Here is a 55,294-nt window from a genome sequence, read left to right as displayed (position 1 = left end):
GTTCGCGGGCGTGCTCGCGGCGCCGGGCGGGAACGTGGTGCTGGATACTCCCGACAGCCTCGGCGGTGCCGCGTTCCCCGGAACCGTGCGCGACTCGTCCCAGGCGCTCCTTCCCGCGTTTTTCGCCGGGCAGAGCGTCGTCTTCCGGAGGGCCGCTCAGTAATGACCAGAAATAAACATCTAGCTCCCTGCGCGGCATTTAAGCCCAGTGATAAACATCCCGCTCCCCGCGGCGCATCTTGGCCCAGTGATAAACATCCCGCGCCCCACAATAAACGAACGGCATGCGATAAACCAAAAGGTTTCACCCTCCTGGAGGTCCTCGTCGCGCTCGCCGTCCTCGCCTCGGGGACTGTGGCGCTCGGGCACTACGCCGCCGCCTTCAGGCGCATCTCCTCTGCCGAAATCGCCCGTGCCGACTCCGCTCTCACCGCTGTCGCTTACCTCGATTCCCTCGCGGTCTCGCGCCCGCCCTGCGCCGATACCGTCCTGACGCGGGTCGAAGCCCTCCCGGCCCCAAGGCCTCACCCCGTTGTTTCCCCTTTTAAAATCCGCGCTGTATACACCCCGGTATTCGGGCCTTACCCGCTCCAGTGGGTCGAGGTCGGTTCCGGCAACTTCACGTTGAGGAGGCTTGTGCGATGCGCAAGGGATTCACGCTGATGGAACTCATGGTGGCGCTCGCCGCCGCCGGCATACTCGTGTCCGTCGCCCTCGGGCTGTACGGCTCGTTCTACCGCGGGTACCTCGCCAGCCGGGACGCCTACGCCGCCGCCTCCTCCGACCGCGTGCTCCAAATGCAAAAAAGCATCCGCGAAATCCGCGGATGCCCAAATGCTAATCGTCTGTAGGTTTATGCCGCCTGCAGGGCTTCTTTCTTGGCCTTGCGGGCTTCCTTGCGGACCTTGTGCATCTCGATCAGGTTGCTGATGTAGTGCATAAAGGAGAGCACGCCCACGGAGAGGAAACCGACCGCGTAGAGGGCGAGGAACGGTCCGATGATGAACTTCTGTGCGCCGATGTATTCGAGAAGACCGAAGATGCAGTAGACTCCGACACCCAGTTCGATGACTGCCTGCCACGGGAACTTCTGGGCGTAGTGGCTCTTGGCCTTCTTCTTGGATCCGCCGCTCTTCGGGGTGCGGACGAAGCTGCCCTTGGAACCGATCACTGCGGAGAACACTGCGCGGGAGTTGCTGACCGCGATGCCCACGCCGAGCGCCATGAGGATGGGGAGGCTCAGGAGGCGGATCTTCCAGCCGGTGTAGCCGGAGCAGCGCTGTGCGACGAAGTAAAGAACGGAAGGAGCGATAGCGGCGAGGAAGATAAAGCTGAAACCGACGGTGTAGCCCCAGTTCGGGATGTGCGCGACCGGGTCGAAGAACGCGAGCAGCGGCCATGCGCAGAGCGCGGTGAACAACATGCAGGGGTGGATGGAGTAGTGCGTCGTGTGGAGGATGGCGCCAATCTTCACGCGGAGAGGAACCTTGGCCTTGAGCACGCGCGGCAGGATCTTGATGGCCGTCTGGATGGAGCCCTTGGCCCAGCGGAACTGTTGAGCCTTGAACGCGTTGATGTCGTTGGGGAGTTCGGCCGGAACGATCACGTCGAACACGAACTTCATCTTCCAACCAGCGAGCTGAGAACGGTAAGAAAGGTCCATGTCTTCGGTCAGCGTGTCGCCTTCCCAGCCGCCACCGCCGTAGATGGCCTGCTTGCGCCACACGCCTGCGGTACCGTTGAAGTTCATGAACAGCTTGCCCCAGCTACGGGCGGACTGTTCCACCACGAAGTGGCCGTCGATACCGATGGACTGGGCGAGCGTAAGACCGGATTCCGTGCGGTTCAGGTGGCCCCAGCGGCCCTGAACGAGGCCGATCTGGTCGTCCATCACCAGGTAGGGGATGGTCTTGAGGAGGAAGTCCTTCTCGGGCACGAAGTCCGCGTCGAAGATGGCGAGGAAGTCGCCCTTCGCGACGGCCATGGCTTCCTTGAGGGCGCCGGCCTTGTATTCGGAACGGTTCGTGCGGTGGATAAGCTTGATGTCGTAACCCTTGGCGGCGAGTTCCTCGACCTTCTTCTTGGCCACCTCGTAGCATTCGTCGGTGGAGTCGTCCAGGACCTGGATCTCGTGCTTGTCCTTGGGGTAGTCGATGGCGCACACGGCCTCGAGGAGACGTTCGACGCAGTTCGCTTCGTTGAAGATGGGAAGCTGGGTCGTGACCTGCGGGAGCTCGTTGATGGAATGCTCGCGGTAGAACTGGAGGATATTCTTGCGGTCGGTAAGTCTGGTGTGGCGGCTGTTCTTCAGGAACAGGTATATGCTATAGTAGCAACTGAACCCGTAAATCACCAATCCTACGCCGGCGATGACATAGACTACGAACATTGCGTAGAGAAGGAAAGTACTCATCGTTTTCGAAACCTTTGCATATTTGAATGCTTGGCGCCAAATATAGAAACCATTGGGCTACTTTGCCATATTTCGTTGCTATTTTTTATGTGAAAAATGTCAGTAAAAAAGCAAATTTTACAAAAATGTCCAATTTTGTGCCTTTTCCGATGAAGCGTCACAAAATTGTAAATTCGGGTGAAAAAAATGGATGAACGGAAAACGGACGGCGGGACTACTCTTTCACGGTGGATGGACGCCAATCGGGGCGAACCTGGGTTTGAAGACGCCCTTCGGAGGCTCGTCTCGTTCGCGAGCGCCGAGTGGTTCCGCAGGACCCTCGGGACGGTCCTCTCGCCCGAGGAGGCACTTTCGAGGGTGGTCGCCGCGCGCCTTCCTGACTATCCGGTCGGGGAGTGGCTCGAGAGCCCGGGCGAACATTGCGGCGAGATAGAGCGCTTCTGCGAGCAGGCGAAGGTCGGACCACTGCCGGAGGGTCTGTCTGCGGATTTCCCCGACGTGCTGGACCTGCGGGGCGTCGTGTGCCCCGGTAACGCCGTGCGCTCCAGGCTCGTGATGGCCGGCTACCCCCGCGGGCGCGTCCTCCAGATATGGCTCGACGACGGTTCCCCGGTCGAAAATGTCCCGGGAGCGCTGGTCGCGGACGGCTGCAAAATCCTCTCCCGCGAGAAAAAACAGGGATTTTGGGCCGTTTTTGTGGTCAAACCCGCCGATAAGTAGTAGATTATAGACGTGGAAAACAGGATACTTATAATAGGTGACGAACTTTTCGGTGAACAGGGCGAGGTCGCCTCGCGCTGCGCCGAGATGCTCCTGTGCAGGGCGCCGTCCAGGCCCATGCAGTTTTCCATCAACGCCCCAACGCCCCTTTCCATACCGCAGCTCGTCCAGCGGGCAGCGTCCGACATCATCGGCAAGAAGGCCGGGCGCATAGTGCTGGGGCTCGGCCTCCGCGACCTGAGGAAGGAAACCGGCGACGGCGCGAAGACCGCGGCCAACTACGCGGGCCTGGTGCGCGAGCTGGTGAACAAGACCCAGTCCGGGATAATGGTGGTGACCATACCCGTGGACTACCTGCCCGAGGCGCGCGACCAGATAGATATTATAAACGAGGCCCTCCGCGGGTACCCCCTCGAGTACCCGGAGCGCGTGAAAGTGTTCGATTTTGCCGCCCATGCGGAAATATTCAAGGAAAAGCAGCTGGAAAGAGGCAAGTTCGCCCGCAGCCTTTATTCGGAAGACGCCAAACCCACCTCTTTGTGCATCACCCTGCAGTCGATGTTCCTCGAAGATTGTATATTGAAAGAGATGGAAGAATGAAAAAGGAGATAGTATGAGCCTCTTAGACGATCATTTTGCGCAGAAGATTGCGGCCCAGAGCAGGGCCTGGAACATGACCCACGAGCAGGGCAAGAAGGACCGCGGCTCCAGACAGCCGGCGGAACCCAAGATCGGCATCTGCGACAAGTGCCACAGGGAGACGTACGTGCGCGCCTTCCGTAGCCGCCAGACCGACAGGACCGACGGCGCGGCCAGTTTCGGCACCGTCATCAAGCACTACTGCGAGGATTGCGCCCCCAAGTCCCGCGCCCAGAAGGACGCCGAAGTCCCGCAGCTCACGAGCAAGCAGGTGAAGAACCTGATGAAGAGCGCGAAGAAGGGCCTGCTGTAACGGCGATCCGGATTCGATTTAGTTTGTACAGAAAACGCCTGCCCGCCGGCAGGTGTTTTTTTGTTGGGGCAAAAAGGGAACCATGGTGGGGGATGTCTCCCCCTGGCTGCAGCCCCGGCCGGGTCGAGAGCCTGCCCCGGACTTGTTCCGGGGCGCACCCCCTCAGCCTAAGGGGTTCCACCCCCTAAAACCCCCGTATTGTCACCCCGGACACTGTTCCGGGGTCACCTTTTTACTATCATTCTTATAGACATAGCCCCTTGCCTCGCGGCATTGGGCGACCGAAAAAATTAGAGTTTTTGCTCTTATTCTGGTTACTGAAATACGACCATTTTTTCAAATCGACCAAGAGTAAGGCAAGCGCTCACGCACTCTGTGCGTGGGTCGTTTGTGCTTATTGGTCGAAGGGTACTTGGTCGTAACCTCAGTAACGATAAGCGCTTTCGATTCCACGCCTTTTCTATTCCCAGAAAATAGCGTAAATCCCGCCCGAATAAGAGCGCAACCCGCGCCTTACGGTTAGACGACCATTTCTTTATTGCTTGATTTGCCGCCCGCCGCAAAGTGCGATAGGCGATTAGTAGATGGAATTATTTGATAACGTGACTAAGACGGTCAAGGCCGATCTTCTTGACAAGATTCGTCGTGGCAGTCGAGTTTCTATTGCTGCGGCCTGTTTTTCCATCTATGCGTTCGATGAACTCCGCAAGCAGTTGGAAGGTTGCGAAGATTTTCGGTTCATTTTTACGTCGCCCACATTTGTCGCCGAAGATTCCGACAAGGAGCGCAAGGAATTTTACATCCAACGCTTGCATCGCGAAAAGTCCCTGTACGGCACCGAATTCGAACTGCGCCTACGCAACGAACTCAAACAGCGGGTGGTGGCCCGCGAATGTGCGGAATGGGTTCGTCGCAAGGTGAAGTTTAAGTCGAACGTGACACGCGAAGGCATGAACAATTTTCTTTCGGTCAAGAATCCCGAAGATACCTACACTTACACGCCAATCAATACTTTCACGACGGTGGACTTGGGCGTAAAGCGCGGCAACAACCTGATGAACATGGTGACGCGTCTTGAAAATCCGGCGAGTGCGGAGTTCCTGCAAAAGTTTAACGCCGTCTGGAACGATGCGGAAAAGTTGAAGGATGTCACCGAAGATGTCGTCAAGATGATAACGACGGTCTATCAAGAGAATTCTCCGGAACTCATCTACTTCATGACGCTCTACAACATCTTCAGCGAATTCCTGGAAGATGTATCGGAAGATGTTCTGCCGAACGAGGCGACGGGTTTCAAGGAAACGGCAGTCTGGAACAAACTTTATAATTTCCAGAAAGATGCTGCAGTCGCCATAATTCACAAGTTGGAACAGTATAACGGCTGCATCTTGGCTGATAGCGTGGGTCTTGGCAAGACCTTTACCGCCCTCGCAGTCATAAAGTATTACGAAGGTCGCAACAAGGATGTCTTGGTGCTTTGCCCCAAGAAGTTGTCCGAAAACTGGATGACTTATCGTGGGAATCAGGTGAACAACCCGCTGGCTGAAGATCGTTTGCGTTACGACATCGCTTATCACACGGACTTGTCTCGCGACGAAGGTAAAATTGCGACGGGCCTTTCGATTAACAGCATCAACTGGGGTAATTACGATCTTGTGGTGATAGACGAAAGCCACAATTTCAGGAACGGTAACGGTACGAACAGCAAGGGTGGTGAAAAAGAAAACCGCTACATGCGACTCATGAGCCGGATTATAAAGCCCAATAAGAAAACGAAAGTGCTCATGCTTTCGGCGACTCCCGTCAATAACCGTTTCTACGACTTGCGTAACCAGCTGGCTCTCGCATATTGCGACAACCCCGATGAATTTAACAGCAAACTTTCGACTAGGAATGATATTGACGAAATTTTTAGGCAGGCGCAAGGGGTCTATAACGCATGGTGCAAGTTCCCAGAAAAAGAACGTACTACTCCGAACCTGTTGTCTCGTCTGGATTTTGACTTTTTCGAAGTTCTTGACAGCGTGACGATTGCGCGCTCTCGTCGGCAAATCCAGACTTATTACGATATGAAGGAGATTGGTGCGTTCCCGGAACGAAACAAGCCCATCTCTCTGCGGCCGAAGCTGACTGACTTGGCGGGCGGTATCAATTACCATGAAATTTTTGAGTTGTTGCAGAACCTAAAACTCACGATATATACTCCGCTCAATTTTGTATTGGACAGTTCCTTGCCAAAGTATCTGGGGGCAAGCGAATCGGAAAACTTCCGTAAAGGACGTGAACTTGGAATCCAGCGCATCATGGCGATAAATTTGCTCAAGCGTATGGAAAGTTCGGTGCATTCCTTCTTAATGACGGTTGAAGAAATCTGTGGCTACCTGAAACAGACTTCAAAAACAATTGATAATTACGAGCGGACCAAGGTCAGTGAAAAAATTACCATCGAAGCAAATCCGTTCTCCCTTGATGGCGATGACCAGAATACCGACTACTTTACCGTAGGCAAGAAGGCCGCAATTGATTTGCGCGACATGGATTACATCTCGTGGAAGCGCGATATCGATAGTGATATAAAGACGTTCGGTGAACTTGTCAATATGGTGAAGGGCGTCACCCCGGAATATGATTTTAAACTGAATGAACTAAAAAGGATTATTCGCGAAAAGATATCCAACCCGATTAACGAAGGGAACAAGAAGGTCCTTGTGTTTACTGCGTTCTCGGATACGGCGGAATACCTTTACGAAAGTCTTTCCGATTTCTTGAAAAATGAAATGGGCGTAAATGCGGCTCTCGTAACTGGCGATATCAACGGGCGTTCGACCATTCCGAATTTCAAGGCGGACATCAACCATGTACTTGCTGCCTTTTCTCCGAAATCAAAAGATCGCGAATCCCTGTACCCCAACGATAATGCAAACATCGATATCTTGATAGCGACGGATTGCATTAGCGAAGGCCAGAACCTGCAGGATTGCGATTATTGTGTCAATTACGATATTCACTGGAACCCAGTGCGTATTGTGCAGCGATTTGGACGTATCGACCGCATCGGCAGCCAGAATAAGGTTATCCAGTTGGTGAACTTTTGGCCAGACCTTGATTTGGATGAATACATCAACCTGAAAGAACGTGTCGAGACGAGAATGCGTATCTCGGTGATGACTGCGACTGGCGACGATGATTTGATTAACCAGGACGAAAAGGGCGACTTGGAATACCGCCGGAATCAGCTCAAAAAATTGCAAGAAGAAGTCGTCGATTTGGAAGATATGGAATCGGGTGTATCCATCATGGATTTGGGCCTGAACGAGTTCCGTATGGACCTACTTGCCTATATCAAGCAGAAGACGGATATGGACCATGTGCCGTTCGGAATCTATGCTGTGGTGAAGGGCGAAAAGCCGGGTGTGATTTTTGTGCTCAAGAATGTCAAGGGCGACGAATCCATCAAGGGCAAGAATCGTTTGCACCCATTCTATATGGTCTATGTGGGGAACGATGGCGAAATTATCGCCAATCATTTGCAGCCTAAGGAAATTTTGGATGTGATGCGTCTGCTTGCTAAGGGAAAATCTTCGCCTGACAAGATCTTGTGCGATGCGTTCAACGAAGAAACCCGCGATGGGCGCGATATGGGCCGCGTTTCGGAATGCCTGGGACATGCGATAGATTCCATTGTTTGTAAGAAGGAAGAAAGCGACGTCAGTTCCTTCTTGAACGGAGACTTTGTGGATTTCAGGAACGAGGCCATCAAGGGACTCGACGATTTTGAACTGATATGCTTCTTGGTCGTTCGTTAAGGAGTGCGCATGTTTGGATTTCCTGAAAATACGGCCATGAAACAGGTGATAGCGAAAGACTCCCTTTTAGGGCGTATTGGTTCGATGTCTGCGATGACGACTGCGCAGAAGGCGGTGTTCAACAGGGATGTGAAACAGGTGATGATTACGAACATGGTTAGCCCAAAGACGATGCCCATGGCGTCGGGCTCGCGTGCGCCTGGATTTTTTGTGGCAAATGTTGCTTTGAAACAGAAAGCGTTCAACCCCAAGAATGTCGAGATGCTTTTGCATCGTATTGGGCAGAAGAACATTCTTTTGGCGTTGTGTGCTGAAAATGTCGCCCGTTTTGCCTTGAAATACGATGATCATGTTGTCGTGTCGAAAGAATGGGTGGAGGCAAATGATTTCAGTTTTGTTTTTGATGGGCTTGACCTGGATGCGGCTTGGAATGGAATTGTGAAACAGGTGGCGGGCGAACCCTGGAACGATTCCCTGACTGTTGCCGAAAATCTCGTTATTCAAGAACATGTTGCCAAACTGCAAAAAGAAATAGATGTCCTAGAAAAGAAGGCTCGCACTGAAAATCAACCTGCCCGTAAACTAGAACTATTTAACCAGATGAAAGCTAAGCTCGCTGAGCTTGCCGAAGCGACACACCCCACACGTCATCCTGAGGGGCGAAGCCCCGAAGGATCCAGTCCCAAAGTTTAATAACCGGAGAATAAGTATGGAAAAAGCGAACATGCATAGTCTTGATATGGTGAACGAAAACATCAAGAAAATTGGGAGCCTTTTCCCGGAATGCATCACTGAGACTGTCGGCGAAGACGGCAAGACCAAGGTCGCTATTGACTTTGAAAGATTGCAGGAAAACCTTAGCCATGCGACCATTGGCGAAGGCGATGAACGCTATCAGTTCACGTGGCCCGGCAAGCGCGAAGCTATCCATAATGCGAATGCTCCTACGAATATGACGCTGCGCCCTTGCAAGGAAGAGTCGGTCGATTTCGACAATACCGAGAACCTTTACATCGAAGGTGATAACCTTGAAGTGCTCAAATTGCTTCAGGAAAACTACTTGGGCAAAATCAAGATGATATACATAGATCCGCCTTACAACACGGGCAATGATTTTGTGTATAACGACGACTTCAAGGAAGATACGGAAACATTTCAGTCCAAGAGCGGGATGTATGACGAAGACGGAAATATGCTCTTGCAGAACTTCGAGAAGAACAGCGAAAGCAACGGGCGTTTTCATACCGACTGGCTGAACATGATGTATCCCCGTCTGAAAATTGCAAGGAATTTGTTAAGTGATGATGGAGTGATATTTATTAGTATTGACGATAATGAAGTTGATAATTTGCGTAAAGTTGGTGATGAAGTGTTCGGGGAAAGTTGTTTTGTGGCAAATTTAGTTTGGCAAAAAAAATTTGCACGTTCAAATGACGCTACATATTTTTCGACGATGCATGACCATATATTGTGTTATTGTAAAAATAGTGTGCAGAATTGCTCAAATGGATGGAAAATAGGTTTGTTACCCCGAAATGAAGAGATTCCTACAGGTTATTCTAATCCAGATAATGATCCTAGAGGCTTGTGGACGTCGGTTAGTCTGTCCGCTAAATCAGGATCGGAAAGTTTAACATATGAAATTACTACACCGTCGGGAAGGAAGGTTGTTCCACCTAGTGGTAGATATTGGAGTTGCTCAAAAGAAACATATAACAATTGGCTGTCTGATAAACGAATATGGTTTGGAAATAATGGAGATGGAGTTCCGAGGAAAAAAACATTTCTAAGTGAAGTTCAATCGGGTTTAAGACCAAATACATTAATATTACATACAGAAGGTGGGCACAATCAAGAAGGGAAACAAGAATTAAAGAACTTGTTTGACGGGTCCGGTTTTTTTGATGGTCCGAAACCCGTAAAGTTGCTTCATTTGCTGATTCAAATTGCTAATACGTCACAGGATTCAATTGTTCTCGACTTCTTTTCCGGTTCCGCAACAACAGCCCATGCCGTTATGCAGTTGAATGCCGAAGATGGTGGAAAACGCAAATACATCTGCGTGCAACTCCCTGAAAAAACTGCGGAAGATTCCGAAGCCTACAAGGCTGGTTATAAGACCATCTGCGAAATTGGCAAGGAACGCATCCGCCGTGCAGGCGACAAAATCAAGAAGGAGAATGGTGATAAAACCAAAGACCTTGATATCGGCTTCCGTGTCTTGAAACTTGCCGACAGCAACATGAAAGATGTCTATTACAGTCCGGCTGAAACAGTCGATGTAAACCTGTTCAATGCCGACAATGTGAAAGAAGGCCGCACTCCGCTTGATTTGCTTTTCCAGGTCATGCCTGAATGCAATTTACCCCTTTCCAGCAAGATTGAAGAATTTGAAGTCAAGGTCGGTAATGCTTCTTTCAACTGCTTTAATGTGGCAGATGGCTTCTTGATGGCATGCTTCGACGAAAAACTCTCCGATGAAGTCGTCATCGAAATTGCAAAGAAAAAGCCTTATTATTTCTATATGCGTAATTTTGGCCTTGAAAGCGACAAAGTACTTGACAACTTTGAACAAATCTTCACTCACTACAGCCCCTCTACCAAACGCAAGGTCATTTAAGAGGTGCTGATATGAAATTTAAGTTCAAGATTCAGCAGTACCAGACAGATGCTGTAGAAAATACCGTAAGCGTTTTTGCTGGGCAACCTTGCTATGATAATACGCGTTATCGTCGCGATTTAGGTAAGCGCAAAGGCCAGGTAAATGCTTTTGAAGAAGACGATGCGGGTTTTCGTAATCACGAAATAGAACTTACCGACAAGGAACTTCTTGAAAATATCCATAAGGCGCAGGATAAGTGCGATATTAAACGCTCTGCAAGTGTGGTAAAGTCTGCGGGTGGGCATGAGGCTTGCCGCCTAGACATCGAGATGGAAACGGGCACTGGCAAGACCTATGTGTATCTCAAGACGATGTTCGAACTCAACAAGCGTTATGGCTGGAGCAAGTTCGTGGTCATCGTTCCGAGCAAGGCGATTCGTGAAGGCGTGAATAAAAGTTTTGAAACACTTCAAGATCACTTCATGGAATATTATGGCAAGAAGGCCCGTTTCTTCATTTACAGCAGTGAACGCTTGCAGCAAATTGATTCGTATTCGAGTGATGCAGGAATCAATGTAATGATTATCAATGCGCAGGCGTTTGCATCTTCGTTTGACGAAGAAGATTACAAGAAGAAAATCGCCGAAGGCAAAAAGGTTGCTGAGGCCAATCGCAGAATTTTTGACCGACGTGACGAGTTTGGTAGTCGCAAGCCTATTGATGTCATTGCAGCAAACCGTCCCATTATTATTCTTGATGAACCGCAAAAGCTTGAAGGCGATGTTACGCAAAAGACCATGCAGGCATTCAAACCGCTATTCATCTTGAATTATTCCGCGACGCATAAAACACAGCATAACTTGATTTATGCGTTGGATGCACTTGATGCCTACCGCCAGAAATTGGTGAAAAAGATACAAGTCAAGACGCTTACGGCAAAAAACTTGGCGGGCACATCGGCATATCTGTATCTTGACGATATTATCTTGGACCCGAAGAAAGCCCCTGTTGCAAAAATTCAGCTTGAAGTCAAAAAAGGAAGTGGTATCAGCCGCGAATATCGCAAGTTTGAATACGGCGACAAACTTTCCGTTGCTAGTGGCACCAAGGCGTATGACGGCTTTACTGTCGCAGAAATTGACCCCATTGCAAACCAGGTCGTTTTCACCAATGGCAAGATTATTTATAAGGGCCAGGTGGTAAACGATACTGATGCCAAGACCATGCAGCGCTTGCAAATTCGCGAAACCATCGAAGCTCATTTCAAGAAAGAAGAGGAACTTTTCAATAAGGGCATCAAGTGCCTGTCATTGTTCTTTATCGATGAAGTGGCGAATTATAAGGGATACGACGGCGACGAAGAAGTCCATGGTTTCCTTTGGAAAACCTTTGAAGAGGAATACAACAATATCCTTTCCGAAAAGTTGACTTTCTTTGATGATGAATATCAAAAGTATTTGAAGGGGATTTCTGCCGAGGATACTCACAAGGGCTACTTCTCTATTGACAAGAAGGGGCATGCCTGCGACAGCAAGGCGGAAAAGAAATTGGGCGGCATGAGCGATGATGTTTCTGCTTATGATTTGATTTTGAAGAATAAGGAACTCTTGCTCAGTTTCAAAAACCCCGTTCGCTTTATCTTTAGCCATTCAGCTTTGCAAGAAGGCTGGGACAATCCGAATGTTTTCCAGATTTGCACATTACGCCATGCTAGTTCAAATGTCCGCCGCCGTCAAGAAGTTGGTCGTGGATTGCGTTTGTGTGTCAATCAGGATGGTGACCGCCAGGATTTAGAAGTTCTGGGTGATGATATCCATAATCTGAACAAGTTGACTGTTGTTGCCAATGAAGATTATGGCGCTTTTGTTTCTGGTTTACAATCTGAAATTCGGGAAGCGCTCCGCGAAAGGCCCCTTGTTGCCGATAAGGCATACTTCTTTGGAAAAACCATTGATATGGTGGATGGCACAAAGCATACGCTTTCCGATGCCGAAGCGACACTTGTGTATGCCTACTTGTATCAGAATGACTATATCGACGAGAAGGGACGTGTCACCGAAACTTACAAGATGCACAAGGATGCCGGTACGCTTGCGCCGATGGCTCCAAAACTTGCGGGAATGGAAACCTCGCTCCATCAGATGGTGCAACTTACCTTCGATGCGGAATTAGCCCTCAATACTATGGTCGAAGATGGCAACGCAACCGAAGTTCCCGCAACCTGCTTGAACGCGAATTACTACAAGCAAGAATTTCAGGATTTGTGGAAACGTCTGAACCACAAGTATGTCTATACCGTTGACTACGACAGTAATGAACTGATTGAAAAAGCCGCCAAGAGTATTAATGACAACTTGATGGTCAGCGAACTCACGTATGTGATTACAGAAGCCGATCAGACTTCCGTTGACCAGTTCGGTGCTACCAAGACTGTCCGTAAAAAAGCGAATTCCATATCGACATCAACTGTCAAATATGACCTTGTTGGGGAAATTGCCGAAGGCGCGAAACTTACGCGCAAAACCGTTGTCGAAATCTTGAAAAAGACCGATGGCAAGTTGTTCATGTTCCGCAACAATCCTGAAGAGTACATCAAGAATGTGGTAAAACTCATCAAGGAACAGAAAGCGACCATGATTGTGGAGCATATCGGCTACTCCATGATTGACGGCACCTATGACAGCGACATATTCACCGCAGAAAAGCATGCCACGCTTGACAAGGCTTTCTTGACTGAAAAGCACATCACCGATTATATCTTTACGGATGGCTATGCCAAGAAACCGGAAGAAAGTGTTGAAGCGAAATTCGCAAAACAGCTAGAGACCGCTGATGAAGTTGCCGTATATGCAAAACTTCCTTCTGGACCACGGGGATTTCAGATCCCGACGCCTGTAGGCAATTATTCGCCGGACTGGGCAATCGCTTTCAAGAAAGGCTCCGTCAAGCACATCTTTTTTGTCGCTGAAACCAAGGGCAGCATGGATTCCATGCAACTCAAGGCTATTGAAGATGCAAAAATCCACTGTGCCGAGCGACTTTTCAATGAAATCTCTACCGACGATGTGAAATACCACAAAGTCGCAAATTATGAAGATTTGCTGAAGGCCATGGAAGCAGTGTAGTGAGTCTCGCCGTGGCTTGTTAGTAAATGTAAATTTACGATACAATTTTATAAAATTTTATATATTTGTAACATACAATGGCTGTAGCAGCGGTCATTTGTAATGTAGTCGTTTTGCTGACAATGCTGTTCAAGCAAGGCTGAGGTCCTCTTTGATAGCACTGTTGGCAAGTTAAATATCAACCGGAATGCTGACGCATTCCATATCAAGGAGGCCATTGTGGCTAACGCAAAAGAGATATATTCCGAGGTTTCAAAACATTATTGCGAAGTTGAGGTTCCCGCATGTATCATTGCTAAAAGTGACTACGAAAACAGTAAGGAACGAGAACGAAAACATAATGATAAATGGATTCAGGAAAAGGTCAACGTAATAGACGTTGTAAACCATTATGCCTCTAATGCGAAAGCCTATGAGGATGGTGTGAAATTTGTTTTTGAAGGTGCCGAGAATAAAGTTATATGCGATATGGCGTCCGGCTACCTTCGAATACAAAATAAGGCCTCCAACAAACATTATCGTTTAGATGGAACTTTGACTAACTCGAAAAAAAGAACTCATTTCAAAATCAAACGATTGGAGGAAATGTAATGTGGTTTGTTTTGTTTAAAACGTTAGAAGGAATTCCGTATTATGGCGATGAACCTGATATTCCAGAATCCTTGCCGGACCCAAGGGTAGAAATGTATGATTTTGATTTCGGTACAAATCAAGAGATTTGGCATCAATTCAAAGATGATTTTGTGAATCCCGTTAATGATTCATGCGGATCCTTGCTTGACTTTGGAGACTGTGATTATTTTGACTTTGAGAAATGCATCAAACTTAAAGGTTGGCTAGAAAAGCGCCTTGCTGTGGATGTCCCCGGCACATTCAAGCCTGCATACGAAAAATTGTTGGATTATGCATCTCAAGCGATTGCGCTAAAAACTGGAATTAGTGTGCAAGTTTAATGGTAGTATTTTTTGCAGTGGGGCAAAGCTTATGGCTACATTAACTGATTTCCCGATAAGGCTTAAAAATGCCAGACTTATGAAGGGATGGTCTATGGACGAACTCTGTTCGCACATGGACCCGCCTGTTACCAAGATGACGATTTCTAGGTTCGAAAAGGGCGAGCTCAAGCCGACACTAGATCATCTTATGTCGTTGGCAAGGGCGGTTGGATTATCCCCAGATTATTTTTCTCGTCCGATAAAGGTTCAGATGGGCGATATTTGTTTTCGTAAAAAAAGCAATGTTCCTATGAAAACAAAGAGTATGATTGAAAAGTCTACCGCCGACATCATAGAACGTTATATTGAGGCGGAGGAGATTTGTGGCGCTGTGCCGACGGAAAACTTGCCTAGATACAGGGTGAGTACATTGGAAGAGGCCAGGGGTGCGGCTCAAAAAATTAGAGAAATGTGGAACCTTGGTGAAAACTGCATTGGTGACACGATTGAATTGCTCGAAAAACATGGTGTAAAAGTTGTAGAAATTGAAGTGGTAAATGGTTTTGATGGATTGAGTACATGGATTGATAAAAATATTCCAATCATTGTACTTGCTGACAAGGATTGTCCCGAAAGGAAAAGATTGACTGCACTGCACGAATTTGGACATTTGATACTGGATATTGATACGACTCTATCTCCCAAAATGATTGAATGTGTTTGCAACAGTTTTGCTAGCGAATTGCTACTTCCTGAAACAATAATTCGTAAAGTTGTAGGCGAAAAGAAGGAGATTTCATCTTACGATATTATTCCATTGCAAAAGGAATTCGGGATATCGATTGATGCCATTATGCATAAATTGAAAGAATGTGGGATTATATCGGAACAACGTTATATGGGGTTTCGTGTTCAAAAGAATAAAAGGCCGGGTTATAAAGAGTTTATTGAAAAATCTTATTGGCACGAAGAACATACCAACAGATTCTTGCGTTTAGTCGGTATTGCGTTGGAAAAAGGGCTTGTTTCTATTTCTAAAGCTGCGGCGTTGCTTGGAATGAATATTGGTGAAGTTAAGAGGGTTTTCGCAGTATAATGAAACAGCCGTTGCTTATAGACGCAAACTGTATTTGTGATATGCTTTCCATTGGTAAAATGGGAACGTTACTGTCTATGAAGAACGATTTTTTTATAACGAAAGCTACCGTTTGTGAACTAGAAGATGTCCTTGAACCGAAACTTTATCAAGCATTAAAAAAGACAAGTAAAATGATATTTGTAGGTTATGAAGATTCAGAAATGTCAGAAATCTATGACTTGAGAAACGAATATTCTTCGCAATTAACATTTATTGATGTGATAAATCTTTTTTGTGCAAAGAAAAATAAATTGTCAATATTGACGAGCGACTGTAATTATCTCGAAATAGCGAAAACCTATGGGGTTGAGTTCTTTAGTATATTGGATGCTTTGAATTATATGGTTGAAGAAAATTTTTTGACTAAGCCGGATGCGGCAATATGCTTGACAAAACTGATGGTTGAGAACAAGACTTTGCCAAAGAAGGAGTGTGAAGAAAAAATAAAAGTTTGGAAATAAAATTAAAATGCCGGAAGGCGGTAGCAGCCGCCCCCGGCAAGTCGCTTGCTGAATATTGCTATTCAAACAAGGCTGAGGAACCTTTAAGATAGCAAATTCGGCAAGTAAAAAGCAAATAGGAGATCTTTATTTAGGACTCCGCATCTTAGAGGTTTAGAAAAATGGTTGAAAATCTGATTGATTTGCAGGAAATAGCCGAAGAATATATTCGGTATTTAAAACACATGGGGGTAAAAAACTGTAGCAAGGGTTTCCCTTTGCTGTCAAAAGAAATGTTTTTGGATGACTATCCAGAACTTGTCGTGCCATACGATTTTCGAAAAAATGGCCTTGTAACGGATCCTATAAAGACTTTGCTCTGTTTTTATTGTGGGGATAAACGTATTTATCCACGACTTAAGAAAGTTCTTAAAGAAATTCCCGAATACAGACGTTTTTTGGGAGTCGTTACCATTGATATAACGGTTACAAGCGACATGGATGAAGAGTGGCAAGATGTGATAATGCTTTTACATCAATTGTTCATGGCTGTTTTGGCGGTAAATGGGGTGAAGGTTGTGGCGAATCTCCGAACCGGAGATGCCCGTTCGGCCGAAAATTTGAATAGTATCCCCAAGGGGGTTATGTGGGCAACGGGATTTCTCGGATGTGCGGATGAAAATCCGCTTGATTTTCGTTTTATCTCAAGCATCTTGCGAGTGATGCCGTCTAAATTAGTTGTTTACGGTCCTGAAGACGATGTTGCTTTGGAAAAAATGAATATGATGGGGTTTGGCTATCGTGTGTACGATGATTATCATAAGCTGAGTAAGAAGTATAAGCGGAGCGCATAGGATGAAAAGTACATACAAACTACTTGGCGTGTTTTGGGATAGAAGAGAAGTCACTGATACAAGGTTTTCCGTTGTTAAGGATTGTCAGAATATTCTCGATTATCGTTATGTCCGGGAACTATTTGATGTTGACGGCTATGTTCGCAAAATTAAGATTAGCGAGTTTCTTAGAGTTAATGCTGAAAATGAAGTCGATTCGATTGTTCGACAGATGCGACATTGCGATAAAATTGTCGGAATAATTGATTGCTTTCCTCGTGTCAAGAACGTCGTTTTGCGAAGATTTGTTCGGAAACGAATATTGCAGGTGCTGAATTATTTGCGAAAAGTACTTCCTAAAGCACAAATCTGCGTTAACCGAAAAGTTTGGTGAATACAAAATTTTTTGCGTTAGGGATAGTTACACGCTAGTGCCGAGACTCGCGTAGCGAGGCTCGGTGAGACTTGCGTAGCAAGGCGAGTATAGCCCGACCCGGCGAGGTGGAGCAAAATGGTGAAGCCGAAACTGGGTTCGACGTGAAACCTATCGCTACGCTCTAGGGTGACAGATGGAGGCGAGCCGGGGAACGCCCTTTGTAAAATTTCCTTTGACCCCTTGCCAGCTTTTCGGATGTTAGGTACATTAAAGGCCAGCGCATCTCGCTATGGAAAGGCGGGGTGCGTTCTTTTTTATTTGGGTTTCAGATTCAAGAGAACGCCTCAAACATCAACTGGTCAAAATATTGACCACAAGGAGGCTGAGATGAAGTCAATGAAAAAAAGAGATGCTGAAGTTACTGATTTGGACGTTGCGGACCTTCTTAAAACGGAAGAGGATGTGATTCTCCTTTTAGAAGAGGCTCTTGCGGCGAATGATCCCGTGTTGTGGCAGCGATGCCTTGAGCATGCGGCGCGGTCTGCGGGCATGGCAAAGATTGCCAAAAAGGCGGGCCTGAATCGTGAAAGTCTTTATAAGGCTCTGAAAGAAGATGCCCATCCAAGGTTTGACACTGTTATGCGTGTGCTCAAGGCGATGGGGCTTAAGCTGGTCATAGCGCCCTGCGTCGCGGAAAAAAAGACGAGGTATTCAGCGAAGCGAGGTGGAGTGAAACGGTGATGCCGCTGAACGCCCCTAGTTTGCAACAAAGTTTTTTTATATTCATCAATAGCCTTATGAAGTTCCATGTCGCATTGCTCTTGATTGTGTTTGAGATTTCTTCTGCACGCGGTGGCGTGGGGGAGTTTCCGCAGATACTGTTTATTCGGGACCCGAATGCGGAAAGCAGTTCCAGTGCGGAGCAAACTTCGGAGCAGGCTCCGGAGCGGACATCGAAGGGATGCCTGGTGCAAGAAGAGCTTGAGCAATGGCAGAGGTTCCAGGTAAGTCTTGATTATGCAGTGACGAACGCCAACGACACGCTGTTGTGCTACAAGGGCTTCCGGGCAAATTGCGAGCTCAAGATTTACAACGACACCGTTCGGATAAGGGTCACATATCGCCATCCGGGCGAGTTCGAGATGATCATGAGTGATGGCCTAGCGACAATACGCGAGCGCCATCCCAGGTGCGACAAGGCGAAACTGGAGGAACTGTGCAAGAGCTACAAATACGATTTGAACAAGAGCAAGGTGGAATGCTCCGGTCCCGTCATAACGTACATCTTCACGGGCGGTTACAAGTGCATTGACGGGGAGAGCTTCGCTAAACATATGGATATCAAGGAAGCTTGCGACTATTGGATTGCCGCCAGGGGCTTGCACCCGTTGGAGCACGTTATAGACCTTGAAGAAAAACGATAAAAAAACACCCTGCCGGAGCAGGGTGTTTCCAAACTTGCGTTTGATCTCGAATTACCTGGAGTAGTATTCCACGACGAGCTGTTCTTCGAGCTGGACCGGGATCTGTTCGCGGAGCGGGAGCTTCACGAGCGTGCCTTCGATCTTGTTCGTGTCGACAGACAGGTATTCAGGAGCGGCCGGAGCGTTGGCAGCGGCTTCCTTGATCTGGACGTGTTCCTTGGACTGCTCGCGGATAGCGATCACGTCGCCGGCCTTGATCTGGCGGGCCGGAGAGAAGCTACGGACGCCGTTCACGGTGAAGTGGCCGTGCGTGACGTACTGACGGGCAGCGAAGATTGTACGGGCGAAACCCATGCGGTAGACGAGAGCGTCGAGACGGGTTTCAAGAAGAATCATCAGGTTGTCACCGGCAGAACCTTCGCGGCGGTTAGCTTCCTTGTAAGCCTTGGCGAGCTGCGCTTCGGAGATGTTGTAGGTGAAACGGAGACGCTGCTTTTCGACCAACTGCTGCTTGTAAACGGAAGCAGACTTCTTGCGGTTCTGACCATGCTGGCCAGGAGCGAAGTTGCGGCGGTCGAGCGCCTTCTGAGTCTTCTGAGAAACGGCAATGCCCAGGGAGCGGGCGACCTTGCCTTTCGGTCCACGGAAGGAGGACATATTATACCTCTTTGAGGAAGCTCTTTGGTTCAGCTTGCAAATTGGCAGAGCTTGGCGCGACTTGCAAGATTAGGCCCCAAAAATAGCAATTCTGGGGCGGATTTCAAGGCTTTTGCCGCTTTTCGGGGCAGATTAGCGCACATTTATGGTCAAGGTGTCCCTCATGAGGGGGTCGGCCATGCTCTGCGCGATGAGGCGCGCGTCCTTGTCGGTGGCGTCATCCTGCGCGATGAGGTAGAACGAGGATATCTCCTGTTCGCCCTTGCAGTTCTCGATCTGGCTCAGGTAAGACGCGGTACCGATGATGGTCAGGTCTTCGCAGGGGACGAACCACTTGACGTTGGAACTCGTCTTGTAGGGGACTGTCTGGAAGGCGAATTCCGAGAGCTTCACGGTGTCGCCGGCCTTCACGCGCTTGGTGGTGTAGGTCTCGTCCTTGGCTTCGTTGTAGAACTTGAGGGAGTCGAGCGACCCGGGCCTCTGGATGAACGTCCTGAGGGTGAGGTTCGAGTCGGTCAAGGCCTTGGAATTGAGCTGCAGGTAGCGCAGGTAGACGGGGCCGTCCTTCTTGGCCTTGTAGCTGTGCTCGAGGCTGCTGATGGTGCCTACGGAGTCGCCCTTGTCGTTGATGAGCCAGTAGGAGGCGCGCGGGGTGCCCTTGCATTCCTGGTACTTGCAGTAGCCCGCCATCTCGTGGTACACGACCAGGGAGTCGCCCTTCTTGAGGTCGGCGAGCCACACGTAGTGGTCTTGCCGCAGGTAGTACTTGGTGGAGTCGTTCGCGGGGCGCACCACGGTGAGCGTGTCGCCGGGGTAGATGATGGAGTCGGGCTTGGCGAGGTATTCGCCCTGGTTCAGCCTGCGGAAGCGGGTGGCGGCCTCGAAGGTCGCGAAGGGCCCGGAAACGAAGCTCACGACGTTGCTCGGGTAAAGCGAGAGCGTCCATTCGGTGTTGGAGTTGGTGACGAGCAGGGTGTCGAGCGTGTCGGCGTCGGGGCTGTAGACGTGCTCGTCCTGGTCGAGGATTTCGAACTTGTTGATGCTGTAGCCCTGCACGGAGAGGTTCACGCTGAAGCCGGTTTCCACCTTGAACTTCACGTCGATTTTCTTCGGGGCCTCGCCGATGACGAGGATGCCGCGCACGGTGTCGCGCAGGTCGATGTCTACTTGCGCGGAATCGCCCGTATAGTTGTAGAAGCCGGTGTCGACGTCAGCCTTGATGCGCAGGTGCGCCGAGGTGTCGAATTTCGCGGCGAGTTCGAGGTAGTAGAAGTCGTCGTTGAACGCGATGAAACTGTTGGGGATCATGTCGGCGCCGGAGCCCGGAATCATGTAGTCGCTATAGACGGAATCCTTCTTTTTGGTATCGTACACGGGCATGAGCGTGCGGAGGTTGCCGCTCTTCTCGCCGCGGATGCGGATGGTGTCGTTCTCCATGTCGCTAGTCGCGGCTAGCACGGAGATGCGCGTGCCCTTGGGGAAGTCGCCCAGGAACAGCGAAACGGTCGTGTTGGCGCTGTCGAGGCAGAGGATGTCGTCGTGGCAGATTTTCTGCACGTAGGTGGAATCCTTCGAATCCTCGTCGCTCGTGTCCCTCTCGACGGTGATGGTATCCCAGGAGGCGAACTCCATGTAGAAGTTCATCGTGTCGCCCGAGACGAGCGTGTCGCGGTAATCGATGTCGAGCCTCGTGGTGAGCGAGGAACTGGAACTGAACGACTCTTCTGCGAAGCTTTCGTTGCCGTCGGTGACGGACGAGGTGTTCGTGTGAGTCTGTTCGCTACAGGCTACGAAGAGCGCTGCCGGAATGAGTAATGCAGAAAGGAGTTTGTTCATGTTCGTACCGGTCAGATTGCGTTAGTTGAGGATGAAGAATTTCTGTTCGGCGGTGAATGCCTCGCCGATGATCTTGAGAGTGTACTTGCCAGTGGGGAACGCCTTCGCCTTGAACTTGAAGTTGGTCTTCTTTTCGCCGGCGAGTTCGCGGGCGGCGACCGTGAGCATGCGCTTGCCCGACTCGTTTATGATTTCGATCTGCACGAACTGCGGGTAGCCGACGGTGAGGTCGAAGTTGCAGTCTAGGTTCACGATGTCGATGTTCACCTTCGAGAGCGTGTAGCCGCCGTCCATCGCCTCGCCGCCCACGGAACGGGAGTTGTCGTAGTACCCGACGTAGAGCGCAGGCGCCGAGTTCCTGCCCGCGTTCCTGGACTTGATGAAGGTCTCGCCGGGTTCGACCGCGGTGAGGATGAGCGTGTAGAGGCCGGAGGCGTGCTTGCGTTTGAAGAATTCAGTGAGCGTGGGGGTGCGCAGGAAGGCGCCGAGCGGGGCCTTCGGGTTGATGGTGATAATTCCGAGGAAGTCGGCGTACTTGGTGTCGATGCCGCCGCCGGAGTTCTTGCGGATATTGAACTGGCCGCCGGGCTGGTCGAGGTTGGCCGGCGCGTTTTCCCACGTGAGTTCGTCGCTCTTCCAGTCGATGCCCAGCTTGTCTTCGCCGAAGGTCGCGTCTTTCGCGGATTCCTTCAGGCCGAAGATGTTGAGCTGCACGGGCTTCTTGATGGAGTCCGCATCGAAGTCGAGCTTGAGGGCGGCGTCGAAGAGCGGGCCCGGGAGTGCGGACAGGTCGAACTTGAGGTAAATCTTTCCGGCGTCGTTCTTGTCGTGGGCGATGCGCAGGTTCTCGTCGGTGCTGTGCGGCGTGTAGTTATCGAACTGCGAGATCCAGGCGTCCATGCCGCGGCCGCTCGGGATGTTGTCACCGCTGTGGTCGAGCGTGGTGTAGCGCTTGTCGAACACGTAGACCCTGCCGGTGTCGGTGCCTTCGGTGTAGCCGTCGTTCGCCTTGAACAGCACGTTGTAGCGCCCGCTCGCGGTGAACGTCACGTCGGTTTCGTATTCGAGCGAATCGGAGAAGGTGACCTTACCGGGGCCCGCGCCCTTCTTCCAGACTACGGGGACGCGGCAGAGGCCGTCGCCGCGGCCGTCGTCTTCCACGTTTCCGACAAGGTGGAGCTTGTTGGGCTGGACCAGGATGTTTTCCCTCGTGACGCTGGCCTTGGGCGGTTCGTTCTGGCCCTGCTTGGGGGCGTATCCCGTATAGAGCGCCATCATGGATCCGCCCGTCTCGTTGTGGGGGAGTTCCGTATTCTTGAGGGCGTAGACCTTCGAACCCTGGCGGGATTCCTCGACGACCTTGGCGTAGGGGTTGCCGCGGGTGAGCGTCTCCTTGAGGCCGACGATGGAGATGTTCGAGTTGTCGTTGATGAACATCGGGTTGTTCTTCGCCTTGTCGCTTGCGATGACGTTCACGCCCAGGAGTTCGGCCGAGCCCTTGTTGAAGTTGTGGAGGACGGTGTTGCCGTCTTTGGCGGTGAGGCCGAGAATCCAGATGGAACCGCCGTTGTTGGAAATCTTCGGGCCCTTGGTGTCGCCGACCATGGTAATCTGGCGGCCCCACAGGCGCTGCTGGTTTGTCCGTATGGTACCGACGGAAACGTCTTCCATGAAGATGTCGCCCGTGGCGAAGTCGTCGGACTCGTAGGACTTGAGGTACATGTTCTTGAGGATGAGCGCGCGCTTGGAGCGGTTCGTGATGCCGCTTGCGAACGTGGAGAACCTTTCGATGGTGAGGTCGACGAATGCGCCGTCCTCGATGATGAACTTGCCCTTGCCGTCGATTTTGCCTTCGGTACCGATGAGCCTGTGGATGCGGTTGCGCAAGTAGATGTCGCGGTTGATGGTCCAGCGGCCTCCCGGCGGGAAGAATATCGTTTCGGCGCCGTCGTCGATGGCGTCCTGGATTGCCTTGGAGTCGTCGGAGCCGTCGTTGGCCTTGCCGCCGTATTCACCGGTGATGGAGGTCCAGTACATGGACTTCTGCTCGGGGTTGTTCGGGGTCTCGGTGACGGAGAGCCTCATGGAATTCTTGGGGCTGTGGCAGAGCTGGAGGTTCTGCTGCGTGGCGAACTCGACGATTTCGGTGTTGGATACCGATTCGTTGTAGGCCTTCTTGGTGCTCTTGATCTTGGACTTGAACTTGCTCACCACGACGGAGCGCGCGAACAGCTGGCCCTCGTTCACGATTGCGGTGACCGGCTTGGAGCCCTTCTTGCCCGGGTCGTATTCGAGGGTACCGTCCACGAGGACCATCGAAGCGTCTTGCCCGTGGTTGTAGACCGCGGTGGCGCCGCCCTTGAAGCGCAGCGCGCGGATGGAGAGCATCTGGCCGTCGTTGTCGATGCCGAATTTCTTCTGCCCGCCGAGGGTCACGTGCTCCAGGGTCAGGCTGTTCGTCTTTCCGCCGGCGTAGATGCCCACGCCGAAGCCGTCGATTTCCACGTTCTTGAGGAGCAGCGGGCCGATGTTGTCGGTGAAGCCCAGGTCGATACCGTAGACGCCCGAGCTGTCGCCCGAAGAAACTTTCACGTTGTTGATGGTGCCCTGCACGGAGGCGTTGAAGCGGATACCGATGGCGCCGGGGTTCTTCTTGCCGGTACGGAGCGTGAGGTCGCGGATGGAGTTCCTCTGTCTCGGGTTCGGGCCGTCACCCGTGTAGATGATCGCCTGCGGGAAATCCGGGTTCTCGAATCCGGGGACGTCGTCCTGGAGGGCGATGATGGTACCGCCCATGCTTTGGCCCTGGAGGATGGTGCGCCGGTAATCCTTGTCGGGCTTGTTCGCGGAAGGCCACTGGATGGCCGAGGTAATCTTGTAGATGCCGTGCGGGAGGTAGATGATGAAGTCGCCGTCCGGGTGGTCGCTCAGGGCCTTCTGGATGGCCTCGGTATCGTCGGTTTTTCCGTCACCCTTGGCGTTGTAGGGTTCTTCCTTCACGTTGACGACTTCGGAACCCATGGGGAATTCCACCTGGGCGTAGGCAAACAGGGCGGTCGAGCAGACTATTGTTACAAAAGAGCGCAAAGAAACCATTGAAACCTCGTTCGGGGTACCATACGCATTTAAATTACCTTTTTTTTACGTATGTGGGACTGCTTTATATAGAAATAACCGGTTTATTGGTTGAAATATCACACTAACTAAAAAAAAGGAGCCAGGCAATGCAAGTGTGTACACTTTCGCTGCCTGGCTTTTGGGGTTGGTTTGGAGTACTTACAACAATAGCAAATAATTTCGGGATTGGTAAGGTTGTTTGCAAAAATATTTTTGCCGTGTGACGGGGCTCACTTTTGCGTTTTTGGCCTTATTTCCCGTTTATTTGTAATAATACTTGAGCCCGTTGGGGAATTCCAGCACCTGCATGCCGCTAGTGTTCACTTCCCCGACGGAGGTTACGGAGCCGCCGTAGACGATCATGCTGCCCGAACCCTTGGGGCTGAACGCAGCGTCGTCGCTTCCGTAGGCCGTGCCCGCCGTGTACGAGACCTTCCCGCAGTTCGGGTATTCCTCGGTCTGGTTCCCGAATCCGAGCAGCACCCCGCCCGTGATGGTGAACCCGTTGTCGGTGTCGATGAGGCCACCGGCCATGTTGGTGGAGCATCCGCTGCTGCTGCCGCTGCCGGGCCTTCCTCCGCCCATGCCGCCCATGCCGCTGCCGCTGCTGGGAATCTCGAGGATGACCACGCCGCCGCTCTGCTTTGCCGTGCCGTTCGCGTCGAGTACGTCGATGTCGTTGCCCGAGGCGCTGATGTAGTGGTGGCCGCCGGTGATGACGATATAGCCCTTGGAACTGCTCTGCATGCCGCCCATGCCCATGCCCCAGCCGCCTTGGCTGCCGCCCGTGCTGGTGGAACCGTCGGCAGAACCGCCCGCTGCGTTCCAGCCGTCGTCGGTGCCGTAGGTCGCGGTGACGCCGCCTTCCGCGAAGATGTAGAACGCTTCCATGCCTTCGCCCGCCTTCTCGACGTTCACGGTGGAGCCGGCCAGGTGGAGCGCGGAGTCGGCGTGGATGCCGTCGTCGCCCGCATTGACCTTGACGTTGCCGCCGGTCAGGACTACGTTCATGTCGCTGTGGATGCCGTCGCCGCTGGTCGCGTTGATGGTGATGTTGCCCTTCTCGATGTCGACAAGTTCCTTGCCCTTGAGGCCGTGGTTTTTCGCGGAAACGTTCACGATGGTCTCGCCGCGGAAACGCAGGTCGTTGCTGGAATGGATGCCGTTGTTGTAGTTGCCCTTCACGGTGAGGGTGCCTTCGCCTTTGATGGTGAGGTCGTCTTTCGCGTAGATGCAGGCGCCCGTGGTGTCGGTTTTCGTTTCGCCGTTCGCGTTCACGTAGCTATGCGTCTTGGCGCGGGTGCTCGCGTCGGTGAAGGTGTTTTCGGTGCCGCTTTTTGCGACGACGAAAACCTTGCTTGCCATCTGCACGTAGATGGGGGCGTCTGCGTTGTTGGTGAGCGCAAGCCCGCGCAGGTTCAGGTAGACCCCGCTATCGCTCTTGGGGGAGTACACGCGGATTTGCGCGTCGCTGCCCGTGTAGGTTCCGCTGAAGTCGTATTCGCCCGCGCAGGTGATGACGACCTCGCCGCCGTTCACTTCGACGCAGCCGTTGTTCTTCGTGATGGTCGCGCCGGAGGCCGTGTACGTGATGGCGGGAGCGTTGCCGTCGGAAGCCTTGTTTGTTGCGCTTGTGGTGGCGCTGCTGGCCGGCGAAACCATGCTCGACGAGGAGCTGCCGGCAAGTGACGAGCCCGTGTCGGTGCCGTTACCGGCGGAAGACTGCGCCATGGGATTCTCGTTGGGAGATGTTCCCGAACTGGAATTCGGTAGGCCGATAATTCCGTCTGCATCTATCCAGAAAATGAGATCGCCTGTCGCATCGAAACACAGGATCGTTTCGCCGTCTTCGGCGTAGTGGCCCGTGTACTCTTCGGAGAGGCACATCTTCTTTGAGGATTCTTCTTGGAGCGGCTTATCTGTCTCGCTGTTTTCGCTTGCCTGCACGCCCGATGGTTCGTCGGAACAGGCGGTGAGTGCGAATGCGAATGCGGAGATAATCGCCAAGCACTTTTGAGTTCTTGTTTTCATGATAACATCCTTAGACCAAATGAAACCCCGTGGGGCTTATGTGAAAAAGATATTTAGATTTGATGGCGTTTTTTGGCTGTTTTGTGAATCTTTTAAAAAAAAAATTTCGGGAAATCGGGGGCTTTGGTTCCGTTTGGGACGAAAGTGGCCGAAAACAATCTTGTTGAAAAAATGACAACGGATGAAAAAGCTAAATTGTGTTTATGATTCTTGAAAAATCACGTACGCTTTTTTTCGCGGCGGCATTCCTGTCGCTGATTCCCTTGCAGGCGTTTGCCGCATCTCCGGTTATCGGGACCGAACGCGCCCGTGGCCTGCGCACGCTCGAGACTGCCCCGATGCTCTTCGAATACCACAGGCAGACTGTGGGAGACGAGCGTCAGTTCTTTACCTACCCGCGGCGCGATACCACGTTTATCAAGCGCTTCGTGAATACCGAGGGAAAGGCGCTGCTCTATTACGACAACCTGCGGGGAGGAGCGATTTCCGGGCACGGGCTTGAGCTGCAGTGCCATGAGGGAGATACTTCCTGCGTCAAGAATCTCGAAGCCCTTCGTGCGGGGCAACTCCCGAAGTTCGCGATTGCGACGAGCATTGTCGGCGGTATCGATTACCGTGGCGGGGAATATATCAACGACATAGACAACCGCAGAGGCGAGAATCTTGGCGATACCATTTGGCCGGGTATCGATGGCGGTATCTACCTGCGCGGCTATGCGGATTCGCTCGAGTTCGTGCTCGACGCCCGCATTTACGATGAAGGGCACTCCGCGAAAAAGTCGAGGTCGTGGGACCACGAATTTTTGGAAGTGCAGAAAGAAGAAAATAATTCCGGCGTGGAATATACGAGCTACGCGCGCTACCGTACGCATTTCGCGTTCAACTACGACTGGATTCGCGTTGACCTCGCTCGCGATGTGCTCCACTGGGGCCCGGGCTACTACAACAACTTGTCTTTGAACCAGTTCGCGCTTCCGTACAACATGCTTTCTGTGGACTTGCAGTTCGGACCGCTCCGCGTTTTCAGCTTCTATGGCGACTTGCGAATTGTCAACAACAGCATGAGCATGGATAACAAGGAAGAACGCAACGTGTTCGGCCATCGCTATGAACTTGCGATTGGGAACGGAACGTTCGGCATCAGCGAACTCACGGTGCTTTACGATAACCTGAAGCCTTGGCTTTTTGTGCCGACGGTCCCGCTGTTCATGGAAAAGGGAAACTACAGCGAAAATACCAACAACGGTTCTCTCGCGTTTGACTTCAACTACCGCCTGTTCAACACGGCGAGAATTTATACTGAATTTTTCCTCGACGATATGGAATCTCCGATCAGTCTCATAAAGAACGACAACATCGAAGCCAAGTGGGCTTGGATGGCGGGTTTCCAGGCGGGTCACAACTTCTATTTGAAGGGACACCTGCTCGAAGTGGGAACGCTTGCTGAATACGCCCGCGTCGAACCCTACGTGTATTCGCATTTCGAGAAGAACACGGCGCAGATCGCGCATCTCGGTTACCCGCTCGGGAACCAGGGCGGCCCCAACAGCCAGACGATTGACTGGAACGTGTATGCGCGCCTGGACAAGCACATCTTTGCGTCTCTTCGCAATACCTGGTTCTGGAAGGGAACGGATTACGGTAGCGCCGTGAACGACACGACTCCGCGCCGTAACCACATGAAGACTCCCAAGAAGTTCCTTGACGGAGCGAAGATGCAGTACTCGCTTACGCCCGCGATCAGCTACGAAGGGCAGTACGTGAGCTTCATGGGCGAGATTACCTTCATTGACGACCGCAAGGCGTATCTCCGCGCCGGATTCAAGTGGTAGGAAGCGGCTTCGCCGCAGTTCTTAGTTAATAGTTACTAGTTACTAGAATTTGTATAGAGAATGAAGAAGCCAGAACTTTTAGCGCCGGCGGGTGACTTGACCCGCATGAAGTATGCGTACGCCTACGGTGCGGACGCTGTATATGCGGGGCAGCCCGCGTTCAGCCTGCGTTCGCGCGAAAACGGGTTCAAGAACCTGGACGACCTTGCCGAAGGTATCGCATACGCGCGCTCCCTCGGGAAGAAGTTTTATCTCACGAGCAACGTGATTCCCCGCAACGTGAAGGTGGAGGCCTTCCAGAAGGCTCTGCTGCAGGCGATTGAACTCAAGCCCGATGCACTGATTGTCGCAGACCCGGGTTTTGTGGGCTGGCTTAGGAAGGAACGCCCCGATGTGGAAATACACCTTTCCGTACAAGCTAATACCACGAATTACCTTGCCGCAAAATTCTGGTACGATTTGGGAGTGCGTCGCATCATATTGAGCCGCGAACTTCGTTTGTCGGAAATTTTAGAGATAAAGGAAAAACTGCCCGGACTGGAACTGGAGGTGTTCGTTCACGGTGCCGTTTGTATGGCTATGTCTGGACGTTGTATGTTGAGCAACTGGGTCACGCACCGCGATGCCAACCAGGGCGCGTGCGATAACAGCTGCCGCATGCCTTACAGGCTCTATGCGAATTCCGGTCCGCAGGCCGATGACTACCGCGAACACGAAGGTGAATTTACTCTCCAGCGTACCGACCGTCCCGAACTTCCGCCGGTCGCTCTGGACGAAGATACCTGGGGCACGTACTTCATGAGCAGCCGCGATCTGTGCGCGCTCGATGTCGTTCCTTCGCTTGTACAAGGCGGCTTGGATTCGTTCAAGATAGAGGGCCGCACACGTTCGGTGTACTACCTCAGTCAGGTAGTGCGTGCCTACCGTATGACGATTGATGCAACAGTGCATGCGCTTGAATCGGGTGCGGAGTGCTCGCCGGAACTTGTTCCGCAGGAGTCGCGCCGTGCTATTGAGTTTGTGGATGGCCGTGGGTTTATGCCGGGCTTCCTCAAAGGTCCCTTGCCGCAGAACTACGAGTCTACGCACGTCGCAGCGCAGGGCGGGTGCGTCGCCGCGCAGATTCTAGGCTACGATTCCGCATCGAATTCTTTCCGCGTGAACGTGAAAAATCCCTTCACGATGGATGACTCTCTCGAACTGATGACGCCTTCGGGAATGGTGCCTTGCGAGGTGTCTGGACTTCTCGATTTTCGTGGCGCGGCTGCAGACAAATTGAACCCCGGCACAGAGGGTAGAGTCATTGTGCAAGGTGATGTGTTTAAAAACACAGAAAATATGGAATTTGGCTTCTTTGTAAAAAACATCACTGCAAAAAATGCTGCAAATACGTAGATTTGTAGCATGGCTGTTGATGAAGCAACAAAAAAGCAAGACGAGCTTGAACTTTACCAGATTGACGATGCGGCTATAGTGCCTTTTTTCAGGGATCATTTGGACGATTTGAAGAAGTTCGTTGATGCCCATAAAGACGCAAACCTCTCGCTTCTGGAGCTTTTAAAGCAGTTTATTCGCACATACCGTCTTCCTTTTAATATGCACCGTTATATGGAAGTACAGCGAACGTTTATACAACAGACATTGCGCAGCCAACTCGAAAACAGGCAGGCGGCCGTGAGCAACTGGATTCAGGAGCACGCCGGGCGCCATCGCGACCGCATGATTCAGTTGCAGTGCCTGTACCTCGAACGCATCAAGGATTCGCTGATTCCGCAGGTGACTGAATTGCTGAATCACCGCATAGAAACGCTAAAAACAAGGGATTCGAATCACGACAATTCCCAGAACGCATCTTAAAATCCTGTCGCGCTGAATTTAAAGTTATATTTCCACCAGAAACATTTTTCTGGTGGATTTTTTTATGAAGTTTATCTATGGGCTTTGTGCCGTCGCGATTTCTTTCGGGCTGAGTGCTTGCGCTTCTGCACCGGCAAATCAGGGCGATGCTCCCGCGCAATCCGCTGCCGTGGTGGTTCCTGGCCAGGATCCCGCAGCTACTGCGTTCGAAATAAAAATTATCGACGCGGACCGTCAGGTGCGTGTTGTCGCGAAGCCGACTCTTGCAGCGCTCGATTTCGCCGCCTATTTCGCAAACCCGATTCGCCTTGCCGGCAAGGACGAAAAGCCCGAAAATTACACGGGCAAGATGGCGGGCGCAAAGATTGCGGATTATCCGTTCCCGATGCTCGATTCCGTTTCTGGTTCTGTGCCTGCGATTGCGCAGACCGCGGCGCCCGTGGCGTGGGAACCGCTTTCCAAGATTCTCTACGCGCAGACGGGTAATGATTCGCTTTCGCAGGTCCTCAATGCGGTTGAGGCCGTCAAGTGGGATGAGCCCGATGTGTTCCGCGCTTTCCAGACGGTGAGCCGCCTCTGGGGCGTGCCGATGAGCGATGGTTCCGTGGAGTGGTGGGCCGAAGTTACGCCTGCTCCCTGGACGGGACGTAGCGCTTTCTACGGAAAGTTGAAGTTTGTATCGCATGGGGAGACCGCCGAGGTTCTCAATTACTACCTGACGGCGGAAATGAATGCGGATGACGCCATGAACTGGGCGCGCACGCTTTCGTCTTATTGGTACCCGACGCTCAATACCGATTTGGAACAGCATACGCCGGGCGATTTCTGGCCTGCGGGTTCCATGAACCAGCCGTTCGCCGTAATGCGCGGAAACCCGATGGGGAAGGCCATGTGGGTCGCTTTCGAAGTGCCCGCGTTCCGCCTGACCGAAGAGCAGATTCGCGCGAAGGCTGTCGCCGATTCCCTGGCGGCTGCTGGCGAGGTGGTACCGGTGAATCGCGTGCTTGATACGGATTCCTCTTTCAGGCTGCAGACGCTCGCTTCGCTGGAAGGCAGCTGCCCCGTGAATGCGGAAACGGAAAAGTTCAAGACGGCGCTTGCGCAGACACTTGCAAAACTCCCGAAGGAACAGAACGCCTGGGCGACTTCGGGTGCATCTTCTGCGGAAACGTTCCTCTGGTTCCGCCGCAATGCGAACTACCTGCTTGCTGACAAGATAACGGGGCAGGATAGCCTGCACAACCCGCTCCCGCGCCTGCTGGAACTCAAGAACTACCTGGATTCTATCGGAGTGCAGTTGCTTGTGGTTCCCGTGCCCGTGAAGGAAGAAATCTACGCGGAACGCCTTGTGGCTGGGACGCCCGCCGACCTCTGCGTGAATCCCGCGGGTCGCGAATTCACCCGCGAGATGCTTGCCGCGGGCCTCGACGTGCTCGATATCTACCCGTCGCTCATGGCGGCCAAGGCTGGCGATGAACCGCCGCGCTTTAGCTACCAGCGCTACGATACGCACTGGGCTCTCCCCGGAATGCTTGCCGCCATGGAACAGCTGGCATCCCGCGTGACGCAGTATGCCTGGTATGCCGATGCCGGAGCGAAGCCGGGTTCTCTCAACATGCAGGAAACGACGACACTGCGCGAAGGCGACCTGGTGGCGCACCTGCCCGATGCGGAAAAATCGAAGTATCCGGCGGATACGCTGCCCGTGATGAAGATTCTCAAGGGCGCTGAACCCTACAAGGGCGGCAAGAATGCGCCTATCCTCTTGATGGGCGATTCGTTCACGGGCGTGTTCGAATCGGTCGACCAGAAGAGCGGCGGGCCGGGTTCCCTGCTCGCGTTCGCGACTGGGCTCGACGTGCAGGTGCTTACCAGCTGGGGCGGCGGCCCCGGTGTTTACCACCGCATGATGAAGATGAAGAAGGATATGCAGAGCAAGAGGCTCGTCATTTACATGATGACCGCTCGTGACTTCTGGCAATCCCCGATGGAATGGGACGCCCTGAAATAAGACTCGACGAGATAGGATGTTCGCCCGACTCCATTCCCTGTTCTCGCGGTATTTTTGGCCGATTTTCCTGTTGCTGCTTTCGGCTTCGCTCGCGCTGCTCCTGTGGACGGTGCGACCCGAAGACGTGACGTATGCGGAAATGGCGTGTACCTTCGAGGAACGGGACCCGTGGTGTGTCGATTCGGTACCCGCGTGGCGCGAGGGACTCGCTTTTTATGACAGCAGTTTGTCTGTAACGCACGATACCCTCGGCTCGCTGAAGTCGCTCCTGTGGGAATTCTGGAATATCGAATTTGCCGGGGCGGGAGAGGGCGCCGTGGCACACGACGCGGTACTCCCGCTGCGCGTTCTCGAAACGCGCCGCTCCGGCTGCCTCGGGCTTGCCTGGCTTGCGATGATGGCAGCCGAAGCCCGGCAAATTCCGCTGCAGGCGATACTCTTGCCCGGACATGTATTTTTGCGGTACGCTCCCGCTGGCAAGCCTCCCGTAAACCTGGAGCCCAACAGGCGTGGCTATTCCTATACCGATGACGAATACCGCGAAAAATACCGCGACGGCAATTGGAGCGGTCTCGAATTCAAGCCGCTCGGCGCTCGTGAACTTGCCGGCCTTGCCGCTTTCGATATCGGGAATCTCTACCTGGATTCCGATGTGAGCCGCGCCCTTCGCTGGTACAGGCTCGCTGATGACCTTTTTCCGGCTTATCCGGGAATCGGCGTGAATCGTGAAATTGCGAAAAGTCGGCTTCCCGACCATTTGTGATGGCTTCGCGGGCAATGCCCACTGGCGCAGGACATTCAATTTTTTTAGATTTACCTCAATGGTGCGAATCTTTCTTTTGATTGTCCTTGCTTTGATTGCTGGATGCTCTAATTCGGAATCGGTCAACTCTCTCAACAACTACGAGCCTTTTTCCCTTGACGACGGAATGGTTCTTGTTCACGCATCGGACAAGAGCGTGAATCTCGGGACGAATGATGTTGAGGCCTTGCCTACGGTGAAGCCTTCCATGCGCGTGGAATTTTCGTATGACTTCTACATCGGCAAGCGTGAAGTCACCTTCGGTGAATACGGGAAGGTTCGTGGAATCCATTTCGATTCCGAGCTGAAGAACCAGCCGGTCTCGAACGTGACTTTTTTCGATGCGGTCCTGTATGCGAACGCCTTGAGCAAAAAGCACGGGTTGGATACGGTGTATACTTATACGAAGGCTGTGATTGATGACGATGGGCACTGCGTCTCGATGCTCGATTTTTCTACCCGGTTCGATGTCGACGCGTTCAGGTTGCCGACCGAGGCGGAATGGACGCTGGTCGCGGAGAACAACTGGAAAAAGGCGTGTGGCGAGAAGCCGACGGTCCCCTGCGATTTTGCCGGCGGTGTCAAGGAATGGGTGAACGACTGGCTCGGCGGTTACAGGGATACGACCCTGGAAAATTATGTGGGGATTTTCGGTGGCGGATTCCTCAATACGAGAATTTTGAAGGGCGGCTCCTTCAGGGACGATTCCGCAGATGTCCACGTGTACGACAGGAGCGATGTGTATCCTGTGACGGCTGACTTGAGGATGGACTATATCGGGTTCCGTATCGCGTACGGCGCCATTCCGAATCCGGTCATGACGGACTATAGGGGCTATATCGTTCACGACGACGTGAAGGTGCTGATAACCTCCGAAGAGTTTCGCTCGATTTTCGGTACCATGGAAGCGAAGCTTGTTTTCAGGAACGAAGCTTCGGGCAATCTCATGTTTGTCAATTTTATCGGCGGGGATCCGGTGGTGCACGAGATTGTCGATACCATGGAAGTCTACCATCCGGCCATATCTCCCGATGGCAGGTATGTGGCTTTCTCGACCGTGCCGGAAGGCGTTTCTTCGGACAAGTCGACGATTTTTGTCCGCTCCTTGGATATCGCTAGCGGGGTCGTGAAGAGGCTCAGGGGTTTTTCGGGAGCGATTCCCCGTTGGCGCGTGCTGGATAGCGGCGATACGGTGGTCGTTTTCGTGGATTATTCTGGGAACAACAAGGACGATGCTGCTTTCCATGCGGCCTCGACCTGGCAGGTCGTTTTTGGAAATGCGGCCTTCAGGGAAGATTCGAAACTTTTCGGCGGCGCCTATCATGGCGGAATCAGCGAGGACTGGCGCCTGGCCGTTACCGGTGCGCGCCTGCTGCGTGCAAAACGCGCGAAGGAAGGAAAGACTCTGCTCGAGGAATCCGAAGAAGAATTGTGGTACGGCGGCGAACAGGCGTGCAATGCGAGCCTGGCTCAGGATGGGAGCAAGCGCACGCTGTTCCTGGATTTCGGTGGACGGACCGGTAGGGACTTCACCGGGAAGCAATACGGGACGCACGAAATGCTCCTTGTGGCCGATAGCCTCGGGAATCTTGTACAGGGCGTGCCGTCGCCGGCGTCGTACACGTTTGACCATACGGAATGGACTTCGAACGAGGATGTCGTGGTTGCGACGCTTGTGGACAAGAACGGGGCGCACGGCAAGATTGTTACGGTCAATTTGAAGGATTCGTCGATTACGGAACTTGTGGAAGGGAACGACGTCACGTATCCGGATTTGTGGATTGGCGAGAAGCCTGTGCTCGCGGGAAAGGATACCTTGGTGCAGGATAGTGCGGGTGCCTACATGTTCGCCGGCGGTAGCATGGAGATGTCCCTTTACCGTTATAAGCTTGAACTGTTGTGGCAGTACCGCGATACGGCCGACGTGGTGATTCTCGGTTCCTCGCGCCCGCTGGCGGCGGTGGACCCGGTTGCCTTGAAGCATTACTTTGCGGTGAACTTGGCACAGACTCCGAATTCCATGGCTGTTTCCCGTGCGCTTTTCGAACGCTATGTCCTTGGCAATGTGGACAGGCTGCGCTATATCATCGTTTCCCTGGATATCGATTTCTGGTGGAAGGATTCAACTTCCGATAATTTCTTCTACGACAGGTATAAATTCTATCCGGGATTCGTCTATGACGAAAATCATAATTACTGGAAGGACGATCGTGATGCGCGGATACTGGAATACACCAGGGCAGCAGTCGGGAGCGAGGAGGCGGACCGGATTATGTATCACCGCGGGCTCATGGTGTCGTCGGGTCCGGGCTGGCTGGAGAAGCCTACTATCTTGCAGGACAGTTTGTGGAACCATTACCTCCCAGATCGCTTTGACGCCAACGTGGATATCCTAGAAGATATGGTGAAACTTGCCGGCGAACACGGTGTCAAAGTCATTGGGGTTATTTTCCCGCAGAATCCCAATTATAGGAAGACGGGAGCGTTCGGCCGCTATGGAATTGCGCGCAGCGAGGCTCCGGAACTTATCGCGAAGATATCCGCGCTGGAAAAGAAGTACGACAATTTCCACCTAGTAGATGAAAACAAGATGGGCAAGCACGATTACACCTCGTCGATGGCGGAAAACGATGACCATCTCAACCGTTACGGTGCGAGGGTGCTGTCTGTCCGGCTTGATTCCGTGCTTGTAAAACTGGATTCTAAATGAATTGGATTGCGGTCCCGCTCTTGGCGCTGCTTTTCGCGCTGTTCCCCCTGACGGATACCGATATCTGGTGGCATCTCGCCTGTGCGCGTGAGTGGGTGGTGACCTGGAGCCCGTCGCGTGCGGGCATGGTGAATATCCATGAGTTTTTCCAGCAGGTGATGTACGCGGTGTACTGCATCGGGGGCGCGCCCCTGCTTGTTGTTTTCAAGGCGGTGATGTGGGGCGGCGTGTTCGCGCTTTTTATGCGGGGGAGGCGTATCGACGTTTTCCGCAACCCGCTCCCGGTCGCGCTTGCGGCTGTTATCCTGTTCGTGTTCCGCTTCCAGTTCGAAATGCGCCCTGTGCTCTTTTCGCTCCTGTTTCTCGGGGTGTACTGGAATGCGCTTCCGTGGCTGCTCCCGCGTCTTGAGCGCCGGGCCGACCTGAAGGTTTATGCGGTTGCGTTTGCGGTACTTGCCTTGCAGTGGGTGTGGTGCCGTTTCCAGGGGCTCTACATTCTGGGCCCGCTGTTCGCGGCGTTGTGCGTGCTGCCCGTCGTCGCGGAACGCATGAAACGGGCCGGGCGCGTGCGTGCTGCCGATGCGGCTTTCCCTACTCTGTTTGTTTTGCTCCTGTTCGCGATGCCCTTCTTGCACGGGGACGGCGTCTCGATTTTCCTGTACCCGTTCGGGCTTCTGGACAGGCTGCTCGGTATTTCTCCCTCGGCGGCGGCGTTCGCGAGCGGCATCGCCGAGAACCGGAGCCCGTTTACGATTCTCCTTGCCGGCGAGAACGTCCTTGCAAGCGCGCTGATGGTTGCGCTCGCTGTTTTCGGGGCGGCGTATGCGGTCGTAAAGCTGGTCCGCAGTCGCGAAAACTTTGTAGTGCTTGCTACTTTGTTTGTAACATCGGTGATGGCGCTTTCGGCCGAAAGGAACTTCGCGCTCTTCTTGCCCGTTTTTCTTTCCGTCTTCATGCCTTGCTTTGGGCAATTGCCACGTTTCAAAAAGTTCTGCCAACTAAGTTCTATAGTAATCCTCGCTTTCCTCCTCGGCTTTTGGGGGCGTTCCGTTTCCGCTTACGATTCCTGGGTCTCGTACCAGCGCGTGCCCGTCTCCGCTGCCGCCTGGATGAAGGAACACCCGCATCCGGGCCGGCTGTTCAACGATGACCGTGCCGGCGGGTACCTTGCCTTCGTGAACCCCGCGGATTCTATATATATAGACGGGCGCTTCATCCTGAAGACGGCGGAATTCTTCGAGCGGTACATGCGATACTCCGAAGAGCCGGTGCTGTTTCTCTCCGATGCAGATTCCCTGGGTATCGATCGGGCGGTCTTTCCGCTGCGTTTTTATGCCCGCTGGGAGAGCCTCCTGGAGGGCCTCCGTGAATCCACAAAATGGGCCGTGGCCTATGTTGATGGAAACTTTATTGTTTTCGCGAGAAAATAATATTTAAACCTTACATAACTTTCGTAATATCAACGAGTTACAAGCCTCCGTTGACAAAAAATGCCCCAAATTGACGCAAAAAGGCCGATTTTGTCGAAAATCGTGCTTTTTTGTTCACCACCCGTTCTGTCAAGGGATGGTTTAAAATTTTTCTGTTGATATGTTGTGTTTTTTATTGGGAAGATTATTTGATTCTTACGTGATTATAATCCCCAAAAATGGGGGTAGATTCGGGAATAAAAATTTTTTTTGTAAAAAAAGCCTTTTTTGCGCTGTTTTTTAAAAAATTTTTTTGAACCGGTTTCGGGAACGATTTTTGCCTGACCCCTTTATCTAATTTTTAAACCCAACCTTTAGTAGCCCCCCTCTAGCTCTTTTTGGTTTATTGTGGATAATACGATTGCTTTATTGAATTTGTCGACTTCGCCCTGGCAGTCCGTGAAGGATTATATGCTGTCGCAGGGTGAATTCAGCTCTTTTGGGATGCAGTTCCTCGAGACTATTGAGTTCGAGGGCATGTCCGGCGGGATAGCCTGGCTTTCAGTTCCCGACAAGTTCCGTGAAACTTGGCTCAACAGCCATTACGGCGATCTCCTGCGCAAGGCTTTTTCTACAGTCCTCGGGTCCGCTTTTGAAGATTATAAGGTGCGTCTGCGCGCCGTTTCTGCCCCTGTTCCCGAGATGAAGTTCCCGAACCCCGTGCCCGCCGTGGTGAAGCAGGCTGCAAGGCAGGCCGCCCAGGTGAAGCGCGTAAAGAAGAAGGCCGCTCTCGGCTCCCCGATGTATGCGGGCTATACGTTCGAGAATTTCGTGGAAGGCTCCTGCAATTCCCTCGCGCTCAAGGCGTGCCTCACCGTGGTCGAAAAGCCCGGTGACCTTCCGATGAACCCGCTCCTCGTATATGGCGCTTCGGGTCTCGGCAAGACGCACTTGCTCCAGGCCGTTGCCGCAAGGCTTTCCTCGAAGAATCCGGAAATGCGTGTCGTATACCGCCAGGCATACGATTTCTTGCGCGATACGATGTCCATCGTCGAGGCTTCTGTCGCCAAGGAATGGGCGAAGCGCGATGAGCTGAAGGAAAAGTTCAGGCAGCTTTATTCGGAATGCGATTTGCTGCTGATTGACGATATCCAGCTGCTCAAGAGCGGCGTCTACAGCCAGGAAATCCTCGCCAAGATGATCAACAGCCTGCGCAACAGCGGCAAGCAGGTCATCCTTTCGTGCGACCGCCATCCGGCTTCGTTCAAGAAGCTCGCCGCGGGTGAGAAGCCTTCTAGGGATGCCTCCGTTCCGCAGCTGACCTCGGTGCTCCTGAACCATCTGGAAAACTGTGTCGCGGTCGGCATGGACGAGCCCGACTTGAATACTCGTATGGGCGTCATCCGCATGAAATCCGAACGCCTGCCGTTCGCGAGCGACGACCGCGAAGAAATTTGCAGGTTCCTTTCCATACCTCCGCGCGCCAACTTCCGCCTTATCGAAGGCGTGCTCAACTGGCTCGATGCGATGCACAGCCTGAACGGTGTGGAACTGAACCTGCACAGCATTAAGCAGCTGCTCGTCTCCCCGCAGAACGACGGCGCGACGCTCACGCTCAAGTGCATCAGCGAGACGGTCGCCGCCTCCTTCAATATCGATGCGGTCGTGCTTTCTTCGAAGCGCCAGGACAAGGGCGCTTCCATCCCGCGCAAGATTGCCATGTTCCTCTGCCGCGAACTCACCTCGGAGACGGAACAGGAAGTGGGAAAGATCTTCAACCGCGATTACTCCACGGTGATCGCCGCCATTCGCTCCCTGGTTGCCATGATGGACAAGGATGTAGCCCTTGCGAGGCGCGTCAGGGACATCCGTTACATGCTGGAAACCTGATGAAGGCGCTTGTAACGGGAGGTGCAGGCGTCGTAGGGAGGGCGCTCTGCCGGGAACTTTTGAAACGCGGTGTGTGTGTCCGCGTTCTTTCGCTCCCGGGCGATTCACTGGTGCAGTCGCTTCCGGCTGGAGTGGAAGTCGCCTATGGCAATGTCGCGGATTACAAGTCCATTCGCCCCGCGTTCGAGGGCGTGGACTGCGTGTTCCACCTGGCGGCAATTCTCCTTTCTAACGACCCGCGGGCCTTCGAGAAGATAAACGCGGGCGGTACGCGGAACGTGGTTTCGGCGTGCCAGGACGCGGGCATCCGCAGGCTCCTTTATGTATCGAGTATTTCGGTCACCTACCCGGTGCTTACCCCCTATGGCGCGAGCAAGCGTGCGGGGGAGGCTGCGGTGAAGGAATCCGGGCTCGAATGGACCATCGTGCGGCCGACTCTCGTGATAGGCGACGGCGGTGGCGTGGAATTCCGCATGTTCGCGGATTTCGTATGCAGGTTCCCGATTTACCCGATGCCCGGCGGCGGTACCGCGAAGAAGCGCCCGGTACGGAGCGTGGACCTGGTGAAGGGCATTGCCGCCGCGGGGCTTGCGAACGAGGCGGTGGGCAAGACCTATGCGCTTGCCGGGCCCGAGGTGATGACGATGGCCGAAATGGCGCGTCGCGTGCTTGGCCAGGCGGGCCTCCGGCACTGGATGTTGAGCGTTCCCTGGTGGCTTGCGAAGAGGCTCGCGGTGTTCAAGAACCGTATTGGCGGCCGTCGCGTATCTGCCGAACAGGCGCTTGCCGGATTCCTCTATGACGCCGTTCCGGACATAGAAAGTGCGAAAAAAGACCTTGAATATCACCCTGAGGCCGCTTTATAGGCCTTTTTTTGCAATTTTGTTGTTTTTTTGCGGAGAAAGGAGTTATATTCCTTAAAAAAAGGATTTAGCATGAAACGTTCATTCATTCTTGCCGGTTGCGCGGCTCTCGCGCTTACTCTCGGTGCCTGCGGCGACACCAATTCGTCCGATGCTTCCGACGATTTGCTGTCTTCTGCCGGTAACTCCGAAAAGTCCTCTTCCTCGAAGGCCGAAGAATCCTCCTCGTCCATGAAGAGGGAAATTCCCGAAGGTGCGCGTGTCGCCACCCTCGATGACCTCGAACGTAATATGGAACTCTCCGGCTTCTTCGGTGGCAAGGCGTACCTCGCTACGGGTACGAAGCTCGGCCTGTTCTCTATCTGGGTTCCCGATACCGCATGGATCGCTGCCCCCTCCGATTTCAAGGACGGCGTAATCGACTTCTCGCAGGCCTCCATCGCGGCGATTGATGCCAAGGGCGTCGTGGATTCCATGAAGGCCCTCGTCGCAAAGAATTCTGGCCGCTCTATCGGGTTTATCGTAAATGACGAAGACCAGCTGCAGTATACGCTCGACGGCAAGACGTACAAGGACGTGAAGGAAGCTTCTGTCAAGACGTCTTCGTCCATCATCTCGAAGGGTGAGGACCTTGCCGGAAAGAAGCTTGAATGCAAGCAGGATTCCAGCGCTAAGGAAATCTACTCGTTCTATGATGGCCGCTATATTGTGGAAAACAAGGGCGAAAAGGATAATACCTGGTCTGCCGGCTACTATGACATTCACCGCGGCAAGCTCCTGCTGCGTCCGATATTCTTTACCGCCGCCTTGCCGTCTTTGTTCACGGCATCGGTGAGCTCCGAATACGGAATCGAGTTCTCTACGGGCAAGTCGCTTTCGTGCAAGACGTCTGACCTGGAATACGAAAAGATTTCCGCGAAGGACCTGGCGCAGGAATGGGACGTGTCTGTCGACGGACTCGACTGGATGCTCGACCTCAAGAAAGACAAAACGTTTGAACTCGAGGCCTACAAGGGCGTTGAAGGCAAGGAACTGAAGAAGGGTACGTGGGACGTGTATGGGGATAACCTCATGCTCAAGGTCACGGGCTGCCTGAATACGGACTGCACTACCTCGGTCAAGGGCGTGGTCTCGGATCTCGATCCCAAGAAGGGTTTCAAGTACGCGCATGGCGATACCGACAAGCCGAACATTCCGAAGGAATGGGAAGTGCCGATGTACGAGTAAAATGGCGGCGTATGTCTGAATTTGAAAAAAACGTTGCGGGGTCTGTTCCTGCAACGTTTTTTATATTTCTTTAGAAAAAAAAGAAGGCCCTATGAAAGTCTATTTAGTGCAGATGGAAGTCGTCCCGGGAAAGCCGGAAGAAAATATCAAGAAGATGAAGGCCGCGGTCGCTCGCGCGAAGAAGGCTGGTGCCGAGGCGGTGGTGTTCCCGGAGTTCGCCATATCCGGCGATCTCTTCAAGCTCGGTTCCAGGCAGGAAGAAATCGGCTTCCAAATCAAGTGCAACGATGCGGAAAAGGTTCTTGAAAAGCTTTCGCGCGGTATCGAAATCCTTGTGGGTACGAGCGCCATGCTCGACGAATGCATGTACAACCACTATGTCGATGGCTGCATGGATGGCTGGGACAACGACTTCGAGGTCGTTTCGGATTACCAGGAATTCTCTGTCGTAAAGGAAGGCTTTGTCGACGAGTTCTGCACGGATTTCGTGAAGGAGAACAAGAAGGCTATTGTTTACATGGGCGCCGTCGGGACGGAAAATTCCGGCAAGAACATCTATGCGCTCGATGGCGGCTGCCGCGTGTACGACAAGACGGGCAAGGTGGCCTACCGCATGCCGCAGTTCCGCGAATGCGAAGCGCTGCTGGATATTACCAAGGGCCGCGTGAAGTTTGTTTCGGGCGAGAAGTCCGTAAAGCCTGCCGAACCGATTGCGGCGCTGCACGACGCACTCGTGTACATGATTCGCGAGAACCTGAAGAAGTTCCATATCGAACGCATGGTCATCGGTGCGAGCGGCGGTATCGACAGCGCCGTGTCTGCGGTGTTGTATGCGGAAGCGATTGGTGCGAAGAACGTGTACCTCGTGAACATGCCGACGAAGTTCAATTCCGATACCACGAAGAATGCGGCTCGCGACCTGGCGAATAACCTGAAGACTCCCTACATGGTCGCTCCGATTTCGGATATGCTGGATGCGGTCTGCGAGAGCCTCGGAAAATGCTCCTTTGTCCGCAGCGACAAGAAAATCAAGGTGGAAGGACTTGCCTACGAAAACCTTCAGGCGCGTACCCGTTCGTCTTCCGTGCTGCTTTCGATTGCCTCCGTGCTCGGCGCGGGCGTCACGTGCAACGGCAACAAGAGCGAAGCCACTGCCGGCTATTGCACGCTCTATGGCGATACCTGCGGCGTGATGTGCGCTCTCGGCGACCTGTGGAAGACGCAGGTGTACGAACTGGCTGGCTACATCAACCGCAAGAAGGAAATTATCCCGAAGGCGTCCATCGACGTGCCGGCGAGTGCAGAACTCAGCGAGGCGATGAACGTGGACGAGGGCAAGGGCGACCCGATCAAGTACCCGTATCACGACAAACTTTTCGCCTTCTGGGTCGACGGGAACCACGGCCTGGACGAGACCGAGGAATTGCTCGAGAAGGGAACGCTCTGCAAGGAAATCGGGGCCGACCCGAAGTACTTCAAGAAACTTTTCAAGACCAAGGCCGATGCGCTCGAGGATATGCGCGCATGGCACAGGCGGTTCCGCGGGCTCGCTCTCGCGAAGCGCATCCAGTTCCCGCCGATTCTTTCGGTGAGCGGGATGGCGTTCGGTGGCGAATACCGCGAAAGCCAGGGTGTGTAGGGCCTAAACTTTTAACCAGGCGGGAAATATGGTAAAGCGCTTGATGGATGCTCTCGATTCCGTGCTGCTCGGCAAGCACGACAGCGTGGAAATGCTCGTGATGGCGCTTCTCGCCGATGGTCACGTGCTCATAGAGGATGTTCCCGGTACCGGGAAGACGACGCTCGCGAAGGCGCTCGCAGTGGCCATAGGGGCGGACTTTGCCCGTATCCAGTTCACGCCCGACCTGCTCCCGGCCGACGTTACGGGGGGCGCCGTGTACAGGGCGAATACCGGAGATTTCGAAATCCGCAGGGGTCCCGTTTTCACGCAGGTGCTCTTGGCCGACGAAATCAACCGAGCTTCTCCCCGAACGCAGAGTGCGCTTTTGGAAGCGATGGAAGAACGCCAGGTGAGCCTCGAGGGCGAGGCCCACAGGCTGCCCGAACTCTTCTTTGTGCTTGCGACGGAAAACCCGGTGGAGTTCCACGGGGTTTTCCCGCTGCCCGAGGCTCAGATGGACCGCTTTATGGTGCGGCTCTCCATCGGGTACCCGACTTTGGAAACAGAAATGCAGATTCTGCACGGGCACCGCGAGGGAACACCCCTCCAGAGGCTCTCCGCCGTTACGAGCGTGCAGGAGGTTCTCGCCGCCCGCGAGACGGTGCGGAAGGTGCATATCGACGAAGCGCTCGAACGCTATGCGGTCATGCTCGTGCAGGCGACCCGCAGTGATGCGGGCGTTAGGCTTGCGGCCAGCCCTCGCGCCGGCCTCAACCTGGTCAAGATGGCCCGCGCGAGCGCTTTTGTCGCGGGGCGTGACTTCGTGAATCCGGACGATATCCAGAAGGTCTTCTATCCGGTCATGGAACATCGCGTGTTCCCGAAGGACGCCGCACGGGGCGCGAGCCGTGATGTCCTCGCCGGAATTCTCCGTCAGGTAGACATCCCGAAATAGAATTGCGGGGAACTATGCGCCGATTCTTGAGCTGGTTCCTGGGTGCGATTCCCCGTGCGCCCAAGCGTGCGGGACTGCTGATGCGCCTCTACTACGTGTGGAGGGAGTATTTCACGTACCCGGGCCGCGCCTGCGCCGCCCTGTTCCTCTTCTCCATATTCGCGGGTGCCTTCGCCGGCTTTTGGGCCGCCTGGGTTTTCTCGGGCTTCGTTTTCCTCTTTTTCCTCTCGCTGGTCCCGTCGCTCTTCCTCACGTCCAAAAAGACGAAGCTCTCGGGTTCCGTTTCGCGTGTCGAGAACGCTACCGAGGGCGATAATGCCTACGTCTCGGTGCGCCTCCAGGCCGGAACCGCAATCGATTGCGTGTGGGCGTCGTGCTCCCGCATGGATCCGTCGCTCGATGGCGAGAACTCTCCGGAACTCCGCGGGGTTCCCGCGGGTGGCACGGGCGAACTGCGGGCCTGCATCCGCACGCGGTTCCGGGGCGCCTACCGCATCCCGAAGGTTTCGCTCACGGTTCCCGAAATCAAGGGCATGCTCTGCAATCCCTTCAAGGTGGGCGAGGCGGAAATTCTCGTGTATCCGCGCCCGAAGAACGTCACCGCCTTCCCGTTTTTGACTACGGGCCAGAGCGGGCTTGCGTTCGTGCCGCTTTTGATGAGCAATTTTATGCGCGGGCTCGATTTTGCGGGTGTGCGCGAGTACCGCGAGGGCGATTCCCTGCGCGACTTGTACTACAGGGCGTTCGCGCGTTACGGGCGGCCCTTCACCAAGGAGTTCGAGGGCGAACGCGGCGCGGGCGTGGTGCTTGTGCTCGATACCCGCGCGCGCAACCTGCGCGAAAAGTCTGTGCTCGAACCCATGATCCGGCTTGCGGCGGGAATCGGGATGTGGCTTCTGGACCGGGGAATCCTCGGGCGCCTCTTTGTGTGCGATGACGAGTTCTCGCTTGCGGGAACGGATGCCGCGAGCGTCTTGCTCGAGACTCTTGCCCGCATACCTTGCGCCGAAATTTATGCCCGCGATAAACGTGTCGGCGACCCGAAAAAGGCATTTGACGGTTTGAAAAAAGATTCTCGGGGCCAGAAACAAGCGTCCCGCGGTCGCGGCGACGAGCCCGAACTCTGGTCGCCCGCGGCGCGCCCGATGGGGCCGGTGCTTCGCGTGGGGCTCTTCGCGGTCAAGGATCCGCTGGTCCACAAGCAGGTCGTGGTGTGCGCTTCTGCCCGTGAGAACAGCGACGATACCTTGTTCGTTCCCGTCGAAAATCTGGATGCGGGGGAGGTCTCGTTATGAGAAAGTTCTCCTTCCGCGAAATATCGAAGACGCTCCTCCTCTGCGCTGCGTCGCTGAACCTGGGGTTCTCTTCTGATTTGCCTTGGCTCGGGTTTGCCTTTGCCGTGGCGTTTGCGGTACTTTTATTCCGCTACGATGCCGCGCATGTTCCCGTGTACCGCAAGTCGGTCGCCTACGGGCTTATCGTCCCCTTCGCCTTCTGGTGGGTGTTCAGCCCCGAGGTGGAATACGGGATGTCGCCCTGGCTTGTTTACATTCCCGCATATTACCTCCTTTCGCTTGCGTACCTGCAAAAACGCAGCCTCGGTAACGGCGGTTACGACGTGTTCGTCCTCTTCAACGGCGTGGCGGTGCTCCTGTTGAGTTGCTACCAGGCTCGTGCGGTTGGTGTCGCGGTGAATTTCGCGACTCTGCTGTTGTTGCTCCATGCTTATGGAAGGCCGGGAGTCAAATTGTGGAAGCATGCGCTGTTTTTGCTCCTGTTCGCAGGCTTCACCGCGATTTCGTTTGGCGGGCTCAAGTACTGGCGTTCGCACGGGCAGTACCGTTCCCAAAAGGCTGCCGATTATTTCGCGAAGCGCCACCTGATGGGATTCGACCCCGTGGTGAAACTCGGGTCCTTCGAATCGAATTTCGTGAACAAGTACAATCGCGAAGTGGTGCTGCGCGTGTGGGATACTCTCGCTCCGAATTACATGCGCGCCGCCGTCTACGAGAAGTACGTGGGCGGCATCTGGAAATTGCCTGCGCACAGTGAACGCCAGCTTTATCCCGCCCGCTACAAGGTGGATTACGCCGTTTTTGAGAAGGGTGATTCGGCATCGGCTTCTAACCGTTCGCGCTCGGTGTGGGTGCAGTCTGCGCTCGACAATTTCGGATTCATTTTCGCCCCATACGAGGCTGTTGCCGTTGCCGCGAAGAATGCGGATTCTGTGGAGTATTTCAAGTCGAATGTGTTCAAGCAAGGCGAAACCCGGCGGGGAGACTGGTTCTACTACATGCCGACGGATTCCGCCGACCCTTATGCCACATTCGAGGGTTATGGCGATGCGCCCGATAGCGCCTACCTGCAGGTGTTCGCGCCGTTGGCGGGCTTCCTCGATACGGTCGCGACGGAGATGGGGCTTGATACGCTTGCCGGTTACCCGGATTCTGTGAAGCCGTATGCCTATTCCCACGCTATCGGTTCGTATTTCCTGCTCAATTTCGCCTATTCCTTGCGCGTTGATGAATCCGGTGCCACCGCCGAAGCCAAACTTGGCCCGCATTCCGATCCGCTGCGCATCTTCTGGGCCACTCGTTCGGGCTATTGCGAATACTATGCGACTTTGTCTGTACTCCTGTTGCGGCGTGCGGGTATCCCTGCGCGCTACGTGACGGGTTTTGCCCGCCCGGAAGTCATGCCGGGCCGCCCTTATGCGCTGTTCCGCCGAAACTCTACGCATGCGTGGGTTGAACTCTATAGTATTTCGGGCCGTTGGAGATCTTTCGATCCGACACCGCCGCTCTTTGTGGTGAAGATGGAACGCCCGTCGTGGATGGCGATGAAAATGGAAGCACTCCGGGCTCGCATGGCGCGGATGTTCCACCTCCTCAGGGACGGGGAATGGAGGGGCGCGTTGAATTCCTGGCAAGACGTCTCCCGCGATGTTCTTTCGAGTTCGCTGTTCAACTGGATTTTCGCCATCGCCGTCGTTGCGCTGGCGTCGTTCCTGGCCTGGAAAAGATGGCGTCGTCGCGGTAGGCGCCCCGGCTATGGAGCTTCGGTCCTACAGCTTGTGCGCATGCTCGATTCTGCCGAGAAGATGTTGGCCGCCCTTGGGCTTCGCCGCCGTCCCGGTGAAACGGTCGCTGCTTTTGCCGATCGTTGCCGCACATTTACGCCGGCGACAAAAAAAGGGCAGATGCGGTTGCATCGTGCCCTGGAAATTCTCGACGAGTACGAGGATAAACGCTGGAAACCCGCCTCGCGTTGAAGCGGGCTTGGCTGCGCTTATTCGCCCACGCGGACGAAGTATTCGGTAGAATTGGATTTCGTGAGCTGGTCGGTCATGTCGTTTTCGTGGAAGACTACCGTGTTCAGGTTCAGGTTGCGTTCGCTGATGGTCGGCGTCAGCGTGTAGCTGCGGCCAGTTTCCAGACAGTCGGTACGGCCAATCTTCAACTTGAGCACTTTGCCTGCGATTTCCCAGGTTCCGTAATTGTCTGAGCCGCCGCAGCCGTTGCCGGCCATTTCGGAAATGCCGGTGTTGGTCGTGAACACGAAATAGAACGTCCCGTCGTCTCTGAATTCGAGCGTGCTCGGGGTAACACCGAAGTCCGTGTAAATTTGGCTTCCGTCCCTGCTCTGGATGGACTGCAGGTTCCACTGGCCGATGAGGCAGTCTTCGTTCAGGCCCTGTGCGCACATGTCAGCACGGGAAGGCTTGGATTCCTCACCGCCACAGGCGGAAAGAAGGCATACGCTTGCGGCCGCGATGGCCGTCATGATAATCTTTTTCATTGGATTCCTCCGATAAATACATAGGGAATATAAATAAATGTTTGTTTTTGCGGTATGGGACAGTGTGAAAATTCGGTAAAAATCGAAAAAAAAAGGCTCCGGGAACGGTCTCTTTTGTGTGTTGCGCCATGATACAACGGATAATGCCTGTAATTGCAGACGTTTGCGTTTTTTTATCTATATTAATTTCCGAGCAGGATTGGGTTTGTTCTGCTCTTGTTTATGGAGAGTAAAAATGAATATCAAAAAAGTGATTATGGCGGCTTGTGCCGCATCTGCCGTATATGCGGCACCAGATCCTAACTTCCACATTTATCTCGCTTTCGGCCAGTCCAACATGGAAGGCCAGGGCGATATCGGCAACGAAGACAGGACCGTTGACGAACGTTTCCAGGTGCTATGGGCTGCCGATAACGGTTCCTGTTCCGGCAAGACGAAGGGACGGTGGTCCAAGGCGACGCCCCCGCTGGCGCATTGTCAGGGGGCTAAGCTCGGACCTACGGACTACTTCGGCCGTACTATGGTCGAGAAGACGGATTCCCAGATCAAGGTGGGTGTCATCGTGGTCGCAGTTGCGGGCTGCAGTATCCAGCTGTTCGACAAGGACAACTACGCGAATTACGCGAGGACGCAGCAGAGCTGGATGACCCAGCGCATCAATGACTATGGTGGCAATCCCTATGGCCGCCTGATCGAGATGGCGAAGAAGGCCCAGGAAGACGGCGTCATCAAGGGCATCATCTTCCACCAGGGTGAAACCGACGCCGGCAACAGCCAGTGGCCTTACTCGGTCAAGAAGGTCTACGACAACATCATCAAGGACCTGGGACTCGACAGCGATATCCCGTTCCTCGCGGGCGAAGTGCTGCGCAGCGGTTCCAGTTCCGGTGCGAACCAAAACATCGCGAAACTCCCGCAGCAGTCCAAGAACTTCTACGTGGTCTCTTCCGAAGGTTTCAACCAGGCATTGGGCGATGGCCAGAACGTCCACTTCACCCCGCAGGAATACCGCGACTTCGGCAAGCGCTATGCCGAGAAGATGGTCGAGGTCTTGGGTGACAAGATCAAGCCCGTGGCGACAGCGACCAGTTCCAGTTCCGTAGCCGAATCCAGTTCCGCCGTTGGGCCCACTTCGAGCGAAGTTGCTCCGAAAAGTTCCAGCAGCGTGACCGCTTCCAGTTCCAGCCATCAGCACGTCCACCGTTCCAGTTCTTCGACCGAAGCCATCGGTGCGGTCGCTGCGGTATCTTCCGCTATCGGGAAGGCTGTCGTGAACTCGGGTCGCGTGTCCGTGCCGGTCAAGGTGAATGGCGACGCGGTGTCTGCGAAGGTGTTCAGCATGCAGGGCAAGATGCTGCTCGACTTCGGTAACAGCTATTCCATGGGTACGCTCGGTTTCGATGCGTCGCGCCTCCCGCAGGGAAACTACATGGTATCCGTTCAGGTTGGTTCTGAACGGTCTGTACAGAAAGTACAGATAAAGTAACTTGGTGGTATGTGGAAATTGTTTGGTTCAACAGAGGAGTCAAAATGAAAAAGAAGAACCTGATTGGACTGATTGTCGGTTCGGCGCTTATGGCTTCGGCTGCATTTGCCGCACCGGATCCCAATTTCCACATCTACCTCGCCTTTGGTCAGTCCAACATGGAGGGCCAGGGCACTATCGAGTCTCAAGACAAGACGGTCGATCCGCGTTTCCAGATGCTTTCGGCAATCGACAACTTCAACGGAAGGAAGCTGGGTACGTGGAACGACGCGATTCCGCCTTTGGCGAACAAACACGGCGGCCTTGGCCCCACCGACTACTTCGGACGCACGCTGGTCGAAAAGCTTGACCCGCAAATCAAGGTTGGCGTCGTGGTTGTGGCCATAGCGGGCTGCAGCATCGTGGCGTTCGATTCGCCTATTGACCAGAGCTATTTGTCAACCCAGGCTGGTTGGTTCAAGGACATCGTCAATGATTACGGTGGCAATCCCTACCAGCGCTTGGTGGATATGGCTTTGAAGGCCAAGGAAGACGGCGTCATCAAGGGCATCATCTTCCACCAGGGCGAAACCGACGAGGGCGACAGCGATTGGCCTAACAAGGTCAAGAAGGTCTACGACCGTCTGGTCAGGGACATCGGCCTCGACGAGAACATTCCGTTCTTTGCGGGCGAGGTCCCGTATCAAGGAAGCTCCAAGGGCACGAACAACAACATCCGGAAACTTCCGCAACAGTCCAAGAACTTTTACCTCGTTTCTGCCGAGGGTCTCAACGACCTGGACATGATGCGCATCCACTTCTCTTCGCAGGGCTACCGCGACTTCGGTAAGCGCTATGCCGAGAAGGTGATGGAAATCCTGGGTGATGACCTTAAGCCCGTAACGACGACTCCGTCGAGCAGCTCTGTCGAAGAATCCAGCTCGAGCGAAGTTGCTCCGGGATCCAGTTCCAGCGTCGGGTCTGAATCTTCTGCGCTCGCTATTGGCGTGGTTGCCGATGCGTCGACTGTTATCGGAAAGGCCGTCGTGCATGCGGGTCGCGTGTCCGTGCCGGTCCGGGCGAACGGTTTCGCTGTTTCGGCGAAGGTGTTCACCATGCAGGGCAAGGCCGTTCTCGACTTCAGCAACAGCTATGCCGGAGGAACGCTCGGTTTCGATGCGTCGCTGCTCCCGCAGGGTAGCTACATGCTGTCCGTTCAGGTGGGCTCCGAACGTTCTGTACAGAAGGTGCTGATTAAATAAAACCAGATGCTCAATCTGGCTTTTGGGGTGGATCAAAACGCCCGGGGTAAGTTGTTTGCCCCGGGTTTTCTTGTGGCCGCTCGTGCGGCGTTTTAGGAAATTTGTTTTAGGCGCTTTCTACGGCTATGACGGTGAGCGTTCCGTCGGCAACCTTGAACTTGATGTTTTTGCCGGCGAAGGCGAGTCCGTAAACTCTTTCGGGATCGTCCTGGTAGTGCGGCCGCGGGTCCTGCCTCAATATCTCGACGAGGGCGTCGAGCTTGCCTTCCGGTACCTGGCTCGCTATCTCGGGAGCGATTTCCACCTGCAGGGAATCGTACCTGCGGGCTTCCGCAAAACCGCCCTTTGCGTCGGGAATGCTGTCGGCGTAGGGCAGGTAGGGCTTGATGTCCAGAATGGGGGTGCCGTCCATAAGGTCGGCACCGCTCACGATAATTTCGGGCCCGTCTGGAGCGTCCAGGCGGATACCTTCAATCTTCACGCAGCTCATCGCGATAGGGTTCGGGCGGAAACTGCTCCTTGTGGCGAATACGCCGAGCCGCGTATTGCCTCCGAGGCGCGGGGGCCGCACCGTCGGGTGCCATGTGTCCCGGATGTTTTCGGAGAATATCCAGATGAGCCACAGGTGGCTGAAGCCTTCCAGCCCGCGGAGCGCATCCGCATTCCTGAATTCGGGCTCGAACCGTATGGTCGAACGCAACGAAGGGACAAGCCCGCTCTGGCGGGGTATCCCGAACTTTTCGGGGAAGTCGCTTTTTATGCGGGCGATGATTTTTAGGTTAAGGCTGTCCATGCCCTGAACTAGCTAGACATGGTGCCTTCGTCGAGGCCCATGACCGGCACGTACTTGATGGAACCGTCTGCATGGACGATCACGGCGACGCCTGCGAGGAAGTTGAGCCAGCTCTTGTCTTCGTGGTGCTTCATTTCGAGCAGCCTGTTCGTCGCGAAAATCGTGAGCGGGTAGAGCATCTGGTCGTGTGAAATGACGACGCTGATGCGGCTCTGCGGGACGACCTTGGCGAGGATGATTTCGCTCATGAACTGGGTTCCGCGTTCCATCAGGTCGTAGAAACCTTCGTTATAATTGACGGTCGGGTCGGGGTATTCGTTGTAGGCCCAGCGCGAAACGACGTCGTAGCTGCTAGAGACGGTAGCATTGTATTCTTCGACTTTGGCGTGGTCCTTCTCGAACCAGCCGCCGTTCAGTTCCTTGAGCGCAACATGCGAGAATTCGGTTTGCCCGCGGCCCTGGGCGATTGCCATGCTGGTCTGCATGGTGCGCGGAATCTCGGAATGCCAGTATTTGATTTCTTCGGTGCCCGCGATCTGCTTGCCGACGGTGATTGCCTGTTCGTATCCGAGGCCGGTAAGGACGCCGTCGACGTCGGTGCTGCTGGTGCGGTGGGCGTGGCGCAAGATGAATACGGCCTTGTCGGTGGGCTGCAGCGCTGCAAAAATCTTCTTGATGCCGACGAAGCTCGTGTAGGCGGCCGCGTTCGGGTCGAACGGGGAAGTGTCGCTGTCTTCGAGGATGTTGCCGACATATTCGCCGTTGCAGGTGAGCTTCACGCCCGAACCGAACGAAAGGGGCTCGGAGGTGCAGCCCATGTCGGGGAGGGCTACCGCGTCAGTGGTAAATTCAACCGGAGCTTCGACTGTCGCGGAAGAAGCCGGGACGGCTGCCGAAGATGCGGGCGGGACCGTTTCTGAAGAACCGGGGACTGTCGCGGACGATGTCGGGAGTGCATCCGAGGAACCGGGGAGCGCTTCCGAAGAAAGTGCGGGCTGGCTACCGCCTTCGGGGGTGACGGGGTTGCCGGACTCGCTGTCACCGCATGCGGTGATGGATAGAGCTGCAAACAGTGATATCGGAAGAAGTGCAATCTTTTTCATAGGGCTCCTCGTGGTGCATCTATAGTTCTCTTGAATATCTAATTATTTGGAGCGGAATTTACAAGTAAAAATTTGGCAAAAGGGGGCAAAAAACGCTTTTATGTGGCGTTCTTTACTTGTTTTTGTCCGAATACGACGCGTCGGCCATCTCGTTCCTGCGCTTGAGTTCCTTGTTCAGCGGCCAGTAGATGCATGCGAACAGCACGTAGCCGCACAGGAGCACAATCCAGTGGTTCAGGTGCAGGAATATCTCGAGGTAGCGCATCTCGGCGAACATGAACGGCCCCGCGATGAGGAATAGCGGGAGTTGCCTGCACTGGTCGCCCAGCGAAAAGCGCGATTCGTAGCTTACGATGGAGTTCATCATCGGGAAGCTCGTGCAGAACCCGCCCATGAGCCTCTTTATGACCATGAGGCCAGCGACGACGCCCGCGATGGCGGGTGCCTTGATGTATACGGGCAGGGGAGTCTTGTAGCGGACTCCGGACTTGTATTTTTGCTTCTGGAAGAGGATGACTCCCACGGTGAAGTCGAAGAGGCAGGCCCCGATGAAGAAGGCTTCCCCATCCGGGATGCGGGGCATCAGGAAGGTTCCGAGCGCGACGAAGAAGGCCAGGCCGAGGGCGATGGAGGGGATGATGGGAACCTTTACCTTATAGTGAAGAATGCGTACGATATGCACATAAAGCAGGCACATGAAACCCGAAATGGCGTTCGCGGTGCCCATGGGGAGTCCGACGGCGATATAGGCGAATCCGCAGGGGATGGGGATGGTCGCCGCGACGGCCTTGAGCTGGGGGTCCTTGGTGTAGGCGCTGAAGACTCCGAGCGCCGTGACCATGAAAACGAGCAGCCAGTCGTAGAATTCGAAATGGAAATTGAGATTTTCCAGCATGGAGTGTAAATTTAAACAAAATTTAGCGTCCTTTCTAGGATTTTCGTTATAGATTTCTTTATAAGGTCGTCGGATGCCGGCCAAAGGTTTAGTAGAAAGAGGTTTCAATGCTTACTATTCCAGCTTATTGGTTCCTGGTCCCGGTTGCAGCGTTGTTTGCGCTCGCCATGGCGTTTTTCTTTTACAGGTTCATGAAGCGGCAGCCCGACGGCAATGAGAAAATGAAGGCGATTGCGCATTTTGTGCGCGTAGGTGCGTTTGCCTACCTCCGGCGGCAATACAAGACGGTTTCCATCGTCTTTGCGGTGCTTTTCGCGGTATTCGTGGTGCTGGCCTTCATGGGCATCCAGAATCCGTTCGTGCCGGTAGCCTTCCTTACGGGCGGCTTCTTCAGCGGGCTTTGCGGCTTTTTGGGCATGAAGACGGCGACGTACGCGAGTTCCCGCACGGCGAACGGCGCCATCAGCAGCTTGAACCGCGGGCTTGTCATCGCGTTCCGTAGCGGCGCCGTGATGGGCCTCGTGGTGGTGGGCTTTGGTCTCCTAGATATTTCGGCATGGTTCTTTGCGCTCAACTACATTTACGACCACAATGTGTGGAATTTCGGCGCTGATTTGGCGGCGAAAATTTCGCTCGGTGGCTGGACTGCCGACATGGTGAACAATGCGGAATGGGCGCATGCGAAGATGGTGGAAATCACCACGACCATGCTTACCTTCGGTATGGGCGCTTCCCTGCAGGCACTCTTCGCCCGCGTGGGTGGAGGCATTTACACGAAGGCGGCCGATGTCGGCGCCGACCTTGTGGGCAAGGTCGAGGCGGGCATCCCCGAGGATGACCCGCGCAACCCGGCGACCATTGCGGACAACGTCGGTGATAACGTGGGGGACGTCGCCGGGATGGGCGCCGACCTCTACGAATCCTACTGCGGATCCATTCTTTCGACGGCGGCTCTCGGGGCTGCCTTACCGCTGGGCGGCATAAAGCTCGTGATCGCCCCGATGGTGGTGGCTGCGATTGGAATTATCCTTTCGCTTGTGGGCATCTTTGCAGTGCGCACGAAGGAAAATGCCACCACGAAATCCCTGTTGCGCTCCCTCCTTACAGGAACGCTCGGCTCTTCGGTGCTTATCCTTGTGGCGCTTCTCGTGCTCGTGAAGATTGATTTCATTTCGATAGGCATCTTCGGTTCCGTGCTTTCGGGCCTTGCCGCGGGAATCCTTATCGGGCAGTTTACCGAATACTACACTTCCGATGCCTACAAGCCCACTCGCGGTATCGCGGGCCAGGCCAAGCTCGGTGCGGCGACTACGATTATCGACGGCATTTCCGTCGGCATGTTCTCCACTGGGCTTCCGGTCGTGACTATCGTGATTGGCATCGTGGCCGCGTTCGGCTGTGCGGGCGGTTTTGAGAATATGGCTATGGGCCTCTACGGCGTGGGTTTTGCCGCTGTGGGCATGCTGAGCACGCTCGGCATCACGCTTGCGACCGATGCTTTCGGGCCGATTGCCGACAATGCGGGCGGTAACGCCGAAATGGCGGGCCTCGATCCCGAAGTGCGCGCCCGTACCGACGAACTCGACATGCTCGGGAATACCACCGCTGCGACGGGCAAGGGCTTCGCTATTGGTTCTGCAGCGCTCACTGCGATGGCGCTTCTCGCATCTTACGTAGAAGAAGTGAAAATTTGGCTTGGACACCTCGCATCCTCTGCGGAGGGTGTGTGGAAGGTGGGTTCCGTGGCGTTCGCGAACGGCGCGAGCGATCTCGCTAAAGCGCTTTCGGGCATTTCGGGCGTCAAGTTCCTGGACGGCGGCACGCGTGCCATCGCCGAGAACGGGGACCTTCTCGGAATGGTCGCAAGCAAGGTGAATTACGCTGACTTCATGCAGATTTACAACCTCAACTTGATGAACCCCATGCTGCTCGGCGGGTTGTTCATCGGGGCGATGATGACGTTCGTTTTCTGTGCCTTTACCATCAAGGCGGTGGGCCGTGCCGCTAGCGCGATGGTGGAGGAGGTGCGCCGCCAGTTCCGCGAGATTCCGGGAATCATGGATGGGACGGGCGAGCCGGACTATGCCCGCTGCGTGGAAATTTCGACGACGGGTGCCCAGCGCGAAATGATTATGCCCTCGGTGCTTGCGGTTGTGGTGCCTGTGCTGGTGGGACTTACCATGGGTGTCGCGGGCGTGTTCGGACTTTTGGCGGGCGGGCTTGCGAGCGGGTTTGCTCTTGCCACCATGCTCAACAATGCGGGCGGCGCCTGGGACAATGCGAAAAAGTTTGTCGAGAAGGGTAACTACGGCGGCAAGGGTTCCGATACGCACAAGTCTGCCGTGGTGGGCGATACCGTGGGTGACCCGTTCAAGGATACCGCGGGCCCCTCGCTC

42 protein-coding genes are annotated in these 55,294 nt (G+C 53.9%); 33 read left to right on the top strand and 9 right to left on the bottom strand.

Annotated features, from left to right (window positions below):
* Positions 1-162: 162 nt before the first annotated feature.
* Positions 163-663 (top strand): prepilin-type N-terminal cleavage/methylation domain-containing protein, encoded by a 501-nt coding sequence (locus tag IK012_RS11415; RefSeq protein WP_290954609.1) that lies wholly within the window; start codon positions 163-165, stop codon positions 661-663.
* Complete coding sequence (locus tag IK012_RS11410) at positions 642-851, top strand: prepilin-type N-terminal cleavage/methylation domain-containing protein (protein WP_290954607.1); 210 nt, start codon at positions 642-644, stop codon at positions 849-851. The genes IK012_RS11415 and IK012_RS11410 overlap by 22 nt, the downstream gene beginning before the upstream one ends.
* A gap of 2 nt (positions 852-853) precedes the next feature.
* Here IK012_RS11410 and IK012_RS11405 read toward each other — a convergent pair whose 3' ends face one another.
* Positions 854-2,413, bottom strand: coding sequence for a glycosyltransferase (locus IK012_RS11405; RefSeq protein ID WP_173383093.1), 1,560 nt, complete (start codon positions 2,411-2,413; stop codon positions 854-856).
* 186 nt (positions 2,414-2,599) lie between these two features.
* Here IK012_RS11405 and IK012_RS11400 point away from each other — a divergent pair, with 186 nt between their 5' ends.
* From IK012_RS11400 to IK012_RS11335, 14 genes are all read left to right on the top strand, one after another.
* A complete protein-coding gene (locus IK012_RS11400) occupies positions 2,600-3,133 on the top strand; it encodes a sulfurtransferase TusA family protein (protein WP_290954604.1) in 534 nt (177 codons plus the stop codon).
* A 12-nt stretch (positions 3,134-3,145) separates the two neighbouring features.
* A complete protein-coding gene (locus tag IK012_RS11395) occupies positions 3,146-3,733 on the top strand; it encodes a hypothetical protein (protein WP_173380352.1) in 588 nt (195 codons plus the stop codon).
* Positions 3,734-3,746: 13 nt separating this feature from the next.
* Positions 3,747-4,085, top strand: coding sequence for a hypothetical protein (locus tag IK012_RS11390; protein WP_173383092.1), 339 nt, complete (start codon positions 3,747-3,749; stop codon positions 4,083-4,085).
* A gap of 584 nt (positions 4,086-4,669) precedes the next feature.
* Positions 4,670-7,891, top strand: a complete 3,222-nt coding sequence (locus IK012_RS11385) for a helicase-related protein (protein WP_290954600.1) — start codon at positions 4,670-4,672, stop codon at positions 7,889-7,891.
* A 9-nt stretch (positions 7,892-7,900) separates the two neighbouring features.
* On the top strand, positions 7,901-8,584 hold the full coding sequence (locus IK012_RS11380) for a DUF4391 domain-containing protein (RefSeq protein ID WP_290954598.1): 684 nt from the start codon (positions 7,901-7,903) through the stop codon (positions 8,582-8,584).
* 16 nt (positions 8,585-8,600) lie between these two features.
* Complete coding sequence (locus IK012_RS11375; RefSeq protein WP_290954595.1) at positions 8,601-10,511, top strand: site-specific DNA-methyltransferase; 1,911 nt, start codon at positions 8,601-8,603, stop codon at positions 10,509-10,511.
* Between the two features lie 11 nt (positions 10,512-10,522).
* Positions 10,523-13,618, top strand: a complete 3,096-nt coding sequence (locus tag IK012_RS11370; protein ID WP_290954593.1) for a DEAD/DEAH box helicase family protein — start codon at positions 10,523-10,525, stop codon at positions 13,616-13,618.
* Between the two features lie 219 nt (positions 13,619-13,837).
* Positions 13,838-14,209 carry a hypothetical protein gene (locus IK012_RS11365; protein WP_290954591.1) on the top strand — a complete coding sequence of 124 codons (372 nt, stop codon included), beginning with the start codon at positions 13,838-13,840 and terminating at the stop codon, positions 14,207-14,209.
* Positions 14,209-14,571 carry a hypothetical protein gene (locus tag IK012_RS11360; RefSeq protein ID WP_290954589.1) on the top strand — a complete coding sequence of 121 codons (363 nt, stop codon included), beginning with the start codon at positions 14,209-14,211 and terminating at the stop codon, positions 14,569-14,571. The genes IK012_RS11365 and IK012_RS11360 overlap by 1 nt, the downstream gene beginning before the upstream one ends.
* 31 nt (positions 14,572-14,602) lie before the next feature.
* The gene (locus IK012_RS11355) at positions 14,603-15,649 is read left to right on the top strand and encodes an XRE family transcriptional regulator (protein ID WP_290954587.1); all 1,047 of its coding nucleotides are present in this window, start codon (positions 14,603-14,605) and stop codon (positions 15,647-15,649) included.
* Positions 15,649-16,152, top strand: coding sequence for a hypothetical protein (locus IK012_RS11350; RefSeq protein ID WP_290954585.1), 504 nt, complete (start codon positions 15,649-15,651; stop codon positions 16,150-16,152). Before IK012_RS11355 ends, IK012_RS11350 begins: the two co-directional genes overlap by 1 nt.
* A 161-nt stretch (positions 16,153-16,313) precedes the next feature.
* A complete protein-coding gene (locus IK012_RS11345; RefSeq protein ID WP_290954583.1) occupies positions 16,314-16,985 on the top strand; it encodes a DUF4417 domain-containing protein in 672 nt (223 codons plus the stop codon).
* Between the two features lie 742 nt (positions 16,986-17,727).
* Complete coding sequence (locus IK012_RS11340; RefSeq protein ID WP_290954581.1) at positions 17,728-18,081, top strand: addiction module antidote protein; 354 nt, start codon at positions 17,728-17,730, stop codon at positions 18,079-18,081.
* A 56-nt stretch (positions 18,082-18,137) separates the two neighbouring features.
* Positions 18,138-18,764: a hypothetical protein gene (locus IK012_RS11335; RefSeq protein WP_290954579.1), complete on the top strand. Its 627-nt coding sequence runs from the start codon at positions 18,138-18,140 to the stop codon at positions 18,762-18,764.
* Between the two features lie 51 nt (positions 18,765-18,815).
* On the opposite strand, the gene rpsD is transcribed toward IK012_RS11335, so the two are convergent.
* The 4 genes from rpsD to IK012_RS11315 form a co-directional block, all read right to left on the bottom strand.
* Entirely contained in the window at positions 18,816-19,421 is a 606-nt protein-coding gene (gene rpsD, locus IK012_RS11330) for a 30S ribosomal protein S4 (RefSeq protein WP_173342840.1), read from the bottom strand.
* 132 nt (positions 19,422-19,553) lie between these two features.
* Positions 19,554-21,257, bottom strand: a complete 1,704-nt coding sequence (locus IK012_RS11325) for a hypothetical protein (protein WP_173383088.1) — start codon at positions 21,255-21,257, stop codon at positions 19,554-19,556.
* A gap of 21 nt (positions 21,258-21,278) precedes the next feature.
* Positions 21,279-24,353, bottom strand: coding sequence for a glycosyl hydrolase family 28-related protein (locus tag IK012_RS11320; RefSeq protein ID WP_290954573.1), 3,075 nt, complete (start codon positions 24,351-24,353; stop codon positions 21,279-21,281).
* A 282-nt stretch (positions 24,354-24,635) separates the two neighbouring features.
* A complete protein-coding gene (locus IK012_RS11315; RefSeq protein ID WP_290954570.1) occupies positions 24,636-26,405 on the bottom strand; it encodes a carbohydrate-binding domain-containing protein in 1,770 nt (589 codons plus the stop codon).
* Between the two features lie 203 nt (positions 26,406-26,608).
* On the opposite strand from IK012_RS11315, the gene IK012_RS11310 reads away from it, so the two are divergent.
* From IK012_RS11310 to IK012_RS11245, 14 genes are all read left to right on the top strand, one after another.
* On the top strand, positions 26,609-28,237 hold the full coding sequence (locus IK012_RS11310) for a hypothetical protein (protein ID WP_290954567.1): 1,629 nt from the start codon (positions 26,609-26,611) through the stop codon (positions 28,235-28,237).
* 60 nt (positions 28,238-28,297) lie between these two features.
* Positions 28,298-29,632: a U32 family peptidase gene (locus IK012_RS11305; protein ID WP_290954564.1), complete on the top strand. Its 1,335-nt coding sequence runs from the start codon at positions 28,298-28,300 to the stop codon at positions 29,630-29,632.
* Positions 29,633-29,641: 9 nt separating this feature from the next.
* Positions 29,642-30,094 carry a hypothetical protein gene (locus tag IK012_RS11300; protein WP_290954558.1) on the top strand — a complete coding sequence of 151 codons (453 nt, stop codon included), beginning with the start codon at positions 29,642-29,644 and terminating at the stop codon, positions 30,092-30,094.
* A 64-nt stretch (positions 30,095-30,158) separates the two neighbouring features.
* Positions 30,159-32,105: a hypothetical protein gene (locus IK012_RS11295; protein ID WP_290954555.1), complete on the top strand. Its 1,947-nt coding sequence runs from the start codon at positions 30,159-30,161 to the stop codon at positions 32,103-32,105.
* Between the two features lie 16 nt (positions 32,106-32,121).
* On the top strand, positions 32,122-32,868 hold the full coding sequence (locus tag IK012_RS11290) for a transglutaminase family protein (RefSeq protein WP_290954551.1): 747 nt from the start codon (positions 32,122-32,124) through the stop codon (positions 32,866-32,868).
* Between the two features lie 58 nt (positions 32,869-32,926).
* Positions 32,927-35,617 carry a TIGR02171 family protein gene (locus tag IK012_RS11285; RefSeq protein ID WP_290954548.1) on the top strand — a complete coding sequence of 897 codons (2,691 nt, stop codon included), beginning with the start codon at positions 32,927-32,929 and terminating at the stop codon, positions 35,615-35,617.
* On the top strand, positions 35,614-37,047 hold the full coding sequence (locus tag IK012_RS11280; RefSeq protein ID WP_290954539.1) for a hypothetical protein: 1,434 nt from the start codon (positions 35,614-35,616) through the stop codon (positions 37,045-37,047). Before IK012_RS11285 ends, IK012_RS11280 begins: the two co-directional genes overlap by 4 nt.
* Before the next feature lie 387 nt (positions 37,048-37,434).
* Entirely contained in the window at positions 37,435-38,916 is a 1,482-nt protein-coding gene (locus IK012_RS11275) for a DnaA/Hda family protein (RefSeq protein ID WP_290954537.1), read from the top strand.
* Positions 38,916-39,782 (top strand): NAD-dependent epimerase/dehydratase family protein, encoded by an 867-nt coding sequence (locus IK012_RS11270; protein ID WP_290954534.1) that lies wholly within the window; start codon positions 38,916-38,918, stop codon positions 39,780-39,782. The genes IK012_RS11275 and IK012_RS11270 overlap by 1 nt, the downstream gene beginning before the upstream one ends.
* A gap of 69 nt (positions 39,783-39,851) precedes the next feature.
* Positions 39,852-41,006 carry a hypothetical protein gene (locus IK012_RS11265; protein ID WP_290954531.1) on the top strand — a complete coding sequence of 385 codons (1,155 nt, stop codon included), beginning with the start codon at positions 39,852-39,854 and terminating at the stop codon, positions 41,004-41,006.
* A 91-nt stretch (positions 41,007-41,097) separates the two neighbouring features.
* Positions 41,098-42,645, top strand: coding sequence for an NAD(+) synthase (gene nadE / locus IK012_RS11260; RefSeq protein ID WP_290954528.1), 1,548 nt, complete (start codon positions 41,098-41,100; stop codon positions 42,643-42,645).
* Between the two features lie 28 nt (positions 42,646-42,673).
* On the top strand, positions 42,674-43,582 hold the full coding sequence (locus IK012_RS11255; protein WP_173378823.1) for a MoxR family ATPase: 909 nt from the start codon (positions 42,674-42,676) through the stop codon (positions 43,580-43,582).
* A 14-nt stretch (positions 43,583-43,596) separates the two neighbouring features.
* On the top strand, positions 43,597-44,877 hold the full coding sequence (locus IK012_RS11250) for a DUF58 domain-containing protein (protein WP_290954521.1): 1,281 nt from the start codon (positions 43,597-43,599) through the stop codon (positions 44,875-44,877).
* Positions 44,874-46,853, top strand: a complete 1,980-nt coding sequence (locus IK012_RS11245) for a transglutaminase family protein (protein ID WP_290954518.1) — start codon at positions 44,874-44,876, stop codon at positions 46,851-46,853. Before IK012_RS11250 ends, IK012_RS11245 begins: the two co-directional genes overlap by 4 nt.
* A gap of 17 nt (positions 46,854-46,870) precedes the next feature.
* On the opposite strand, the gene IK012_RS11240 is transcribed toward IK012_RS11245, so the two are convergent.
* The gene (locus IK012_RS11240) at positions 46,871-47,380 is read right to left on the bottom strand and encodes a lipocalin family protein (RefSeq protein WP_290954515.1); all 510 of its coding nucleotides are present in this window, start codon (positions 47,378-47,380) and stop codon (positions 46,871-46,873) included.
* Positions 47,381-47,615: 235 nt separating this feature from the next.
* On the opposite strand from IK012_RS11240, the gene IK012_RS11235 reads away from it, so the two are divergent.
* Positions 47,616-48,866: a sialate O-acetylesterase gene (locus IK012_RS11235; RefSeq protein ID WP_290954512.1), complete on the top strand. Its 1,251-nt coding sequence runs from the start codon at positions 47,616-47,618 to the stop codon at positions 48,864-48,866.
* A gap of 44 nt (positions 48,867-48,910) precedes the next feature.
* On the top strand, positions 48,911-50,107 hold the full coding sequence (locus IK012_RS11230; RefSeq protein WP_290954509.1) for a sialate O-acetylesterase: 1,197 nt from the start codon (positions 48,911-48,913) through the stop codon (positions 50,105-50,107).
* A 106-nt stretch (positions 50,108-50,213) separates the two neighbouring features.
* Here the strand turns inward: IK012_RS11230 and tsaA are convergent, their stop codons facing one another.
* The 3 genes from tsaA to IK012_RS11215 all read right to left on the bottom strand — a co-directional run bounded on the left by tsaA (position 50,214) and on the right by IK012_RS11215 (position 52,898).
* Complete coding sequence (tsaA, locus tag IK012_RS11225) at positions 50,214-50,900, bottom strand: tRNA (N6-threonylcarbamoyladenosine(37)-N6)-methyltransferase TrmO (protein ID WP_290954506.1); 687 nt, start codon at positions 50,898-50,900, stop codon at positions 50,214-50,216.
* An 8-nt stretch (positions 50,901-50,908) separates the two neighbouring features.
* Entirely contained in the window at positions 50,909-52,003 is a 1,095-nt protein-coding gene (locus tag IK012_RS11220) for a histidine phosphatase family protein (RefSeq protein WP_290954503.1), read from the bottom strand.
* A 112-nt stretch (positions 52,004-52,115) separates the two neighbouring features.
* Positions 52,116-52,898, bottom strand: a complete 783-nt coding sequence (locus IK012_RS11215) for a hypothetical protein (RefSeq protein WP_173342819.1) — start codon at positions 52,896-52,898, stop codon at positions 52,116-52,118.
* Positions 52,899-53,005: 107 nt separating this feature from the next.
* Between IK012_RS11215 and IK012_RS11210 the strand changes: the two genes are divergently transcribed.
* Positions 53,006-55,294, top strand: a 2,289-nt coding sequence (locus tag IK012_RS11210; protein ID WP_290954499.1) for a sodium-translocating pyrophosphatase, incomplete at its 3' end; no start/stop codon positions are given.

The sequence above is a fragment of the Fibrobacter sp. genome (genome assembly GCF_017551775.1).
In the GTDB taxonomy this organism is placed as follows: Bacteria; Fibrobacterota; Fibrobacteria; order Fibrobacterales; family Fibrobacteraceae; genus Fibrobacter.
The sequence above is the reverse complement of the archived record's forward strand: the minus strand, read 5'-3'. Positions and strand labels throughout refer to the sequence as shown.

What these genes read in the sequence shown, in the direction of transcription:
- IK012_RS11415 (WP_290954609.1), top strand. Translation starts at nt 163, where the DNA reads ATGACCAGAAATAAACATCTAGCTCCCTGCGCGGCATTTAAGCCCAGT.
- IK012_RS11410 (WP_290954607.1), top strand. Translation starts at nt 642, where the DNA reads ATGCGCAAGGGATTCACGCTGATGGAACTCATGGTGGCGCTCGCCGCC.
- IK012_RS11405 (WP_173383093.1), bottom strand. Translation starts at nt 2,413, where the DNA reads ATGAGTACTTTCCTTCTCTACGCAATGTTCGTAGTCTATGTCATCGCC.
- IK012_RS11400 (WP_290954604.1), top strand. Translation starts at nt 2,600, where the DNA reads ATGGATGAACGGAAAACGGACGGCGGGACTACTCTTTCACGGTGGATG.
- IK012_RS11390 (WP_173383092.1), top strand. Translation starts at nt 3,747, where the DNA reads ATGAGCCTCTTAGACGATCATTTTGCGCAGAAGATTGCGGCCCAGAGC.
- IK012_RS11385 (WP_290954600.1), top strand. Translation starts at nt 4,670, where the DNA reads ATGGAATTATTTGATAACGTGACTAAGACGGTCAAGGCCGATCTTCTT.
- IK012_RS11380 (WP_290954598.1), top strand. Translation starts at nt 7,901, where the DNA reads ATGTTTGGATTTCCTGAAAATACGGCCATGAAACAGGTGATAGCGAAA.
- IK012_RS11375 (WP_290954595.1), top strand. Translation starts at nt 8,601, where the DNA reads ATGGAAAAAGCGAACATGCATAGTCTTGATATGGTGAACGAAAACATC.
- IK012_RS11370 (WP_290954593.1), top strand. Translation starts at nt 10,523, where the DNA reads ATGAAATTTAAGTTCAAGATTCAGCAGTACCAGACAGATGCTGTAGAA.
- IK012_RS11360 (WP_290954589.1), top strand. Translation starts at nt 14,209, where the DNA reads ATGTGGTTTGTTTTGTTTAAAACGTTAGAAGGAATTCCGTATTATGGC.
- IK012_RS11355 (WP_290954587.1), top strand. Translation starts at nt 14,603, where the DNA reads ATGGCTACATTAACTGATTTCCCGATAAGGCTTAAAAATGCCAGACTT.
- IK012_RS11350 (WP_290954585.1), top strand. Translation starts at nt 15,649, where the DNA reads ATGAAACAGCCGTTGCTTATAGACGCAAACTGTATTTGTGATATGCTT.
- IK012_RS11345 (WP_290954583.1), top strand. Translation starts at nt 16,314, where the DNA reads ATGGTTGAAAATCTGATTGATTTGCAGGAAATAGCCGAAGAATATATT.
- IK012_RS11340 (WP_290954581.1), top strand. Translation starts at nt 17,728, where the DNA reads ATGAAGTCAATGAAAAAAAGAGATGCTGAAGTTACTGATTTGGACGTT.
- IK012_RS11335 (WP_290954579.1), top strand. Translation starts at nt 18,138, where the DNA reads ATGAAGTTCCATGTCGCATTGCTCTTGATTGTGTTTGAGATTTCTTCT.
- rpsD (WP_173342840.1), bottom strand. Translation starts at nt 19,421, where the DNA reads ATGTCCTCCTTCCGTGGACCGAAAGGCAAGGTCGCCCGCTCCCTGGGC.
- IK012_RS11325 (WP_173383088.1), bottom strand. Translation starts at nt 21,257, where the DNA reads ATGAACAAACTCCTTTCTGCATTACTCATTCCGGCAGCGCTCTTCGTA.
- IK012_RS11320 (WP_290954573.1), bottom strand. Translation starts at nt 24,353, where the DNA reads ATGGTTTCTTTGCGCTCTTTTGTAACAATAGTCTGCTCGACCGCCCTG.
- IK012_RS11315 (WP_290954570.1), bottom strand. Translation starts at nt 26,405, where the DNA reads ATGAAAACAAGAACTCAAAAGTGCTTGGCGATTATCTCCGCATTCGCA.
- IK012_RS11310 (WP_290954567.1), top strand. Translation starts at nt 26,609, where the DNA reads ATGATTCTTGAAAAATCACGTACGCTTTTTTTCGCGGCGGCATTCCTG.
- IK012_RS11305 (WP_290954564.1), top strand. Translation starts at nt 28,298, where the DNA reads ATGAAGAAGCCAGAACTTTTAGCGCCGGCGGGTGACTTGACCCGCATG.
- IK012_RS11300 (WP_290954558.1), top strand. Translation starts at nt 29,642, where the DNA reads ATGGCTGTTGATGAAGCAACAAAAAAGCAAGACGAGCTTGAACTTTAC.
- IK012_RS11295 (WP_290954555.1), top strand. Translation starts at nt 30,159, where the DNA reads ATGAAGTTTATCTATGGGCTTTGTGCCGTCGCGATTTCTTTCGGGCTG.
- IK012_RS11290 (WP_290954551.1), top strand. Translation starts at nt 32,122, where the DNA reads ATGTTCGCCCGACTCCATTCCCTGTTCTCGCGGTATTTTTGGCCGATT.
- IK012_RS11285 (WP_290954548.1), top strand. Translation starts at nt 32,927, where the DNA reads ATGGTGCGAATCTTTCTTTTGATTGTCCTTGCTTTGATTGCTGGATGC.
- IK012_RS11280 (WP_290954539.1), top strand. Translation starts at nt 35,614, where the DNA reads ATGAATTGGATTGCGGTCCCGCTCTTGGCGCTGCTTTTCGCGCTGTTC.
- IK012_RS11270 (WP_290954534.1), top strand. Translation starts at nt 38,916, where the DNA reads ATGAAGGCGCTTGTAACGGGAGGTGCAGGCGTCGTAGGGAGGGCGCTC.
- IK012_RS11265 (WP_290954531.1), top strand. Translation starts at nt 39,852, where the DNA reads ATGAAACGTTCATTCATTCTTGCCGGTTGCGCGGCTCTCGCGCTTACT.
- nadE (WP_290954528.1), top strand. Translation starts at nt 41,098, where the DNA reads ATGAAAGTCTATTTAGTGCAGATGGAAGTCGTCCCGGGAAAGCCGGAA.
- IK012_RS11255 (WP_173378823.1), top strand. Translation starts at nt 42,674, where the DNA reads ATGGTAAAGCGCTTGATGGATGCTCTCGATTCCGTGCTGCTCGGCAAG.
- IK012_RS11250 (WP_290954521.1), top strand. Translation starts at nt 43,597, where the DNA reads ATGCGCCGATTCTTGAGCTGGTTCCTGGGTGCGATTCCCCGTGCGCCC.
- IK012_RS11245 (WP_290954518.1), top strand. Translation starts at nt 44,874, where the DNA reads ATGAGAAAGTTCTCCTTCCGCGAAATATCGAAGACGCTCCTCCTCTGC.
- IK012_RS11240 (WP_290954515.1), bottom strand. Translation starts at nt 47,380, where the DNA reads ATGAAAAAGATTATCATGACGGCCATCGCGGCCGCAAGCGTATGCCTT.
- IK012_RS11235 (WP_290954512.1), top strand. Translation starts at nt 47,616, where the DNA reads ATGAATATCAAAAAAGTGATTATGGCGGCTTGTGCCGCATCTGCCGTA.
- IK012_RS11230 (WP_290954509.1), top strand. Translation starts at nt 48,911, where the DNA reads ATGAAAAAGAAGAACCTGATTGGACTGATTGTCGGTTCGGCGCTTATG.
- tsaA (WP_290954506.1), bottom strand. Translation starts at nt 50,900, where the DNA reads ATGGACAGCCTTAACCTAAAAATCATCGCCCGCATAAAAAGCGACTTC.
- IK012_RS11220 (WP_290954503.1), bottom strand. Translation starts at nt 52,003, where the DNA reads ATGAAAAAGATTGCACTTCTTCCGATATCACTGTTTGCAGCTCTATCC.
- IK012_RS11215 (WP_173342819.1), bottom strand. Translation starts at nt 52,898, where the DNA reads ATGCTGGAAAATCTCAATTTCCATTTCGAATTCTACGACTGGCTGCTC.